The 57671-nt window shown below is 40.5% G+C and carries 62 protein-coding genes and 1 other annotated feature (2 of these 63 only partly in view); of the genes, 17 read left to right on the top strand and 45 right to left on the bottom strand.

Annotated elements, in window-relative coordinates; all coding sequences use genetic code 11:
* Positions 1-1075: the 3' portion of a proline--tRNA ligase gene (gene proS / locus NE257_RS10255; RefSeq protein WP_251869916.1), read on the top strand. It extends 362 nt beyond the left edge of the window; the window shows 1075 of its 1437 coding nt (coding positions 363-1437); the start codon falls outside the window, past its left edge; its stop codon occupies positions 1073-1075.
* 138 nt (positions 1076-1213) lie between these two features.
* On the opposite strand, the gene NE257_RS10250 is transcribed toward proS, so the two are convergent.
* From NE257_RS10250 to NE257_RS10210, 9 genes are all read right to left on the bottom strand, one after another.
* On the bottom strand, positions 1214-2218 hold the full coding sequence (locus NE257_RS10250) for a lipoate--protein ligase (protein WP_040365995.1): 1005 nt from the start codon (positions 2216-2218) through the stop codon (positions 1214-1216).
* 13 nt (positions 2219-2231) lie between these two features.
* Positions 2232-2972 carry an MBL fold metallo-hydrolase gene (locus NE257_RS10245; protein WP_251886394.1) on the bottom strand — a complete coding sequence of 247 codons (741 nt, stop codon included), beginning with the start codon at positions 2970-2972 and terminating at the stop codon, positions 2232-2234.
* 136 nt (positions 2973-3108) lie between these two features.
* Positions 3109-4377, bottom strand: a complete 1269-nt coding sequence (dltD, locus tag NE257_RS10240) for a D-alanyl-lipoteichoic acid biosynthesis protein DltD (protein WP_251886393.1) — start codon at positions 4375-4377, stop codon at positions 3109-3111.
* Positions 4374-4610: a D-alanine--poly(phosphoribitol) ligase subunit DltC gene (dltC, locus tag NE257_RS10235; RefSeq protein WP_007207158.1), complete on the bottom strand. Its 237-nt coding sequence runs from the start codon at positions 4608-4610 to the stop codon at positions 4374-4376. Before dltC ends, dltD begins: the two co-directional genes overlap by 4 nt.
* Positions 4611-4631: 21 nt before the next feature.
* Positions 4632-5828, bottom strand: coding sequence for a D-alanyl-lipoteichoic acid biosynthesis protein DltB (dltB, locus tag NE257_RS10230; protein ID WP_251886392.1), 1197 nt, complete (start codon positions 5826-5828; stop codon positions 4632-4634).
* A complete protein-coding gene (dltA, locus tag NE257_RS10225) occupies positions 5825-7318 on the bottom strand; it encodes a D-alanine--poly(phosphoribitol) ligase subunit DltA (protein WP_251886391.1) in 1494 nt (497 codons plus the stop codon). Before dltA ends, dltB begins: the two co-directional genes overlap by 4 nt.
* A 14-nt stretch (positions 7319-7332) precedes the next feature.
* Entirely contained in the window at positions 7333-7482 is a 150-nt protein-coding gene (locus tag NE257_RS10220; protein WP_071859019.1) for a teichoic acid D-Ala incorporation-associated protein DltX, read from the bottom strand.
* A 144-nt stretch (positions 7483-7626) separates the two neighbouring features.
* Positions 7627-9699: an FtsX-like permease family protein gene (locus NE257_RS10215; RefSeq protein ID WP_251886390.1), complete on the bottom strand. Its 2073-nt coding sequence runs from the start codon at positions 9697-9699 to the stop codon at positions 7627-7629.
* The gene (locus tag NE257_RS10210) at positions 9689-10456 is read right to left on the bottom strand and encodes an ABC transporter ATP-binding protein (protein WP_251852332.1); all 768 of its coding nucleotides are present in this window, start codon (positions 10454-10456) and stop codon (positions 9689-9691) included. The genes NE257_RS10215 and NE257_RS10210 overlap by 11 nt, the downstream gene beginning before the upstream one ends.
* Positions 10457-10730: 274 nt before the next feature.
* Between NE257_RS10210 and nrdD the strand changes: the two genes are divergently transcribed.
* Both nrdD and nrdG read left to right on the top strand, forming a co-directional pair.
* Complete coding sequence (gene nrdD / locus NE257_RS10205; RefSeq protein ID WP_251886389.1) at positions 10731-12920, top strand: anaerobic ribonucleoside-triphosphate reductase; 2190 nt, start codon at positions 10731-10733, stop codon at positions 12918-12920.
* A 15-nt stretch (positions 12921-12935) separates the two neighbouring features.
* Entirely contained in the window at positions 12936-13508 is a 573-nt protein-coding gene (nrdG, locus tag NE257_RS10200) for an anaerobic ribonucleoside-triphosphate reductase activating protein (protein ID WP_251852331.1), read from the top strand.
* A gap of 205 nt (positions 13509-13713) precedes the next feature.
* On the opposite strand, the gene dinB is transcribed toward nrdG, so the two are convergent.
* Positions 13714-14838, bottom strand: a complete 1125-nt coding sequence (gene dinB, locus NE257_RS10195; RefSeq protein ID WP_007207166.1) for a DNA polymerase IV — start codon at positions 14836-14838, stop codon at positions 13714-13716.
* 175 nt (positions 14839-15013) lie between these two features.
* On the opposite strand from dinB, the gene NE257_RS10190 reads away from it, so the two are divergent.
* The gene (locus tag NE257_RS10190) at positions 15014-16939 is read left to right on the top strand and encodes a fructose-1,6-bisphosphatase (RefSeq protein ID WP_251886388.1); all 1926 of its coding nucleotides are present in this window, start codon (positions 15014-15016) and stop codon (positions 16937-16939) included.
* Between the two features lie 116 nt (positions 16940-17055).
* Here the strand turns inward: NE257_RS10190 and rsmI are convergent, their stop codons facing one another.
* Genes rsmI through dnaX form a run of 9 tightly spaced genes read right to left on the bottom strand, consistent with a single transcriptional unit; the run spans position 17056 to position 23783 of the window.
* Positions 17056-17925 carry a 16S rRNA (cytidine(1402)-2'-O)-methyltransferase gene (gene rsmI, locus NE257_RS10185; RefSeq protein WP_007207168.1) on the bottom strand — a complete coding sequence of 290 codons (870 nt, stop codon included), beginning with the start codon at positions 17923-17925 and terminating at the stop codon, positions 17056-17058.
* A gap of 53 nt (positions 17926-17978) precedes the next feature.
* Positions 17979-18326, bottom strand: a complete 348-nt coding sequence (locus NE257_RS10180) for a DNA replication initiation control protein YabA (protein WP_211205542.1) — start codon at positions 18324-18326, stop codon at positions 17979-17981.
* Positions 18319-19152, bottom strand: coding sequence for a PSP1 domain-containing protein (locus NE257_RS10175; RefSeq protein WP_251869907.1), 834 nt, complete (start codon positions 19150-19152; stop codon positions 18319-18321). Before NE257_RS10175 ends, NE257_RS10180 begins: the two co-directional genes overlap by 8 nt.
* Before the next feature lie 17 nt (positions 19153-19169).
* Positions 19170-20096, bottom strand: coding sequence for a DNA polymerase III subunit delta' (holB, locus tag NE257_RS10170; protein ID WP_251869906.1), 927 nt, complete (start codon positions 20094-20096; stop codon positions 19170-19172).
* Positions 20097-20110: 14 nt separating this feature from the next.
* On the bottom strand, positions 20111-20440 hold the full coding sequence (locus NE257_RS10165) for a cyclic-di-AMP receptor (RefSeq protein ID WP_007207172.1): 330 nt from the start codon (positions 20438-20440) through the stop codon (positions 20111-20113).
* 5 nt (positions 20441-20445) lie between these two features.
* A complete protein-coding gene (tmk, locus tag NE257_RS10160; protein WP_251886387.1) occupies positions 20446-21090 on the bottom strand; it encodes a dTMP kinase in 645 nt (214 codons plus the stop codon).
* A 28-nt stretch (positions 21091-21118) separates the two neighbouring features.
* Positions 21119-21715 (bottom strand): recombination mediator RecR, encoded by a 597-nt coding sequence (gene recR / locus NE257_RS10155; protein ID WP_007207174.1) that lies wholly within the window; start codon positions 21713-21715, stop codon positions 21119-21121.
* A gap of 14 nt (positions 21716-21729) precedes the next feature.
* Positions 21730-22044, bottom strand: a complete 315-nt coding sequence (locus NE257_RS10150; protein WP_007207175.1) for a YbaB/EbfC family nucleoid-associated protein — start codon at positions 22042-22044, stop codon at positions 21730-21732.
* A 17-nt stretch (positions 22045-22061) separates the two neighbouring features.
* Complete coding sequence (gene dnaX / locus NE257_RS10145) at positions 22062-23783, bottom strand: DNA polymerase III subunit gamma/tau (protein WP_251886386.1); 1722 nt, start codon at positions 23781-23783, stop codon at positions 22062-22064.
* A gap of 165 nt (positions 23784-23948) precedes the next feature.
* On the opposite strand from dnaX, the gene NE257_RS10140 reads away from it, so the two are divergent.
* The 4 genes from NE257_RS10140 (at position 23949) to NE257_RS10125 (ending at position 28409) form a co-directional block, all read left to right on the top strand.
* A complete protein-coding gene (locus NE257_RS10140; RefSeq protein ID WP_251886385.1) occupies positions 23949-25172 on the top strand; it encodes an SPFH domain-containing protein in 1224 nt (407 codons plus the stop codon).
* A gap of 23 nt (positions 25173-25195) precedes the next feature.
* Positions 25196-26299, top strand: coding sequence for a TFIIB-type zinc ribbon-containing protein (locus NE257_RS10135; RefSeq protein WP_251886384.1), 1104 nt, complete (start codon positions 25196-25198; stop codon positions 26297-26299).
* 5 nt (positions 26300-26304) lie between these two features.
* Positions 26305-27105, top strand: coding sequence for a TPM domain-containing protein (locus NE257_RS10130; RefSeq protein ID WP_420871141.1), 801 nt, complete (start codon positions 26305-26307; stop codon positions 27103-27105).
* A gap of 275 nt (positions 27106-27380) precedes the next feature.
* Positions 27381-28409, top strand: coding sequence for a branched-chain amino acid aminotransferase (locus NE257_RS10125; RefSeq protein WP_251886382.1), 1029 nt, complete (start codon positions 27381-27383; stop codon positions 28407-28409).
* 61 nt (positions 28410-28470) lie between these two features.
* On the opposite strand, the gene NE257_RS10120 is transcribed toward NE257_RS10125, so the two are convergent.
* Complete coding sequence (locus NE257_RS10120; protein WP_251886381.1) at positions 28471-29100, bottom strand: NAD(P)-dependent oxidoreductase; 630 nt, start codon at positions 29098-29100, stop codon at positions 28471-28473.
* Between the two features lie 128 nt (positions 29101-29228).
* Here NE257_RS10120 and NE257_RS10115 point away from each other — a divergent pair, with 128 nt between their 5' ends.
* Complete coding sequence (locus NE257_RS10115; protein WP_251886380.1) at positions 29229-29552, top strand: winged helix-turn-helix transcriptional regulator; 324 nt, start codon at positions 29229-29231, stop codon at positions 29550-29552.
* 143 nt (positions 29553-29695) lie between these two features.
* On the top strand, positions 29696-30991 hold the full coding sequence (locus NE257_RS10110) for an ISL3 family transposase (RefSeq protein ID WP_251886379.1): 1296 nt from the start codon (positions 29696-29698) through the stop codon (positions 30989-30991).
* Positions 30992-31158: 167 nt separating this feature from the next.
* On the opposite strand, the gene NE257_RS10105 is transcribed toward NE257_RS10110, so the two are convergent.
* Both NE257_RS10105 and NE257_RS10100 read right to left on the bottom strand, forming a co-directional pair.
* Positions 31159-31359 (bottom strand): cold-shock protein, encoded by a 201-nt coding sequence (locus NE257_RS10105; protein ID WP_007207183.1) that lies wholly within the window; start codon positions 31357-31359, stop codon positions 31159-31161.
* Between the two features lie 336 nt (positions 31360-31695).
* Entirely contained in the window at positions 31696-32124 is a 429-nt protein-coding gene (locus tag NE257_RS10100; protein WP_251886378.1) for an NAD(P)H-dependent oxidoreductase, read from the bottom strand.
* Positions 32125-32226: 102 nt separating this feature from the next.
* On the opposite strand from NE257_RS10100, the gene NE257_RS10095 reads away from it, so the two are divergent.
* Positions 32227-32883 (top strand): DUF998 domain-containing protein, encoded by a 657-nt coding sequence (locus tag NE257_RS10095; protein WP_251886377.1) that lies wholly within the window; start codon positions 32227-32229, stop codon positions 32881-32883.
* Positions 32884-32995: 112 nt separating this feature from the next.
* Here NE257_RS10095 and rplL read toward each other — a convergent pair whose 3' ends face one another.
* From rplL to rplK, 4 genes are all read right to left on the bottom strand, one after another.
* The gene (gene rplL, locus NE257_RS10090) at positions 32996-33361 is read right to left on the bottom strand and encodes a 50S ribosomal protein L7/L12 (RefSeq protein WP_007207186.1); all 366 of its coding nucleotides are present in this window, start codon (positions 33359-33361) and stop codon (positions 32996-32998) included.
* Positions 33362-33422: 61 nt separating this feature from the next.
* Entirely contained in the window at positions 33423-33926 is a 504-nt protein-coding gene (rplJ, locus tag NE257_RS10085; protein ID WP_007207187.1) for a 50S ribosomal protein L10, read from the bottom strand.
* A 32-nt stretch (positions 33927-33958) separates the two neighbouring features.
* Positions 33959-34084 (bottom strand) — a sequence feature (ribosomal protein L10 leader region).
* A 49-nt stretch (positions 34085-34133) separates the two neighbouring features.
* Positions 34134-34823 (bottom strand): 50S ribosomal protein L1, encoded by a 690-nt coding sequence (gene rplA / locus NE257_RS10080; protein ID WP_040366000.1) that lies wholly within the window; start codon positions 34821-34823, stop codon positions 34134-34136.
* A 107-nt stretch (positions 34824-34930) separates the two neighbouring features.
* Complete coding sequence (gene rplK, locus NE257_RS10075; RefSeq protein WP_251886376.1) at positions 34931-35353, bottom strand: 50S ribosomal protein L11; 423 nt, start codon at positions 35351-35353, stop codon at positions 34931-34933.
* A 229-nt stretch (positions 35354-35582) separates the two neighbouring features.
* Between rplK and sdaAB the strand changes: the two genes are divergently transcribed.
* Positions 35583-36248, top strand: a complete 666-nt coding sequence (sdaAB, locus tag NE257_RS10070; RefSeq protein ID WP_251852319.1) for an L-serine ammonia-lyase, iron-sulfur-dependent subunit beta — start codon at positions 35583-35585, stop codon at positions 36246-36248.
* 11 nt (positions 36249-36259) lie between these two features.
* On the top strand, positions 36260-37123 hold the full coding sequence (sdaAA, locus tag NE257_RS10065; protein WP_251852318.1) for an L-serine ammonia-lyase, iron-sulfur-dependent, subunit alpha: 864 nt from the start codon (positions 36260-36262) through the stop codon (positions 37121-37123).
* A gap of 117 nt (positions 37124-37240) precedes the next feature.
* Here sdaAA and NE257_RS10060 read toward each other — a convergent pair whose 3' ends face one another.
* The 4 genes from NE257_RS10060 to rpmG form a co-directional block, all read right to left on the bottom strand.
* On the bottom strand, positions 37241-38065 hold the full coding sequence (locus NE257_RS10060) for an alpha/beta fold hydrolase (RefSeq protein ID WP_251854897.1): 825 nt from the start codon (positions 38063-38065) through the stop codon (positions 37241-37243).
* Positions 38066-38118: 53 nt separating this feature from the next.
* Positions 38119-38661 (bottom strand): transcription termination/antitermination protein NusG, encoded by a 543-nt coding sequence (gene nusG, locus NE257_RS10055; RefSeq protein WP_040366002.1) that lies wholly within the window; start codon positions 38659-38661, stop codon positions 38119-38121.
* A 115-nt stretch (positions 38662-38776) separates the two neighbouring features.
* Positions 38777-38947 carry a preprotein translocase subunit SecE gene (gene secE, locus NE257_RS10050; RefSeq protein WP_007207194.1) on the bottom strand — a complete coding sequence of 57 codons (171 nt, stop codon included), beginning with the start codon at positions 38945-38947 and terminating at the stop codon, positions 38777-38779.
* Positions 38948-38961: 14 nt separating this feature from the next.
* Complete coding sequence (rpmG, locus tag NE257_RS10045) at positions 38962-39114, bottom strand: 50S ribosomal protein L33 (RefSeq protein WP_040366003.1); 153 nt, start codon at positions 39112-39114, stop codon at positions 38962-38964.
* A 158-nt stretch (positions 39115-39272) separates the two neighbouring features.
* Between rpmG and cbpA the strand changes: the two genes are divergently transcribed.
* The gene (gene cbpA / locus NE257_RS10040) at positions 39273-39914 is read left to right on the top strand and encodes a cyclic di-AMP binding protein CbpA (protein ID WP_040367078.1); all 642 of its coding nucleotides are present in this window, start codon (positions 39273-39275) and stop codon (positions 39912-39914) included.
* A 71-nt stretch (positions 39915-39985) separates the two neighbouring features.
* On the opposite strand, the gene NE257_RS10035 is transcribed toward cbpA, so the two are convergent.
* The gene (locus NE257_RS10035; RefSeq protein ID WP_040366005.1) at positions 39986-40483 is read right to left on the bottom strand and encodes a QueT transporter family protein; all 498 of its coding nucleotides are present in this window, start codon (positions 40481-40483) and stop codon (positions 39986-39988) included.
* 140 nt (positions 40484-40623) lie between these two features.
* The gene (locus NE257_RS10030) at positions 40624-40890 is read right to left on the bottom strand and encodes a hypothetical protein (RefSeq protein WP_007207198.1); all 267 of its coding nucleotides are present in this window, start codon (positions 40888-40890) and stop codon (positions 40624-40626) included.
* Positions 40891-41065: 175 nt separating this feature from the next.
* Here NE257_RS10030 and NE257_RS10025 point away from each other — a divergent pair, with 175 nt between their 5' ends.
* Positions 41066-42034 carry a diacylglycerol/lipid kinase family protein gene (locus tag NE257_RS10025; RefSeq protein ID WP_251886375.1) on the top strand — a complete coding sequence of 323 codons (969 nt, stop codon included), beginning with the start codon at positions 41066-41068 and terminating at the stop codon, positions 42032-42034.
* Between the two features lie 67 nt (positions 42035-42101).
* On the opposite strand, the gene recD2 is transcribed toward NE257_RS10025, so the two are convergent.
* The 4 genes from recD2 to NE257_RS10005 all read right to left on the bottom strand — a co-directional run bounded on the left by recD2 (position 42102) and on the right by NE257_RS10005 (position 46832).
* Complete coding sequence (recD2, locus tag NE257_RS10020; protein ID WP_251852315.1) at positions 42102-44576, bottom strand: SF1B family DNA helicase RecD2; 2475 nt, start codon at positions 44574-44576, stop codon at positions 42102-42104.
* A gap of 20 nt (positions 44577-44596) precedes the next feature.
* Positions 44597-45247: a histidine phosphatase family protein gene (locus NE257_RS10015; RefSeq protein WP_251852314.1), complete on the bottom strand. Its 651-nt coding sequence runs from the start codon at positions 45245-45247 to the stop codon at positions 44597-44599.
* A 20-nt stretch (positions 45248-45267) separates the two neighbouring features.
* Positions 45268-45780: a tRNA (uridine(34)/cytosine(34)/5-carboxymethylaminomethyluridine(34)-2'-O)-methyltransferase TrmL gene (gene trmL / locus NE257_RS10010; RefSeq protein WP_040367080.1), complete on the bottom strand. Its 513-nt coding sequence runs from the start codon at positions 45778-45780 to the stop codon at positions 45268-45270.
* Between the two features lie 203 nt (positions 45781-45983).
* Positions 45984-46832, bottom strand: coding sequence for a putative RNA methyltransferase (locus NE257_RS10005; protein ID WP_007207203.1), 849 nt, complete (start codon positions 46830-46832; stop codon positions 45984-45986).
* 84 nt (positions 46833-46916) lie between these two features.
* On the opposite strand from NE257_RS10005, the gene NE257_RS10000 reads away from it, so the two are divergent.
* Entirely contained in the window at positions 46917-47573 is a 657-nt protein-coding gene (locus NE257_RS10000; RefSeq protein ID WP_007207204.1) for a copper homeostasis protein CutC, read from the top strand.
* Positions 47574-47679: 106 nt separating this feature from the next.
* On the opposite strand, the gene mgtE is transcribed toward NE257_RS10000, so the two are convergent.
* Genes mgtE through yjbM form a run of 4 tightly spaced genes read right to left on the bottom strand, consistent with a single transcriptional unit; the run spans position 47680 to position 51425 of the window.
* Positions 47680-49044, bottom strand: a complete 1365-nt coding sequence (gene mgtE, locus NE257_RS09995) for a magnesium transporter (RefSeq protein WP_251852311.1) — start codon at positions 49042-49044, stop codon at positions 47680-47682.
* A 14-nt stretch (positions 49045-49058) separates the two neighbouring features.
* Positions 49059-49955, bottom strand: a complete 897-nt coding sequence (locus NE257_RS09990; protein ID WP_251886374.1) for an RluA family pseudouridine synthase — start codon at positions 49953-49955, stop codon at positions 49059-49061.
* Positions 49952-50764, bottom strand: coding sequence for an NAD kinase (locus NE257_RS09985; protein ID WP_007207207.1), 813 nt, complete (start codon positions 50762-50764; stop codon positions 49952-49954). The genes NE257_RS09990 and NE257_RS09985 overlap by 4 nt, the downstream gene beginning before the upstream one ends.
* The gene (gene yjbM / locus NE257_RS09980; protein ID WP_007207208.1) at positions 50730-51425 is read right to left on the bottom strand and encodes a GTP diphosphokinase; all 696 of its coding nucleotides are present in this window, start codon (positions 51423-51425) and stop codon (positions 50730-50732) included. The genes NE257_RS09985 and yjbM overlap by 35 nt, the downstream gene beginning before the upstream one ends.
* Before the next feature lie 163 nt (positions 51426-51588).
* On the opposite strand from yjbM, the gene NE257_RS09975 reads away from it, so the two are divergent.
* On the top strand, positions 51589-52167 hold the full coding sequence (locus tag NE257_RS09975) for a CYTH domain-containing protein (RefSeq protein WP_251886373.1): 579 nt from the start codon (positions 51589-51591) through the stop codon (positions 52165-52167).
* A 155-nt stretch (positions 52168-52322) separates the two neighbouring features.
* Here the strand turns inward: NE257_RS09975 and pepF are convergent, their stop codons facing one another.
* From pepF to NE257_RS09950, 5 genes are all read right to left on the bottom strand, one after another.
* Positions 52323-54140, bottom strand: a complete 1818-nt coding sequence (pepF, locus tag NE257_RS09970) for an oligoendopeptidase F (RefSeq protein ID WP_251886372.1) — start codon at positions 54138-54140, stop codon at positions 52323-52325.
* Positions 54141-54238: 98 nt separating this feature from the next.
* The gene (locus tag NE257_RS09965) at positions 54239-55204 is read right to left on the bottom strand and encodes a competence protein CoiA (protein ID WP_251886371.1); all 966 of its coding nucleotides are present in this window, start codon (positions 55202-55204) and stop codon (positions 54239-54241) included.
* 226 nt (positions 55205-55430) lie between these two features.
* The gene (locus NE257_RS09960; RefSeq protein WP_251886370.1) at positions 55431-56141 is read right to left on the bottom strand and encodes an adaptor protein MecA; all 711 of its coding nucleotides are present in this window, start codon (positions 56139-56141) and stop codon (positions 55431-55433) included.
* A 143-nt stretch (positions 56142-56284) separates the two neighbouring features.
* Positions 56285-56683: a transcriptional regulator SpxA gene (gene spxA / locus NE257_RS09955; RefSeq protein ID WP_040366011.1), complete on the bottom strand. Its 399-nt coding sequence runs from the start codon at positions 56681-56683 to the stop codon at positions 56285-56287.
* 394 nt (positions 56684-57077) lie between these two features.
* Positions 57078-57671, bottom strand: partial view of an ABC transporter ATP-binding protein gene (locus tag NE257_RS09950; protein WP_251886470.1) — the 3' end only. The gene runs 1128 nt beyond the window's last position; 594 of the gene's 1722 nt are visible here — the last part of the coding sequence; its start codon lies off the right edge, out of view; the stop codon is at positions 57078-57080.

The raw sequence follows: 57671 nt of genomic DNA, 5'->3' as shown, positions 1-57671 counted from the left end.
TCGTGACCTACCATATGAAATCAATCAATGGGCAAATGTTTTCCGTTGGGAAAAAAAGACGTTACCATTTTTACGTACGTCTGAATTTCTGTGGCAAGAAGGCCATACTGCTCATGCGGATGAAAAAGATGCACGTCGCCGGACAATGAGTATCTTAGATGAATATGCACGGCTATGTGAAGAGTTTTTAGCTATCCCTGTCTATAAGGGACAAAAAACGCCTTCTGAACGCTTTGCGGGTGCCGTTGATACCTATTCGATCGAAGCCATGATGAAAGATGGCAAAGCTGTTCAAGCGGGTACTTCTCACTATATGGGTACCAAATTCGCTGAAGCTTTTGACATCACTTATTTGACGAAAGAAAACAAACACGTAGCCGCTCATACCACTTCATGGGGCGTATCGACTCGTTTACTTGGTTCATTAATTATGACACATGGCGATGAAAATGGTCTGGTATTCCCACCGACTGTCGCTCCGACACAAGTTGTTTTACTACCAGTCGGCCCTTGGAAAAAGAACCCCGCTATTTTGGAAAAACTGGATGAAATTTTCCAAGAACTAAAAGCGAAAGGCATTCGAGTACGTCTAGATGACTCTGAAAATTCACCAGGCTACAAATTCCATGAGTGGGAATTAAAAGGCGCATGTATTCGAATTGAATGTGGTCCTCGTGATTTAGAAAATGGTCATGTCATGGCTAAAGTCCGCGACGTAGATGGCAAAGTTACCGTAGCTTTTGACGAATTATTAGCTTATATCGATGAGCAATTAGCTATCATGCCAAAACGCTTATTAGAACAAGCTCGTCTACGCAACAAAGAAAACGAACACGTTCACATCAATACATTAGATGAGTTAAAAGAACACATTGAAGCATGCAAGAAAGACAATCGACCAACTGGCTTTGTCTTAATCGGATGGGATGGTTCAGAAGAAACCGAAGCAAAAATAAAAGAAGAAACTGGCTTTACAACGCGTAACATTCCTTTCCAAGCACCAATAGAAAAAGAAGTCGATCTTGTAAGTGGCAAACCAGCGAAACACACCGTCTGGATTGCTCGTGCCTACTAATAGGTTGGAACAAAAGCGCTCAGATCCGAGCAGCGAAAAAAACTGGCTAGTATAAAAAAAGCCCATAAAATCCAAAAGTTTACGCAATGACTTCTGGATTTTATGGGCTTTGTGCTTTTAACTATTGTCTCAGCCTTTTTAATAAATTAATTCAAATAGATCTTCTGTTTCGATATTTCCGAAATATTTTTTCACATCAATCTGATCGACGACTTCTTTCAGTGCTGCTTTTTCATATTTCGTGCCGACAAGGGCTTCTTCGACATCTTTGATTTCACCCAGTCCAAAGAAGTCACCATAGATTTTCGCTGCTGTGATTTTTCCTTCTTTTACGTTCAATCGTACTTCAATTGAACCGATTGGGAATCGTTTGCGGCGCTCGATATCAAATTCCGGTGACTTCCCATAGTTCCAATCCCAGTTCGCATAGTACGTTTGAGAGATTTCTTTTACTTTTTGCCAGTCTTCATCTGTCAACTCATAGGTCTTCACATCCGCAACAGAATCAACACCAAAGATTTTCAATAATATTTCTTGACGGAATTCTTTGGTCGTCATTCCTTGCTTGTCCTCAGGTAAAAATGGTTTGATATTGGTCACCCGAGAGCGAATAGACTTAATTCCTTTTGATTCGATTTTATCTTTGCGGACCTTCAATGCATTAACGACTTCATTAATGTCACTATCAAACATAATGGTCCCATGAGCAAACATCCGGCCATTAGTCGCATACATCGCATTACCTGAAAATTTCATATCATCAATAACTAAATCATTGCGTCCTTTTAAACGCGCGCCTTCCACACCCATTTCATTTAGGGCATCGACAATTGGTTTGGTTAATTTTTCAAAATCACGGAATGAATTGCCATCATCCGGCATAATGAAACTAAAATTTAAGTTCCCAAAATCATGATAAACTGCTCCACCGCCACTAAAGCGACGTACCACGTGAATTCCTTTTTCATCTACATAGTCTTTATTGATTTCTTCAATCGTATTTTGATTGCGACCAATAATAATCGATGGTTCATTAATATAGAATAACAAGATTGGTTCATCGGTTTTCATTTCTTGTAATAAAAAGGTTTCAATAGCTAAGTTTATTCGTGGATCTGTCAATTCATTTGGTACAAAAATCATGTCTTTTTCCTCCTTAAATCGTATAAGTGTGACGAACTTTAGCAACCGTGACAGTCACGTCTTCTCCTGCTGCTTGTTGCGCTTGCTGTGCCAAAAGGTCTAAGTCGCCAATTTGCGGTAGATGTGTCAGCACAAGGTGTTGCACATTGGCCACTTTGGCAAGCTGACCAGCTTCTTTTGATGTTAGATGGGCATGATGATATTCATGTCCTTCAAACAGATACGTATCTGCCAAAAGCAAGTCTGCTGATAAAGCGAATTCATTTAATGTCTCAAGATAGCCTGAGTCGCCGGTGAATACAAACACTTTGCCCGTCTTCTTCTCTACAAAACGCATCGCATAGCAAGTGACCGGATGGACTGTTTGTAAAAATGTCACTGTAAATGGTCCTAAATCCAACTGCTGCTCTTTTAAATAATCAAACCCTTGCGAAACATTTGGCATAGTCAATGCCTTAAAATGAATTTCATCTTGACCGTGGCCATAGATTGGTAATAGTGGCTGCTTTTTCTCACCTGGAGACAATTGCCAATAATACTGTAAGACTCCCAAGTCCGCAATATGATCGAAATGATAATGGCTTAAAATAACCGCATCAAGCGCTAATGGATCTAAGTGTTTTTCTAACTCAACTAACGTAGTACTGCCGGCATCAATCAATAATTGAAATCCATCTGACTCCAATAAATAACTGGTCGTTCCCTCTCCTTTATAAGGGTAAGCGCCGAGACATCCTAGAACGGTTAATTTCATTTTTTCACACCCCTTTAAGAAATATGCTACCACATTTCTGAAAAAAGAAAACAGTGTTTCGCTTTTTTTCACAAAAAAACTTTTTCTCATCCACTCAAACTTTGAGTGGATGAGAAAAAGTCGTTTCTTAGTTAATTTATTTTGAATCAAGTGTTGCGGGATTTTGATCTTGCCACTGTGTAGAAAAATACTCGTTAGAAAGATGATATGTTACGTTGGTGTCATTTTTGTTTGTTAAAAATGGTCGGATGTACTGATCGGCAGAGAGCCACCCTAACCAACCTAGATGAATTGTATCTGACATAAAGTACGGTACAGAGGCATCCTTTGTAAAATCCGCAATATTGGTAAACCCTTGTTCTTTCAATTGATACGTAATTTTCTTACTGAATCCTTCCAGCATTTGTAATGATAAGCCGGTGTATTCACTCCATTTTTTATTGACTGGGGGAATAATAAATAATGGCTTAGCGTGGACAGATGCCAATTGTTCCAAAACCAATTGAAAATCTGAATACTCAGGCGAATATTGATAATCAAAATGAATTTGCGATTGCTTTAATGCGCCCACATGCTTTCTCAAACGTTGGTTAAAAAATTGATTGTCAATGTTGTAGGGATTATTTGTCGTCTGTTGTCTTCCATTTTTAGTAGCGAGCTGCGTTAATTCCTCTTGGTTGTATTCATTAGGTAATTCGTGCATCGCTTGGTTAATTTGATGATTCTTGCTCAAGATATCCAGTGGACTAAACAACTCATCTTCACGATTTAGCACCCGATAGATCATTTCAGCCCAGTATTTTTCCTGTTTTGTTGGTAGCTGCCCGTTAGCGATGTGTGCTAACATCGCCGATAAATTTTTCCGTTGTTTTACTTTCCCATAGCTCGTCAGGCGAGAAGCAAAGTACTGATCAGCTGGTGTTATTTTTTTTAGAGATAACGCCCACTGATACGTCTGAATTTCGGAAAAATAGGCATCAAAATACTGCTTGTTTACCCCATCTTTGACAAACCACTGTGGAGAGATAATAAATACAAGTTTTTTTCCAGCTAATTCCTGGCCCATTGACCGAATCATCATGTATTGGGTTAACGACTGTGTCCCTGGAGCACCTAATAAAAATGGAGTATACCCACGGCGGTACTTTTTGGCCAATACTGACGGATGAAACGCATCAATTCTACTTAATTCAGAAGAGCCGAAAAATGGTACATATTTACCAGATGCAATTGCCTCGTTTTTAATGGCATTTCCTCGAATGACATTGGCGGACATAGAACTAGATGCCTTTGACCAGAGCGTTTTATTTTTATCCGAAAACTGAATCGGTGAGAAAAAAACGGCTAGCACCATAATGACAGCTAATAAAACGGGGCCAAAGATGGTAAAGAGACGCTTTTTCATGCGTTTTGGAATAATGGTACTTGTTGTATGATTTTACGTGGTGTTGCCCACGCATCACGGTCAAATTCTGACACTGGTACTTGAATTCCCAATTGTCCTTCTAGTTCAACTAATAATTGCACACTACCTAAAGAATCCAGTAGCCCTTCACTAAATAAATCCAAATCCAAATTGTTAGATACTTCATCTGTTCCAGTTACTTCTTCTAAAATTGCTAAGATTTTTTCTTCCATTTTTATTACCGTCCTTTGTGATTATTTTAAGAAAAATAGTGTATTTAAAAATCCTGAAAAAAGTAAAAAGCTAAGACATACACCATGAAAGGTCCCAATTACCGCCAATGAGTGAGTAAGCCGATTGGATGGTAATGACGGGTGTCTTTTTTTATAGCGAATCCACGCATCATTCAGACAAATCCACATCGCATGATAAATACCATAAGCGATGTAGTACCACGTTAACCCATGCCAGATTCCCATTAATAGAAATAAAGCGAAGTAGCCGACATTCGATGACACCACCCGACTTTTAAACACTTTTTTCTTCATTAACGTAAACATCAAGCGCATGTACACATAATCTCGAAACCAAAATGATAGTGACATGTGCCATCGGTTCCAAAATTCTTTGATATTGGGAGCCAAAAATGGTTTGTTAAAGTTGATTGGTACGTCATACCCCATGAAATTACTCGTAGCGATGGCAAATAAACTATACCCCGCAAAATCAAAAAAGAGATACATACTGTACACATACATATAGCCAACAAGGGCCCAAGATACCCCTCCGCTCATCATCGCTTCCTTCGCGACGACTGGTAACAATACTTGCCCGAAAAAATAGCCTAGCATAAACTTATAGAGAAAGCCTAGAAACAGGCGTTTGACACCTTTTTCTAAGTAATCAAGATAGTCTGCAGGGGCTTGATTGGCCTCTTTTTCAAAACGACGATACCGATCGATTGGCCCCGATGAAATTGTCGGGAAAAAGAGTAAGAAGCGAATAAAATGCAACCACTGATACTCTTTGATCATACCATCGCGCATTTCCATCACCATTTGGACTGAACGAAAGGTCAAATAGGAGATTCCTAAAAACCCTAACAATGACGGCTGACCATCATGAAAAAACGGAACAACCTTGGTAATTGCTAATGGGAAAATAGCCAATAAGACAAAGAGATAAAAAACACTCGTCTGATTCTTTTTAGAACGTAAGTGAAAATAAGTACCTACGACCCCACTTTGCCATAAGACATAGCCAACAAGTGCGAGTCCTTGGTGCCACTGCTCACCGCCAAAACTCATCCAAAGAAACAATAGTGTGACGCAGGATTCGTACCACTTCACTCGCTTGCCAAAATACAACCCAATCGCCAATGGACACAAGGCCAGTAGCAAATAGAAAAAATAAATCGGTTCAGCATATGGAATCATATGAGGGAACATCATGTTGGGTTCACCTCTTGAATTAGTCGCTTGCGATCAAGTTTGCCATTTGCCGTTCGCGGTAACTGCTCACAAAATACGTATTTTTGAGGAATCATGTACGGCATCACTGTTTTCTTTAATTCTTGTCGAATCATCTTCGCTCGTTCATAATCCTTTGTTTCCGTCGTTTCCATCACGACATAGGCAAGTAGTTGTTGGACTTTATGCTGGTTGTACTTTGGCACGACGATTGCTTGCTTTATACCCTCGATAGCCATCAAATGATGATCAATCTCTTCTAATTCAATGCGATAGCCGTGGAGCTTCACCTGAAAGTCAATCCGTCCCTCATAGTACAACAGACCATCAATCACCTTACCCGCATCACCTGTTCGATAAGCAGGCTCGCCGTTCAACGTAAAAAATGCAGCCGCTGTTTTACTTGGATTATTTACATACCCTTTTGAGATACTCGGACCAGATAGGACAATTTCTCCAGTCTCACCAACAACAACTTGATTGCCATCCATGATGGTGACCTTCGTATCTTCTTTGACATAACCAATTGGGAGTCGGTTCACTGCTTCTAATAACTCAGTTGTTACTTGAATTTGTGATACAGCTACGGTCGCTTCTGTCGGACCGTATGTGTTATAAATCATTGCTTCTGGGAATTTTTGCAACAATTTCTTTGCTGTTTCCTTAGTTAATTCTTCTCCACAAAATAAAAATACTCGTAAACTAGGAAGCTCATTGTGAGAAAAAGCTGGCTCCATCAAACAAATATCGATAAAAGAGGGTGTCGATACCCAGACATCAATCGGCAACTTGGGTAGGACCGAAAAAAGTTCCTTAAAATCGTCCACAGTCTCCTTAGCAAGTGGTACCAATGCACCGCCAATCAGGAGCGCTGGGTAGACACTCATTACAGATAAATCAAATGAAAATGGTGCTTGCGATAAAAAGCGATCTTCTTTATGAATCCCTAAGTCCTGCAATGCCCACTGGACAAATGACCATAAATTCTGTTGGCTTATTTGAACGCCCTTTGGTACTCCTGTAGTTCCTGAAGTAAAAATAATATAGACCGTTTCATCTAACGCCAATCCTTTTGGGACCACCGCTTCCTGTTTTAGACTCTCGGTCATTAGTTGCTCCAGAGAAACTGTGGAACAAGGCAACTCCATCGGGCATTCACTAGTCCAGACGCAAAGTGCCGGTTTGGCAATATCAACAATATATGCCAATCGTTCTGGTGGCGTATGGGTTTCAATTGGAATATAGGGATGACCAGATTTCATGGCAGCTAAGAACGCCACAATCATGCCAAACTCTTGCCCTCCATAGACAACAATCGGCTCACTTTGGGCTACGTTCGCGGCAAAATATCGCGCCAGCTGATCGGATTGTTTTTTTAATTCACAATACGTATGCGTGGTTTTTCCAATATAAACTTTCGCGTTTGGCTGTTTTGTAGCAATTTTGTCAATTTCTTCATAAATATAGCGCATCTGCTTTCACCTCATTAAAACTCATTGTAAATGAAGGTCCCACCTTGAATCGTACGATAATGATACAAATAGATGAGTCCCATTAGTATGAGAAAATAAAAAAGCGTCCTAGCCACAAATTGAACCCACTCTTTTGACCAAACAATATGCAACTTCTCTTTCATTTTTCTTCCCTCCATTCCAACTCTAGTCTTTATTTTAATCACAAGTGTCGTTTCCTGACATTGATTTAGGTGTCATTTTCTTCAATGAACTAACAATTTTGTTAGATAAAAAAACCGATAGCCCCTGTGCTATCGGAAATGTGATTATAAGGATTGTTCGGTAATTCGAATTGAAATCACAGCGGAAAGAACGTAAAACAAACTAAAGCTAACTATCGCCAGTAAACCAAATAAGTACACGAGCCAATAACTCGCACCCGGTAATAATTGAACAACAGTATAAACTGCGACCGACCCATGTGTGGTGGCCAACAAAATGACTGGAAAAAAAATGCCTGCATTTGAAAAATAAATGGCACGACGTCTCTCTTTTTCCGAAACACCTAAGTTTTTTAACAATCGAAATTTTGCTTGTTCCTCTTCCGCTCGACTGAACTGCCGTACAATCAAAGAAGAAGCTGTACTAACCAGGATAATCCCACCGACAAAGACTGACACGAAGATAAACAAGCCACCTTCTCTTCGTGCCAAACGCATCCTTGGGTAGCGATTGGTACTACTTAGTCGTAATGCCTCACCACTATAATGATTATATGTATTATCATTCGTAGTGGTCAATTTTTCAGATTGAATGGTACCAGTAAGTGCTTGGTTTTTGTAGTCAATTGCATAATAGAGCGGCTCTATCCATTCTTCCTTTAGTTGCTTTTCGTAGGCGGTTTGAAAAGTCGCTTGATTGAGACCTGATGCATTTAGATAGATGAGTTGATGCGTATAGCCTGTGATCCGCTGACAGACTGCATCCGTCACGACCAACAAATTTTCACTGTAACGCAACATGTTATTACCAAAGTAATCCCCGTACATGGCAGTCATCGTAAGCGTTTCTCCTTGAAACAATTGAACTGTTCGATCATATGTAGACAGCTTGCGGCTTATCAGAAAATCTTGATTGAAAAAGACTGTCTCCTGATCAGATAATTGGTCAATTCTTGGTGCATCAGGAAATAGCCGTTGCACTTGCTGATATTCCGAAAGCGACACCAGATTGACAAGATTCGCCTGCCCAACAAACTTTTTATCGATCGCCGCTAATTTTTGCTTCAAATATACACCCGTTAACTTGAAAGTGACTTTTTCTTCTGCACTAATTACACCATCTTCATCAGCAATTAATTGCGTTAGTTTTGCTTCTTTTTGGGGAGTGACTTGAAACATGGTCGGATTTTCCATTGCATTCAAGCGATAGCTTAAAGCAAACAATCCCGAAGCCGTACCGATAAACAGTATCGCAAAACCAACAATGACCGTCACAAAGGAAAGAATTCGCCAACTTTTATGCACTTGAAAGCGAATGGAACCTAACATAAAGCCATAAAGAGACCGATACTTCATTCCTTTTCGTCTTGCAATCAAATCAAATACTCGTGGTAACGTATAGGCATAAAATAAAAATGTTCCCGCGATACATAAAGCAAATATCAGAATGGGTAGCCAAAAAATTGCACTAAAATCTTCAGTTTCCTTAATATAGCCTTCTAATATAGCTAGAAAATGAATGGAAACATAATACCCGATACTAATAAATATCACACCTAAACAGGCCATCATGCGCCGACTAAATCCCCAATACTTAGACGAATAAAATCCTTCTTTTTCCGCTTGTAACAAAGGCGTCAATGTCTTACCACGAAGAAGCCAAATATTTTGCATCGAGGTGACGAATAAAGCAAATAAAAAGACCAGTATCGTATTGCGAACTGATGCCCACGAAATAAAAAAAACACTGGCAATATTTAATCCCATCGCCTTAATCAAAATCATCGTAAATAATTTTGAAAAGAGTAGCCCCATGAGCATCCCCGTTACTAAAGAAAACACATTCAACAAAATTGTCTCGAGTAGAAACATCGTCACAATCTGTACTTTTTTCATTCCAAAGAGCTGATAGATGCCTAATTCATTTTTCCTTTGTTGGAAAAAGAAATGATTAGCACTTAACATAAAGGCTAAAAGCACCATCGCAACGACAATATTGCCAAAGCTTAAGACCCCGGCTAATTGCACATCTTGTTTCACGCTTCGCACAATAGGCTGATCATAGGTCATCGCACCAAAAGAATAAAAAATCATCACCGCAGTTAAAATACACAAAAAATAGACCATATATGCCCGCAATTGTTTGGAGAAGCTACGCAACAATATCTTAGTGAGCATTCATTCTGCCTCCCCCACCAATGGTTGCTTGCATATCAATCACTTGATCAAAAAATTCTTTTCGTGAGCCACGTTTGACTACCTCAGAAAAAAAGACACCATCTTTAATAAATAAAATTCGATTGCAATAACTAGCGGTAAAAGGATCATGGGTAACCATCAAGATTGTCGTATCCTCTTGGCGATTGACATCTGATAGGTAGCGCAGCAGCTCAGTGGCTGCTTTTGAATCAAGTGCCCCAGTCGGCTCATCAGCAAATACCACACTTGGTCGCTTAATAATCGCTCTGGCAGCTGTCACGCGCTGTTTTTGTCCATTGGATAATTCACTTGGGTAGCGATCCATTAAATGCGCCAGACCCAATAATTCACTAATTTCATTGATCCGCTGCTCACTCTCTTGAACAGATGTCCGATCAATCGCTAATGGCAACAAAATATTGTCTTTCACCGTAATCGTCTCTAGCAAATTATAATCTTGAAAAATAAAGCCGATTTCTTTTCGCCGAAAGTCGCTTCGCTCTTTTTCATCCAACTTTGTCACTTCTTGATTGGCAATCGTAATCGAACCAAGAGTCGGGGCATCAATCGTTGCTAAGAGATTCATTAAGGTCGTCTTACCCGCACCACTCGGCCCCATGATGCCCACAAACTCACCCTTATCAACACTAAATGATAAGTTTTCAAGAACTTTCGTGCGATTAAAGCGCGTTCCGTATGATTTGGACACATAAGAAACTTGAATCATTTTTGGCATAATCGTTTCCCCCTTTTCATTCATTGTACTATATCTTATCTATCAACGATACGGTTGCTGTTCTCTTGTTTGTTCCTCAAAACCGACCTATCTGAGGCGAATTAGACTCATTTTGATTGATTATTCACATTAATATTCATGATTCATACAAACGAACAGTCACAACGAAAAAACACTATATATAGTGTTTTATAAATATTTTTTTCAATATATAGTTGTATTTATCATGTTATTATTCTATCATGGATACTAGTACAAAAGGAGCTGAATCTCAATGATTGTTTTAAAAAGAAAAGATGAGCAATCTTCTATCGTCCACAATCAGTTAAAAAAAATGAAAGTTGTTAAACGTGATGGACGCTTTGTTGTCTTTGATGATCAAAAAATTTATGATGCCTTGCTCAAAGCCACACAACAAGTCAATGGACCGTTACAAGCTAGCGACCATCAAGTCATTCATCAAATTGTTACTCAAATCAACCAAGAAATCGCTGCTCGCTTTAAAAAAAATGTCAAAATTTATGAAATCCAAAACATCGTGGAGCATACGTTAATTCAAAATCACTTGTATCAATTGGCAGAGCATTATATGCACTATCGTTCTCAACGTGACTTAGAGCGTGAACAAGCTCTAGATATTAATGTCACGATTGATAAGTTACGCAATCGCGATCAGACAGTCGTCAATGAAAATGCCAATAAAGATAGCAATGTGTTTAATACCCAACGCGATTTAACAGCTGGGATTGTTGGCAAATCAATTGGGCTAAAGATGTTGCCACCGCATGTCGCAAATGCACATCAAAAAGGGGACATTCATTACCATGATTTGGATTATCATCCCTATGCACCCATGACTAACTGTTGCTTGATAGATTTTCAAAGCATGCTTAATGAAGGGTTTAAGATGGGCAATGCTGATGTTGAATCACCAAAGTCCATTCAAACCGCGACTGCTCAAATATCGCAAATTATTGCCAATGTCGCTTCGAGTCAATATGGTGGCTGCTCAGCTGATCGTATTGATGAACTCCTCGCTCCTTTTGCGAAATTGAATTACGACAAGCACTTGGCCGATGCACGAGAATGGATTGATGGCGAGAAAAAGCAACATGTCTTCGCAAAAAAGAAAACGAAAAAAGATATTTTTGATGCCATGCAAAGTCTGGAGTACGAAATCAATACGCTATTTACTTCAAATGGCCAGACGCCATTCACTTCGCTTGGCTTTGGCTTAGGCTTAAATTGGTATGAGCGAGAAATTCAAAAAGCCATTTTGCAAATCCGCATTAACGGTCTAGGAAGCGAACATCGCACGGCGATTTTTCCGAAGCTCATTTTTAGCTTAAAGTCAGGTGTAAACCTAAACCCACAAGATCCAAACTACGACATCAAACAACTCGCATTAACTTGTGCCACAAAGCGCATGTATCCAGACGTCTTGAATTACGATAAGCTGGTCGAGCTGACTGGGAGCTTTAAAGTGCCGATGGGTTGTCGTTCATTTCTTCAAGGATGGCAAGATGAAACAGGCAAAGAAGTCAATGTTGGCCGTATGAATCTAGGGGTCGTGACAGTGAATTTACCTCGCATCGCACTAGAAGCCCATGGTGATCGCGAGCGTTTTTGGATGTTATTTGAAGAACGGATGAGCATTGTGAAAGATGCCTTGGTCTATCGTGTCCAACGATGCAAAGAAGCCACACCTGCAAATGCGCCGATTTTATATATGTATGGCGCGTTTGGCAAGCGACTTCAAAAAAATCAATCGGTCGATGAGCTTTTCCGCCACCGCAGAGCCACTGTCTCTTTGGGCTACATTGGCTTATATGAAACAGCTGCAGCCTTTTTTGGCGGCGATTGGGAACACACGTCTGCTGCCAAAGCGTTCACATTAGACATAGTGAAGGCCTTAAAAGCTCATGCAGATGCGTGGTCAGATGAGTATGACTACCATTTTAGCGTCTACTCCACGCCAAGTGAAAGCTTAACCGACCGCTTCTGCCGCTTGGACACGGAAAAATTTGGTCGAGTGAAAGATATTACCGATAAAGAATATTACACAAACAGTTTTCACTTTGATGTACGGAAAAATCCGACACCGTTTGAAAAAATTGCCTTTGAAATGGACTATCCTGCTTATTGTTCAGGTGGATTCATTCACTATTGTGAGTACCCAGTCTTGCAACAAAATAAAAAAGCCCTTGAGGCAGTTTGGGACTATGCCTACTCAAGAGTTGGCTATTTAGGAACCAATACGCCAATTGATCATTGCTATCAATGTGGCTTTGAAGGAGACTTCCATCCAACTGAGCGAGGTTTTGAATGCCCTCAATGTGGCAATCATGATCCAAAAAGTTGTGACGTGGTCAAGCGTACGTGTGGCTATCTAGGGAATCCTCAAGCCCGCCCGATGGTTCACGGTCGACACAAAGAAATCTCTGCTCGTGTAAAAAATATGTAAAAAGGGGCGCTTACGATGCGAAATCCACAACCAAAAGAATGGCTTGCAAGTCAATACAGTCAACACTATGTTGCTGATTACAAACCATTTAACTTTGTTGACGGCCAAGGCGTCCGAAATAGCCTCTATGTCAGTGGCTGCCTCTTTGCTTGCGAAGGGTGCTTTAATAAAGCAGTCCAAAATTTTCGCTATGGGCAACCATTTACGCCAGCTTTATTGGAGCAAATCATTGCTGATTTAAGCCATGATTATGTGCAAGGTCTCACACTTCTAGGTGGGGAACCATTTTTAAATACCGCTGTTTGCCTACAAGTCGTTCGATCAGTCCGAGCTACCTATGGCCAAAAAAAAGATATCTGGTCATGGAGTGGCTATACTTTTGAAGAATTATTGCTTGAGTCACAAGACAAACTTGATTTATTAGCCGAACTTGATGTGCTAGTCGATGGGCGCTTTGAGCTAAGTAAGCGAGACTTATCCTTGCAATTTCGCGGCAGCAGCAATCAACGAATACTCGACGTCCCAGCTTCCTTAAAGCAAAAAAAGGCCATCATTTGGTCCGAATGCATCGACGCTGATCGACACTAATGAAAGAGAATGAGCAAATGACTGATGGGTCGAGAGCGTTGCTTTTAAAACACCGTTTGTTCATATATAAAGACATGAGAGGTTACTAAATTTGTCCTGAAAATTTCAAGACTCACTATGATGACAAAAAGACAGAAGTCCCAAAGTTTGAGATATAACTTTCGGATTTTCTGTCTTTTTTCTAGCTATTGCTAACCATTTTTTTCTAATCTGAAACATTCGTTTGCCATAGCGGTAGCTCAATATTTTCATACGTCAAAGGATTCAGTCCCGTCACCGTAACGCCTAAAAGACGTATTCCACGATCGACTTGATTCTCCTCCTCAAATAATACGCTCGCAACGGAAAAAATCTCTTCTTTGCGATGCGTGGCTCGATTCAGCGTCATCCGTTTGGTTTTTGTGACAAAGTCGGCAGTCCTCATCTTTAAAACGACAATATTGCCATGACGCTCTAGCTTCTTCAGTAGGTCAGCCACTTCTTCTGAAAGCTGTCGCAATTGCGTCAAGCAACTTTCTTCTGTCGTTAACAGCGTCCCATATGTGCGCTCTTTCCCGACTGACTTACGCTCTCTTGTCGTTACGACTGGCGAAAGATGGATACCTCTCACTTTTCGAAACAAGGAATATCCCATCTTGCCAAACTGCTGAATCAAAAAAAATTCATCCTTCTCATATAAATCAGCACCAGTATGTATCCCTAGTTCATGCATTTTAGGGACAGTCTTTTTCCCTACGCCGTGAAATTTTTCAATCGGCAATTTCTTTAGAAAAGCCACCGCATCTTCTGGCATCACGACTGTCAAACCGCGCGGCTTTTGATAGTCAGACGCCAATTTAGCTAAAAACTTATTATAGCTGACACCCGCTGAACAGGTTAACTGCAACTCATGCCAAATATCATACTGAATACATTTGGCGACTTTGATGGCCGATTTCGCTTGAATCTTATTTTCTGTGACATCAAGATAGGCCTCGTCAATCGACATTGGCTCGACAAGATCTGTATAGCGCTGAAATATCTCTCTAACTTGTTTCGAGACTGCGCGATACTTCTCGTAATTGCCAGGTAGAAATACCGCTTGCGGGCAAAGTTCATAGGCTTTTTGGGCACTCATCGCCGAGTGAATGCCATATTGGCGTGCCAAATAATTTGCTGTCGTCACGACCCCGCGACCACCTGTATCTTTCGGATGACGCGCAATGACTAGTGGGCTTTTGGCCAATGAAGGTGCATCTCTTTCTTCGACAGAGGCAAAGAATGCGTCCATATCAATATGAATAATTTTTCTTGAAAGATCATTTTTTAACGGAAATGATAATTCACTCATCTAGCCTCACCTCACATATAGTATATACCAAACGAACGTTCGCTATCAACAAAAGCACTTTTGCTAAAAGCATTTTGGTTTGCTTCATCCATTCAAAAATCACAACTCAACTTGTATTAAATCTATATACAAGTTGTCTTTTTTTTGCTATAGTTCACTTATTGAGGTGAAGAGAATGAATCAGGAAAAATACTATGGTTTATTGAAAGAAACGTTTGCAAGTAGAGAGAGAGTTGCGACTGAATTAATTAACTTAGAAGCAATACTCCATCTTCCCAAAGGTACTGAGCATTTTTTAAGCGATGTTCATGGTGAATTTGAAGCTTTTGATCACGTCTTGAGAAATGGCTCTGGCAGTGTCAAAGAAAAACTACAAGAGTATCTCGCGTTAGAACCGATTGAAGAAAATGAATTAGCTACCTTAATCTATTATCCCCAACAAAAACTCACACAAATCAAAACGATCCATTCGACAAGCGACCTACCTACTTGGTATGAGCAAAAAATAATTTTATTGGTAAAAATGATTACCTTTTCGAGCAAAAAATACACGCGCTCCAAAGTTCGCAAAGCATTGCCTGAGCGCTTTCGCTATATTATCGAAGAATTACTGACCGAAACTCAAAAAGACCAAGAAAAGGCCTTTTATGTCCATGATATCATCAAAAAAATCATTCAGCTTGGACAGGCCGATGAGCTCATCGAAGACTTGGCAACGACGATTCAACGGCTTGTCGTCGATCATCTACACGTGGTCGGTGATATCTATGACCGTGGTCCGGCACCCGATGCTATCATGGACCGATTGTTGACGTATCACTCAGTCGACATCCAGTGGGGCAATCATGATATTGTTTGGATGGCAGCTATGGCAGGTTCCAAATTATCATTGATGAATTTGATTCGCATTTGTGCCCGTTACGGGAATTTAGACATTTTAGAAGAGCGCTATGGTGTATCTATTCGCTCATTGGTTGACTATAGTCGTAAGCATTATACCGTGTCAGATCCATTTTTACCCAAATTAACTGGCAATGAGACGTGCAACGTGTCTGAAAAAGAAACAATGGCACTCGTTCAAGAAGCGACTGCCATTTTACAATTCAAGCTGGAAGGGCAACTCATTCATCGTCGGCCTGAATTTAAGATGAATCATCGCAAAGTGCTTGAAGCAATCGATGCAGATGAAATGACGATTGTCCTTGATGGGAAGACTTATCCACTCCAAGATTTCCAAGCACCAACTGTCGATTGGAACGACCCCATTGCCTTGACTGCTGAAGAAGAGCAATTGATTACACAGCTAATGCATAACTTTCAATCTTCTGAGCGCTTAAAACGACACATGGATTTCTTAATTGAAAAAGGGAGCATGTATTTGTGCTACAATCATAATCTGCTCATCCACGGGTGCATCCCGCTCCATGAAAATGGCGATTTTAAGTCACTCCGTATCGACCAATGCCATTATTCTGGCAAAGAGCTACTGGACTTTTTCGACCGGCAAGTCCGAGCTAGCTATAATCAACCACACGTGCATGAGGATTTAGCAACGGATATTTTATGGTACTTGTGGACTGGTGAATGCTCCTCACTCTTTGGTAAAAATGCCATGACAACCTTTGAACGCTATTATATTAAAGACAAGAAGACCCATGTGGAAAAGAAGAATGCTTACTATCACCTCCGTGACCAAGAACAAATTTGTCAGGAGATTTTACAGGCCTTTCATCTTCCTGTCGATGGCCATATTATTAATGGACATACACCTGTCAAAGAAAAAAATGGTGAGAACCCAGTAAAAGCCAATGGACGGATGCTAGTAATTGATGGTGGCTTTGCCAAAAGCTATCAAAAAGAGACCGGCATCGCTGGCTATACATTACTGTCTAATAGCTACGGCTTACAATTAGTCGCTCATCAGCCATTTACTTCGGTGACCGAAGCCGTGCAGACAGGAACAGATATCATCTCGACTCGTCGACTTGTCGAAAAAGTCACCCATCGCAAAACCGTCAAAGAAACAAATATTGGCCGAGAAATCGTCGATGAAATAGCCGATTTGACCTATCTTTATGATCATTTTGATCGCATAAACTAAAAAAAACCAGAAAATCCACAAGACATTTCTCAAACTTGTGGATTTTCTGGTTTTTTACTTGTCGTTCGTCTCGCCATTTTAGTCGGATTATCAACAAACCACTGATGCCTTGTCTGCTACTCCTCTTGATGATAGGCGCTATATAATTCTTGTCTAGATAGCCCTGTTTCCTTAGCAACTTCTTTGATTGCTTTTGTGGCTTTTGTACCAGCTGCGACCCGTGTGGCAATCATTTCAAGACCGTCTTCAAGTGAATACTCAGCTAGGATTGGTTCTTCTTCAAGTTTCCCTGCAACTAGCAAGCAGCATTCCCCTTTTAACACTGTCTCTTGCAAATACTCACAAAGTTCATCAATCGATCCGCGTATGTATTCCTCATGAATCTTGGTCAACTCGCGACAAATAACTACTTGGCGCTCACCGCCAAACACCATCCGCATCGCTTCGAGCGTAGCAGCGACCCGATATGGGGACTCATAAAAAATCAGCGTCGCAACTTGATCGGCTAATTTTTGTAATTCTTCGACTTGTTTTTTCTTTTTCCTTGGTAAAAAACCATAAAAATAATGAGGCTGCGGTGTCAATCCTGAAGCAATCAAAGCTGTAAGACCAGCAGTCGGCCCTGGTACGGCAACGACAGGAATCTGCTCTTGAATACACGCGACTACTAATTCATGACCTGGGTCACTAATCGATGGCATCCCAGCATCACTCACTTGCGCTATCGTCTTACCATCTTTTAATAGCTTAATTAACTGCGGCACACGCTCACGATAGTTGTGCTCATGGAGACTCATCTGTGGGACTTGACTATCAATATGATTTAATAATTTTTGTGTATTACGTGTATCCTCACTGGCAATTAGATCACATTCTTTTAACAACTTGCAACTGCGTAACGTCATGTCGTCTAGATTGCCAATCGGCGTAGGAACCAAATACAACGTCCCAGAAACTTGGGTTTGATAACTCTTTTGTTGAAACACGAAATTTCTCCTCTACTATTTAGAAAAAGAGAGAGTAAGCTACCCTCTCTTTTTTATTTGCCAATTTCTCGATAGATTACTTCCAAACAAAATGCACACGGCTCATCGCGTTCCCTCCTAGAACCATAAAGGTCATAGCAGACATGAAAGCCTTCTTCATATATCTTCTCTAAGTTCATACGTGACTTGGATAGCTCTTGCTTGACCTTTTCGGCTGGTGTTTCAGCAATATGATTCAACTCACGAATATGATCTCTCAGTCGTTGATTTTCGAGTTCAAGTTGGGTATTTTTTTCGACAATATCTTGTAATGTCGTCTTCATTGAGCCTAGATTAGCTAATAGTGCTTGTAATTCCTCTTCAAAATCATTTAATCCATCGTAGACAGTGCGCTTATCCATTTTCATGCGTTTCACCTGCTTTGACGAATTCCTGTAGCTCTTCACTATCGTATTCGACAGTAGTCTGATCATGTTCAAATAATCTTACTTGAACAACCCGTGAGAGCATATTTAAGCCCGTCACTCTTCCTTTGCCATCAGGTGTAAGTATTTCTTGACCATAGTCAGGCATCTCTTTTTTGGCTTCTGCATAAGTATCATTTTCATAGGCCAAACAACACATCAAGCGACCACACAGGCCAGAAATCTTGGTCGGATTTAATGATAGGCCTTGGTCTTTTGCCATCTTAATCGATACTGGAACAAAATCACCTAAAAACGTCGAACAACACAACTGCCGTCCACAAGGCCCTATACCGCCTATTAATTTGGCTTCATCCCGGACACCAATCTGACGTAATTCAATCCGTGTACGGAACACACTTGCTAAGTCTTTGACCAATTCCCGAAAATCGATGCGCCCATCGGCTGTAAATTGAAAAATCATTTTAGAGCGATCAAATGAATATTCGACATGCACTAATTTCATTTCTAATTCGCGTTGGCGAATCTTTTTCTTTGCTATTTGTAAGGCTTCTGCGGCCTCTTTTAGATTTTTTTGGTGCTTTGTTTCATCGTCGCCTGTTGCTCTTCGAATAATCGTTTTTAACTGTTGTGGCACATCATCTTTATGGACCGACTTGTTCGGAATAACGACCTTTGTATAATAGACTGATTCTTGTGAATGTACTAAAACTGCATCACCATATTGAAAGACTTCTTTTCCAGGAGAAAAATAGTATATTTGGCCAGCTTCTTTATAGCGTATACCAATCACTTCAACCATGGGAATCCCCCTCTACCTTACTTATACTTCTTATTGAGTAATCGCAACGCTAACTGCTCCGCAACATTTTGAAACGAAACATTGGCTGCTAATTTTTTCTTTGCATCTAAGATAGCTTCCAACGCGTTCGAATCAGTCAGTTGTCCTTGCTTTAATTCTTGCTGATACAATAGTTGCAACAGCTGCAAAAGGCGCTCTTGCTGAGACCGTTCTTTGGCTTTAGGCACTAGCTTTCGTTGCACGAATAAATACGCATTGGGACTTTGATTTTTCAGCAGTTGAAACCATTTGTTTACGCTATCCTTAGCATCATTAAACCATTCATCCGTAGAGATTTCAACTGCTTTCTCAAAACTATTGGTCAGTTGTACCAATAGTTTGGCAGTCAAAAGAGGAATTTCTATTTCTTGTAATCGTTCAAACAATCGGTCTTTTGATAATGGTGAAAAGTGTAGCACTTGACACCTTGATTGAATCGTCGGCAAGATTTTTCCTAAGGCATTGGTCTCTAGCATCGCCACAAACGTTCCTTCTGGCTCTTCCAAAAATTTCAATAAACTATTGGCAGCTTGAACGCTCATCTTATCTGCTTCTTGAATAATAAAGCATTGCAGCTTTTGCTCAAATCCAGACTTGGTGAATTCACTTTGAAGTTGGCGGATTTGCTCGACTTTAATTGTCAGTCCATCCGGTTTTACGACGCGGACATTTGGGTGCTCGCCTTGGTCAATTCTGACGCACTGCATGCAGTGATTGCATGGATTGCCTGCTTGTGGCTCTTCACAAAAAAGACGTTTGGCAATCCAAAGACTTGCTTCATGCTTGCCAGTCCCTTGGTCGCCTTCAAAAAGATAAGCATGAGCCAAATGCCCATGCTCAATCATTTTTTTTATTTGCTTGAAAAGCCGCGGCTGGTGTGTAGCTAAAAAAGTAGTTTCTTCCATCGCTTGCTTCTCCTTTAATATTGATGGAATCCTTCCATTGGTAAGACGAACACTGTCGCACCACCAACTTCTACTTCTACAGGATACGGTACTTGTCCATCTAACGAAATATCTAATGACATCGGGGTCGATACGTATTGACGACGAGACTGGCATGCTTTTTTGATGAGCTCTAATGTTTCGTCTACGCGTTCGTCTTCAATCCCGATAATAAATGTGCTGTTACCGGCTTTTAAAAACCCACCAGTTGATGAGAGCTTGGTCGCACGAATATTGGCATCGATAAATTCATTTGCTAAGCGGTTACTATCCTTGTCTTGAACAATTGCTATAATTAATTTCATGTTTCTCACTCCTCAAAAAATGTTGGGTACTTTATCTTAATTCTAGTATAACACTCATTGACCACTTCTTGCACGTCTTGGTTCGCATGAATTAATGAAAAACGCTCAGGTTCTTTTTCCACCAACTTTAAATAGGCATGGCGGACACGCTGATGAAACTCTAACCCTTCTGTCTCTAAGCGATCAATACCAGCTTTTCGGCTGGTTTGAATTCTTCTTAGCCCTTCATCTGAATCAATATCCAAATACAAGGTGAAATTAGGTTGCAAGCCTTCTGTCGCAAACTCATTGATTTGAGCAACACTCTCGATACCGATACGGCGGCCTGCTCCTTGATATGCGAGTGAGCTGTCCACAAAACGATCACACAAAACAATATGACCCGCTGCTAAAGCTGGCATAATCACTTCAATTAAGTGTTGGCGACGAGCAGCTGCATAGAGCAAAGCCTCCGTTCGCACATCCATCTCTTCGTTGTTTGGATCCAGTATTAAGTCACGGATCTTCTCAGAAATGCGCACACCACCAGGCTCTCTGGTTGCGATGACTTTTCTATTTGTTTCTTTCTCCAATCGAGGAAATAACTCATTTAGTGCTGTCGTTTTCCCTGCACCGTCTGGCCCTTCAATGGTGATAAATAATCCGCTCACACGCTCTCCTCCAATATCTTTTCCATACTTATAGCTCTCTTCGCCCTTCTACGGCCTTTAGCAAGGTCACTTCATCGGCATATTCGATATCACTACCGACTGCTAAGCCATGCGCCAAACGAGTCACTTTGATCCCAGCTGGTTTGATTAAACGCGACAAATACATCGCAGTCGCTTCACCTTCTGTCGTCGCATTAGTGGCAAGAATGACTTCTTTTACCTCTTCATTATGTAGCCGCTGAATCAGGGCAGCGATGTTGATATCATCTGGTCCTGTCCCTTCCATCGGGGACAATACACCATGCAATACATGATACAGGCCATGATATTCTCGCATTTTTTCCATTGCCATGACGTCTTTTGGCTCTTCTACCACGAGTATCGTGCTCCGATCACGCGTCTTATCTGCACAAATCTCACACGGATCTTCTTCTGTAATATTGCCACAGATTGAACAAAACTGTAAATCACGCTTTACACTCAGCAATGACTTGGCAAATTCATTTACCACTTCGTCTTTCATATCAATCGTATGGAAGGCTAATCTTGTGGCTGTTTTTTGACCAATCCCAGGCAAGTTCATATAACTTGCGATGAGACGAGCGATTGGTTCAGGATATTGCATCGTTGTCTCCTATCTTAGAACCCTGGGATACCTTTTGTATATTTACCCATGGTTGCTTCAATTTCTTTTTCTACTTTTTGAATCACGTCGTTCATTGCCATTGCTACTAAATCTTCCATCATTTCAACATCTTCAGGATCGACAATCGCTGGATCAATCGCTACTTGTTTCACTTTCCGATCACCAGTAATTGTGATTTTTACATAGCCATTGGTGGACTCACCTGTAAATTCACGCTCATTTAATGCTTCTTGCGCTTTCACCATTTCTTTTTGCATTTTTTGTACTTGTTTCATCATACCTTGCATATTTCCCATTCCACGCATCATTTGCTATTCCTCATTTCTTAGTTTTTTTCGATTGTTGTTAGTTCGCCAAATAATTCTTGGGCTTTTGCGACCAGCTGATCGTCTTGAGTTGAAAGTAATTCCACTTCGCCTACTGCTTCAGGTTCTTCCTCCAGTGTATCATTTTCATGGTTTCCCGCAAGAAAATCTTTCCGCAAATTGGGCCAATCTTCCTTCGTAATAAAAACAGGGCTTGGTGCGTAATCACTGACAAATCGGCTAATGTGATTGTGCATCGCAAGCGAGAATTCTTGATCCGTTGTCGCCCGTTGACAAATAATTTCATAATCAAAAGCAATCACGAGTCCTTCTTCACTTGCTGCTTTTAACTCACTAGCTTTTAGCATTGCTTTTTGCGTCGGTGTCATCGAATCCAACACATCTTCCCAGACTGTTTGTAGTTGTTGCATGCGTTGTTTGGTAGCTGCTTTTAAGACTTGGTTGACGCGTTCTATTGGGACTCGGTATTTACTGTGGCTCGGGCGGACAGCATTCACTGGCTTACGGTCTGGTGCTTGCTGATTGACTTGTCGCAGCTGCTGTCGCAACTCATTCACTTCTTTTTGCAACGATTGGACTTGCTGGGTCAATTCACCAGCTACTTCTGGGGCTTGTGGGCTTGACTGCACAGTTATCGTCGAGCCTTCTGCGGCTAATTTGACCATGGCGACCTCTAGGTATACCGTTGGACTGGTCGTCAGACGAATATCGTTTTGAGTCGTATTTAAGATTGTAATCCATTCATACAAGCGCTCAGTCGGTAGTTGTTGCGCCAATTGCAAGAAATCATCTGTAAGGCGCTTGTTTTCTTTCGTTAACAAAGCAGGAGCTTGCTGCTGTACGAGAACATCGCGACAATAAAACAATAGATTCTCAATTAAGCGTCGGGCTTCTTTCCCTGACTCTAATAAGCCATCCAATTGTTCCAAAGCCCCTGTGGCATCATGAGTCAGACAAGCGAGTAACAAGCGGTCCATTAATTCAGACGTCAGACTGCCCGTCACATCAAAGGCATCTTGGGTGGTGATTGTGCCATCTGAAAAGGCAATCGCCTGATCTAAAATACTCAGCGCATCCCGCATTCCGCCCTCTGCCGCACGTGCAATGACAGCCAATGCATCTTCCTCATATGATAGATTCATCTCTTGCAAAATCTCTTCTAAGTGCTGCACGATGTCTTGGGGCAAGATGCGCTTGAAATCAAATCGTTGTGTTCGTGAAATAATGGTCGCAGGAATCTTATGTGGTTCCGTCGTCGCCAAAATAAAGATAACATTCTTTTTCGGCTCTTCTAATGTTTTCAACAAAGCATTAAACGCCCCCGTCGATAACATATGGACTTCGTCGATAATATAGACTTTGTATTTTGCTTGCGTCGGTGCGTAATTGGCACGATCACGAATAAAGCGAATTTCTTCCACACCATTGTTGCTCGCAGCATCGATTTCAATGACATCTTCTTGACTACCTTTTGTAATCGACAGACACATGTCACACTCGTTACAAGGCTCCCCATCCACGCTGTGTGGACAGTTGATGGCTTTGGCTAATATTTTGGCTGCGCTGGTCTTCCCTGTTCCTCTCGGCCCGGTGAAAAGATAAGCATGAGAAATTTGTTGCTGTACAATTGCATTTTTTAATGTCTGAGTAATTGCTTGTTGTCCGACAATTTCATCAAATCGTTGCGAACGCCATACTCGATACAATGCTTGATAGGCCATCTACTCTTTCACCTCAATCTAAAAAAATCACTATCTATAATTATACGAAATTTTTCCTAAAAAAGAAAGCTAAGACCCAGTACACAACTCAGACTTGCGGCGGATGCCTGTAATAATTGCGCCTATGGTATAATAAAAAAAATGAAAATTTGAGGAGGAACTCTCATGGGACTAATCAAAGCAGCAACAAGTACAATCGGCGGTGGCTTAGCAGATCAATGGCTAGAAATTATCGAACCTGACGATATGGGTGATACGATCGTTTTTACTAAAGGTGTGAAAGTGCGCCAAGATAGCAAGCGCGGATCAAATAAAAAAGGCACAGATGATGTCATTACAGACGGTTCTGTCGTTCACGTCTATCCAAATATGATGATGCTAGTCGTCGATGGTGGCAAGATCATTGACTATACTGCCGAAGAAGGCTACTACACAATTAAAAATGATCTCGCTCCTTCAATGTTTAATGGTTCGTTGAAAGAGGCGATTTCAGAAACGTTTAATCGCTTTAAATTTGGTGGCGTGACACCGCAAAAGCAACAAATTTTTTATATTAACTTACAAGAAATTAAAGGCATTCGCTTTGGCACCTCTTCACCAATCAATTATTTTGATAATTTTTACAATGCAGAATTATTTTTACGTGCACACGGTACGTATTCAATTCAAATCACAGATCCTATTTTATTTTATAAAAATGCGATTCCACACAATCAATCAAAAGTCGATATCAATGATATCAACGAGCAATACTTAGCTGAGTTCTTAACTGCCTTGCAAGCATCCATCAATCAAATGTCAGCAGACGGTCAACGCATTTCTTACGTGCCATCAAAGAGTATGGAACTAAGCAAATACATGGGCGATGTCTTAGATGATCAATGGAAACAAACCCGTGGCATGGAGATTGTTTCAATGGCTGTTGCGAGCATTTCGTATACAGATGATTCGACAAAACTCATCAATATGCGTAATCAAGGTGCGATGTTAGGCGATGCCAACATTCGTGAAGGATTTGTTCAAGGATCTGTCGCTGAAGGCATCAAAAATGCCGGCAGTAATCCCAATGGTGCAACCAATAGTTTTGTCGGTATGGGTATGGGCATGAATGCTGGTGGTAACTTCTTAAACCAAGCATCGCAAACCAATCTCAATCAAATGCAACAAAATCAAAAGAACCAACAAAACGATAGCTGGACATGCAGAAAATGCGGTACTGAAAATACAGGGAAATTCTGTAGCAACTGTGGCGAGCCCAAACCACAAGCCACTGGCGCAAGCATCAAAATGAAATGTGCTGCTTGTAACGCAGTTATTGACTTAGCAAATGGTGTCCCTAAGTTTTGTCCAGAATGTGGCAAGCCATTTCAAGGTGTCCCTGTTGACTAAGCAAATCACAAGGAGGAATTGAAATGGATGTCATTACCCATAAATGTCCGAACTGCGGTGGCGCATTAACATTCGAGCCATCTGACCAAAAGTTTCACTGTCCATTTTGTTTAAGTATTTTCACGACTGACGAGTTGTCTGCCTTTGAAGAGAGACAAAAGGCAGCGCAACTTGTCGATGAAACAACCAGTGACCAAGCTTCAGATACCCAAAAGACCGATAGCGAGCAACAAGAGCCAGATGCCAATCAGATGGAACTATACACTTGTCCAAGCTGTGGCGCAGAAATTGTGACCGATGCCACGACGGCTGCGACGTATTGTTACTTTTGCCATAATCCTGTCGTTTTAACCGGACGACTGAGTGGGAAGTTTTTACCGAGTCGCGTTCTACCATTTGCCATTAACAAAGAAAAAGCAACCCAGACCTTCTTGCAGTGGGCGCAAAAAAAATGGTTCGTACCAAAAGATTTCTTTAATCAAGCACAAGTCGAAAAATTAACTGGCGTTTATTTCCCTTACTGGGCAGTATCGGCTGATGCCAAAGGACAATTAAACGGTGTAGGTACTAGCTTACGTGTCTGGGTATTGGGCGACATTGAGTACACAGAGACCAAAGAATACGCGGTTAGACGCGCGGGGAACTTACATTTTCGGGACTTCATCCAAAATGCGCTTTCTAAAAACGCACAAAAAAAGATGGTCGAAGGCGTTCAGCCCTTCCCGCTTGAAAAAGCCGTGGCCTTTGAAAATCAATACCTTTCTGGCTTTCAAGCCGAAAAACGTGACATTGAGTACCTAGATATCCAATCAAGCGTCCATCAAGAACTAACGGACTACGGTCAATCATTATTAAGTGATACAGTCAATGGCTATACGACTTTTCGGACGACGAACAAACAACTGTCTATCACCAAGGAGGACAACCAATATGTGCTCTTACCAGTATGGTTAGTGACCTATCAAGCCAATGACGACAAGAAAAAAACCTTTTACTATGCCATGAACGGTCAGACCGGCAAGACAAGCGGTATCCTACCACTAAGCTATGGCAAGTTGGCCGCTTTTTGTAGCAGTATTTTTGCTGTTATCGCCATCATTTTAATGATTGGAGGGTATTTCCTATGAAATGGATGCAAAGATTAGGACTGGTCAGTTTGTTCGTATGTTTATTTGTTGTATTTCCTACTCAAGGAAAGGCACAAGCCGTTGATGATCAAGCTTCTTTATTTACAGCAGAACAAATAAAAACGTTGAATCAGCTAGCTGAAACGTTAAACGAAAAAATCAAAGGAGAAGTATTCGTTGTCACAACAACAACGAATGACGACTCTGAAGAAACGTATGCCGATGAGTTCTTACGAGACAAAGTCGGCAATAATCAAAATGGCTCAGTCTTTTTAATCGATATGGGGCAACGGGGATATCACATCTCCACTTCAGGAAATATGATTGATTATTTGACCGATAGTCGCTTAGAAAGTCTCTTAAGTGATATTAAAGACCAACTAAGTGCCGGCTCTTATTATGAAGCAGCCAAGACTTACTTAGAAGGCGCCACTTCTTATGTCGAGGCAGGCGTTCCGGGAGGCCATTACCGCGTAGATCGTGACACGGGGAAAATTACTTATTACAAAGTGCTCACGCCCTTAGAAATTACGATTGCCTTGTCCGTAGCGGCAGTCATCAGCCTGATTGTTTTCATTTGGGTTAAATCAACGTATCAATTAAAACGCAAAACCTATCATTATGCGTATCGTCAAAATGGAACAGTCGATTTAACAGACCGCAGTGACCAGTTAACCAGATCCTTTGTGACAACACGACGAATACCAAAACCATCCAATAACAATGGTGGCGGCTTCGGTGGCGGTGGTAGTACCACTCATTCAAGCGGCGGCGGATCGTTTGGCGGCGGTGGTGGAAAATTTTAGTTTCCCATCGATGAAAAATTGAAAAGAACAGAAAGTCTAAAAGTTGTTTCGTAAACTTTGGGACTTTCTGTTTTTTTGCTACTAGCTATCTCTTCGTTTTTTTGGATTGAGCAGCACAAAATTATTTATTCCCAAATTTTTACTATTTTTTTAATTTCGCCTCTTTTTCATTATCTTCTTCGGGAAAAAAGGTTATTTTTGCCGATAATTTTCAGAAAATAATGACAATAAGAAAAACTAGTGGTATACTTTGGAAAATAAAAGGAGTGGTTATGATGACACAAGCTATCGACTGGAAAAGCTTAGGGTTTGAGTATATCAAAACACCTTATCGCTTTTTAGCCAAATGGAAAGATGGGCAATGGAACGAAGGAGAATTAACGGAAGACAACGTTTTACATATTTCAGAAGCCTCTGCTGCTTTACATTATGGGCAACAATGTTTTGAAGGATTAAAAGCTTACGGCCGTAAAGACGGTGGAATAAACTTATTCCGTCCCGATGAAAATAGCAAGCGACTAAATAGAAGTGCTGAGCGCTTACGTATGCCGGAAGTTCCAGAAGCATTATTTATGAAAGCAGTAAAAAGCGTAGTGCAAGCGAACCGTGACTTTGTGCCTCCGTATGGAACAGGCGCAACGTTATATATCCGCCCACTATTAATTGGTGTTGGGGACACAATCGGTGTGAAACCAGCTCCAGAATTTATCTTTACTGTCTTTTGTATGCCAGTTGGTCCGTACTTTAAAGGTGGCTTAACGCCAACGAACTTTATCGTTTCTGATTATGACCGCGCAGCACCAAAAGGAACAGGAGCAGCAAAAGTCGGTGGGAACTATGCAGCAAGTATGTTACCAGGTGAAGAAGCACATAAACATAATTTTTCCGACTGTATCTACCTTGATCCAGAAACCCATACAAAAATTGAAGAAGTTGGTTCAGCAAACTTCTTTGGTATTACGAAAGACAATGAATTCATTACACCAAAATCACCATCAATTTTGCCAAGTATCACCAAGTATTCTCTACTGTACTTAGCAGAGCATGCATTGGGATTAAAAGCAATTGAAGGCGACGTCTATGTAAATGAATTGGATCATTTTGTCGAAGCAGGTGCTTGTGGGACTGCAGCGGTGATTTCACCGATTGGCGCGATCCAAACCAAAGACGAGTTCCATGTCTTTTATAGCGAAACAGAAGTCGGACCTGTCACCAAATCTCTATATGAGAACTTAACAGGTATCCAATGCGGCGATCGTCCTGACCCAGACGGCTGGATAGTCGACGTACCAGTAGAAGATTAATTAAAAAACATGATTCACAAGCTAAGCCTCCAAAAAAGACTTTGCTAGGAATCATGTTTTTTTATGCTTTTGTATATACAGAAATTCTTGATTGATCAACAGTCGGATGCATAACTTCTTCGACTAAGGCAGCGGCATAATCTGAGTAACTAATAAATGTTTCACCTTTTTCATTCGTCATCAGTTGTTCGCCGGCAAACGCATAGTTCCCTGTTTTTTTTCCTTCTGCTTGGAAATCAGCTGCAGGACTCACATAGACCCAGTGGATATCAGATTTGCGCAAACTATCTAGCCCTTTACTCATATTCACAGCGACTGGCTTATAGGCATCAGGAAAGTCTAGTGTCTCAAACAACTGTGTTGTTTTTGTATCATCAACATACAAGCTACCTGCTCCACCTACCACATATAACTTTGTTTTCGTACCAGTAAGAATGCTGATTAAATGTTCGATGGACGTTTGATGTTCTGATAGTTTTTCAGGATCCCAAACCCCAAATGCATCGACTACCACATCAAACGTCTCTAAATCTTCTTTGGTTAAATCATATAAATCTTTTACCAAAACATGTTGTGCGACTGTCTGATTTGTATGACGGACAATTGCTGTAACATCCAAACCCTTGTCAACAGCCTCTTCTACAATCAATCGTCCTGTTTTTCCATTTGCTGCTATTACTGCTACTTTCATCTACAATTCCTCCTTCATGCTTGTATATTTCTCTTTACCATTCTATACTATACCCATTGGTTACTTTTTAAAAGTAACAACTTTTTTGTAACCTAGTTTCTTAAAAGAAACTATTGGAAGGAGTACAGATGAATCAATTACCTAATTGTCCTGTAGAGACGACCTTATTATTTTTAACAAATCGCTGGCGCGTGCTGATTCTAAGAGATCTGATGTCTGGTAAAAAGCGATTTGGCGAATTAAAAAAATCAGTGGGATCCATTTCGCAAAAAGTCTTAACTGAAAATTTGAAAGCGATGGAGCAATATCAGCTGCTTACAAGAACGGCTTATCCTGAAGTCCCCCCACGTGTCGAATACGAATTAACTGAGATTGGGTATAGCTTAGGTCCTGTTTTAGAAAGTCTCTCTGATTGGGGTCATGCTTACCAAACCAAAAATAAAAGAGTGTGACAATAGTGGCTCTATAATTTATTGGACTGATGAATCAGAATTGATTCTTCAGTCCAATTTTCATTTTAGGTATTAAAAAACATATCGTTCTCTAGTATGATTAAATCACCACAAAATAAACAACTGAGAGGACGATATGCTATATGAATGATTCTATCAAAAAATTGTTGAGGATTACAGATAAAAATTTAGAAATTGTAGATGTCTCTTACGAGACAGTGAACAAAAAACAGCGCTTAGTGATCAACGCAACGCTATCTCCTTGCCCGCAAGCTTGTAAATCATGTGGATCCACAGTGAAAGACAGTGATGGTAAAACGGTAATTGTAAGAAATGGCAAGAAAAAAACTACCATACGTTTTGATGAATATAATCATATGCCGATGGTTATGAAATTAAAAAAGCAGCGCTACAAATGTAAAAATTGTGAAACCTATTGGACTGCACAATCTTACTTTGTTCTTCCAAAACATTCTATTGCCAATCATTTGAGATACAAAATCATTTCTTTACTAACGGATAAAGTTTCTTTGAGTTTTATTGCTAAGCTTTGCACGGTGTCTTTAACTACAGTGATTCGAATACTAAAAGAACTCAAAAGCTATCTTCCAGGAAACACTAAAAAAGTTCTTCCCAAAGTATTGATGGTAGATGAGTTTCGATCACATTCTTCACTTGAAGACAAAATGAGCTTTATTTGTGCAGATGGAGAGAGTGGAGAGTTGATTGATATTTTGCCAACACGTAAGCTATCTCGACTAACCGCCTACTTCCAGAGCTGTTCTAACAATGATCAAGTAAAATATTTAGTCACTGATATGAACGCAGCTTATTTTCAATTAACCAAAACGGTATTCCCAAATGCCAATCTCGTTATTGATCGATTTCATATCGTTAAACATATGAATCAAGCATTTCAAGACCTACGTGTAAGAACAATGAAATCCTTACAAATAAAAGGTTTCAAAAAGGAAGCACAGAAACTTAAAGTAAATTGGCGTTTTCTAACAAAAAATAGACAGAATATAAATCATTCGGAATATAAGTCTTGGCGTAGTTTCCGTTCACCTAAGTACCCTCTTCTTACAGAAGCTATGATGATTGATAGACTACTTACATGCTCCCCTTCCCTTAGAGAAGCTTATGAGGCATTCCATGACTTGGCAGATGCATTTAGAGATAAGGACCATATTGTATTTTTTGACTTGCTCAAACATCTTCCAGAAAGTTTAAATGAGGAATTTAGAAAGAAATTACAGAACTTGCTTAAGTATGAAGAAGGCATAAGGAATGCAATGATTTATCCTTATTCAAACGGTAAAATTGAGGCAAAAAATACACATATCAAAACACTAAAAAGAGTATCCTACGGATTCAAATCATTTGAGACCATGAAGATACGCATTTATATGATTAATCATTTAATTGAAGTGAAATAACATAAAAAACCAAAACAGATTTGCTCATCATCTGTTTTGGTTTCACTTAAATCTTTTCGAGATCAGTCCTGATTGACAAAGAGCCACAATAGTTCATCACACTCTTTTATAAAAATTATTAAAAAAAGTAGTTGCCATAAATGACAACTACTGATTAATTACATTGATTAAGCTTTTTCAACGTTAGTAGCTTGAGGGCCACGTTGACCTTCTTCTACGTCAAATGTAACTGCTTGGCCTTCTTCTAAAGTTTTGAAGCCGTCACCTTGGATAGCTGAAAAATGTACGAATACATCGTTTCCGTCTTCTGCAGTGATGAAACCAAATCCTTTTTCTGAGTTAAACCATTTTACTGTACCGTTATTCATAATAACTTTACCTCCATGACACATTACGTGTTTAATTGTAATAATAGATGATGTGAAATGAAGAATGTACCAGTATTGGATAACTCAAGATTTGCATATCAATTTATTACACTACTACCATAACACGAATTCTACTATATCACAATGATTTTTACTGATTTTCCTTAAATTATTTCTTTTAACCATGTATCCGTTTGCTCAAGATAGTTTTCTAACTCATTTTTAGTCAGATAAGGGACGCGTCCATAAAAATGATGCCCAATGATTTGAACGTCTGTCCCGTTAAAGATCCATCCAGAAGTGAGTAATTTTATAGCTTTTGTTAGCTCCGTGTCCTCATTTGCTTGAGGCTAACCAGTCGGTGTCAAAAACAACGCCCTCTTCCCCGCAAAATTCTTTCTCAGGTTCTTCAGACTCAAAGCTATAGGCAAAGCCGTGTTGGAAGACACGATCAAAGTATCCTTTCATGATAGCAGGCATCCCATTCCACCAAATTGGAAAAACATAGATAGGTAAGCCAATTTGCAAAATTTTTTCTTGTTCAACTAAGACATCTGGTGGAAATATTTCTTGGTCTCTAACAAAATTACCCTCTTCGACGTGAATCGTATCCTCACCTGCCAGAACTGGTTGGAAATTTAGTTGATACAAATCACGTACTTCTACTTCCATCCCTTTATCGCACAATTTATGCTGGACTTGCTTTAGCAATGCGTGCGAAAAGCTTCCTTTTCTAGGATGGGCATAAACAATCAGTGCCTTCATTTCATCTTCCTTCTTTCTGTTTACTTTCTACTTTTATTTTACCGTTTTTTGGTATTAAATAGATAAATACCGGAAATTATTTTTTGCAAAGGAAGTCGTACTATGAAACGTTATCTTGCCCCTATCTTTCTGATTGCCGCCTGCGTAGGTGATGCTTCACTGCCGTATATCTTAGGATTCATTTACCCGTCCTTCAGTCAGAGTGGGGATGTCATTAGTATCCTGGGCGAGCCAAATAGCCCAGTCCAAACTCTCTTTAATCAGTTATCGATTGTGACTGGTTCACTTTTTGTCTTAGGAGCACTGGGATTGCCGGGATGCTTTAAGCAAGATCATAATCGTCTAGCAATTAATTTATTGAGTGTATCGATAGGTGCTTATGGACTATTCGACTGTAACCTTAGTGGCTTAGTTGTCATCAATGACCGAGAAACTTTTTTCAATCCAATCTATCTTTTGCACTCAGCTGTTACTGGTATTGGTATGCTTGGTCTACTGGGTGCTGCTTTAATCAGTGGCTGGCTCGCTAAAGAACGCGGACAAATGAAGTGGGCTACTTTCTTTTGGACCTGTTTGACACTTGGCAGTTTATGCATCGTTTTCTTTCTTAGTTATTATGTACCATTCTTACATGAGATTTTTGCTACTACTCGTGGGCTGTGGCAGCGTGCAAGTCTATTCTTTTTATATAGTGCTGCAATCGGCGTCTCTCAAAAAGCTTGGTCTACTGTCAAAAAGGATATCTATCAATTTTCATAAAACGGCGCGCAAAAAGACCATACCATCCAAAAGATTGAGAATCAATTTCTGGATGGTATGGTCTTCTTTTAGCTGAACAATCCTGTCTCAGCCTTTTTTTTGAAATAAATGATTATTTCAATGTTACTGAAGCGCCAACTTCTTCTAAAGTAGCTTTTAATGCTTCTGCTTCTTCTTTAGAAATGCCTTCTTTAACTGGTGCAGGAGCGCCGTCAACTACAGCTTTAGCTTCTTTCAATCCTAAGCCAGTAGCTTCACGTACTGCTTTGATAACTTTCACTTTTTGGTCGCCAGCAGCTGTTAACTCAACAGTAAATTCTGTTTGTTCTTCAGCAGCAGCAGCACCAGCTGCAGCAACAGCTACAGGAGCAGCTGCAGATACGCCAAATTCTTCTTCGATAGCTTTAACTAAGTCGTTTAATTCTAAGATTGTCGCGCCTTTTAACTCTTCGACAATGTTTTCAATGTTCAATGCCATGATTGGTTTCCTCCATTTAGTTGGTTTTTTCTTTGTTTTTTATTCAATGATTATGCGGCAATTAAGCTGCATCGCCATCTTCTTTTTCTGCAACTGCATTGATAGCATAAGCCACGTTGCGGACTGGTGCTTGCAGTACAGATAGTAGCATAGAAAGTAATCCTTCGCGACTTGGCAATTTCGCCAATGCAGTGATTTCTTCAACTGATGATACTTTGCCTTCGATGATACCACCTTTGATTTCTAAGGCTTTTGCATCTTGTGCAAATTCATCAATAATCTTAGCTGGTGCAACAACATCTTCATTACTGAATGCAACGGCAGTCGGACCAGTAAATACTTCTTCTAATCCTTCAAGACCTGCTGCTTTAGCGGCACGAGTTAAAATTGAGTTTTTGATCACTTTCATTTCAACGTTCGCATCGCGCAATTGTTTACGTAAACGAGTCACTTCGTCAACAGTCAGACCACGGTAATCTACAACAACAACAGATGATGCTGTTTTAAATTTTTCCGTTACTTCTTCAACGATAGCGGCTTTTTTAGCAATAGCTGCTTCACTCATTTTTTTCACCTCCTGATTTTGATGGAAGAGTTTCTTTAAATAAAAAAACTCTATGCCACCGTAGACATAGAGGGACAATTGAATTATCTTCAATGTTTGTCCTCGGTAGGAATTATGACTAGGTCACCTACTGTCTTCGGTACAGTTAATTATTAACCTTAGATACCTTACCATACGCAAGGTATCTAAGTCAAGTTAATTAGCTAATTAAAAAGAAGTTGCATCCACGTGAATACCAGGTCCGAATGTAGTCGTTACTGTAATGTTCTTCATGTAAATACCTTTAGCAGCAGCTGGTTTCGCTTTTACTAATACATCGTGAATTGTTTTGAAGTTTTCTACTAATTTAGCATCTTCAAATGAAACTTTTCCGATTGGTACATGAATATTTCCAACTTTGTCCACACGGTATGTTACTTTACCGGCTTTTACTTCGTTGATTGCTTTTGTTACGTCCATTGTTACTGTACCAGTTTTAGGGTTAGGCATTAATCCTTTTGGTCCTAAAACGCGTCCAAGTTTACCAACTTCAGCCATCATGTCTGGCGTTGCAACAACAACGTCAAAGTCAAACCAGCCACCTTGGATTTTTTGAGCTAGATCAGCTTCGCCAACGTAGTCAGCACCAGCAGCTTCTGCTTCTTTTGCTTTTTCGCCTTTAGCGAATACTAAAACTTTTTGTGTTTTACCAGTTCCGTTTGGTAATACAACAGCACCACGAATTTGTTGGTCTGCTTTCTTAGGATCGACATTTAGACGGTAAGCAACTTCAACTGTTGCATCGAATTTTGCGATATTTGTATCTTTTGCTAATGCTACAGCTTCTTCAACAGAATAAGCTTTAGTCGCATCAACTTTTTTTAATGCTTCTTGCATTTTTTTGCTTTTTTTAGCCATGTGTGTTTCCTCCTTGAATGTGGTTATAACGGTAGAACCTCCCACGTGTTCTTTATCTTTCAATAAAGAGCCGACTGAGAAGCTACTTCCTTAGGGTTGGTTGAAACTTATTCAACAACGATCCCCATGCTTCGTGCAGTTCCTTCAACCATGCGCATAGCTGCTTCGACGCTAGCTGCGTTTAGGTCTTCCATTTTTAATTCAGCGATTTCTTTTACTTGATCGCTAGAAACAGTTGCAACTTTAGTTTTGTTAGGCTCACCAGAACCTTTTTCGATTTTTGCAGCTTTCTTCAATAATACTGCAGCTGGTGGTGTTTTTGTTACGAATGTAAATGAACGGTCTTCATATATAGAGATAACAACTGGAATAATTAAACCTGCTTGATCAGCTGTACGAGCATTGAATTCTTTTGTGAATCCCATGATGTTCACACCTGCTTGACCTAATGCAGGACCTACTGGGGGAGCTGGTGTTGCTTTACCTGCAGGAATTTGCAATTTAACGATTTTTTCAACTTTTTTTGCCACGAGACATACCTCCTTAAGTCCGTGATGTGGTTAATTGGAGATACGTATTTCTCCTCCCACGTAAACCATGCCTATAAATAATTATTTACACGCACGATGATATTATAGCAAATTTTCAAATCATTTCAACTAATTTTTCTTATTTTCTTGCTTTTATAGGTAAACTAGTCGCTCCTCTTTCTAGACTATGCTACACTACAAACGTAACTTTAAGATAAGGTGGAAAAATATGGAACAATTAAATTATCGCAGTGTATTTGATATTATTGGACCAGTAATGGTGGGACCTAGTAGTTCACACACGGCTGGAGCGGCACGCATCGGTAAAGTCGTTCGCAATATTTTTGGTGAACAACCCGATACTGTGGATATTTATTTATATGAATCATTTGCCAAGACGTATCGCGGGCATGGTACGGATATTGCTTTAGTTGGTGGCTTGTTAGGAATGGATCCAGATGATAGCCGGCTAGGAGATTCCTTAAAAATTGCCCATGAATCAGGAATGGAAGTCCTATTTACTCCAAAAAAAGAAAAAGCTGAGCATCCAAATATGGTCCGTATGGTCGTCTCTAAGGGTGAGCACAAGCTTTCCGTCACAGGCATCTCGATTGGTGGCGGCAATATTCAAATCTCTGAAGTGAATGGCTTTAAGCTCTCACTTTCACTGGGAACACCTACTTTCATTATTGTTCACCAAGACGTACCGGGAATGATTGCCAAAGTAAGTCAATTATTGTCTGAAGCGACCTTAAATATCGGTACAATGACCGTGACTCGTGAATCAAAAGGTGAAAAGGCCATTATGATTATTGAAGTAGATGAACGCAACAGTGACGTATTAGAAAAAATCCGTAAGTTAGAGCATATCTATAGTGCCGCTTACTTTGATTAAGGAGTCAAGACATGTTTTATTCAATTGCAGATTTAGTCGAGCAAGCTAGTAACTACCCGACTGTGGCCAAGTTAATGCTGGCGACTGAAGAAGAAATGACTGGCCGCACGCGCGAAGAAATATATCGCTTGATGGAACGTAACTTAACCGTCATGGAACAATCCATCGAAGAAGGTGTCGCTGGGGTAATGTCAGTGACCGGTCTGACTGGTGGCGATGCGACCAAAATGAATCACTACTTAGCAAGTGGCAATTTTATGAGTGGAGAAACCATTTTAACCGCAGTACGTAACGCCATCGCCGTGAATGAAGTCAATGCCAAAATGGGATTAATCTGTGCAACGCCGACTGCTGGTAGTGCTGGGGTAGTCCCTGGAGTCTTAATGGCTTGTCGTGAAAAATTACAGCTGACACGCGATCAACAGCTTGATTTTCTATTTACCGCTGGAGCATTTGGTCTGGTGATCGCTAACAATGCATCTATTTCTGGAGCTGAGGGCGGCTGCCAGGCTGAAGTCGGATCTGCTAGTGCGATGGCAGCTGCAGCATTGGTGGCAGCGAATGGAGGTAGTGCCCATCAATCCGCACAAGCAGTGGCAATTACGCTAAAAAATATGATGGGGCTGATTTGTGATCCAGTAGCTGGCCTAGTGGAAGTCCCTTGTGTGAAGCGTAATGCACTAGGTTCATCACAAGCTTTCATCTCGGCTGATATGGCATTAGCCGGAATTGAAAGTGTCATTCCACCAGATGAAGTCGTGGCAGCAATGTATCAAGTCGGTCGTCAAATGCCATCGATGTTTCGCGAAACGGCAGAAGGCGGCTTAGCCATGACACCTACTGCTCAAAAATTAACCAAATCCATCATGGGCTAATAAAAATGAGAGAGGATCAGCTACAAGTAAAAAGACCAGTAAATCCTTACGTTGTTTCTCAGCCTTTGGATTTTCTGGTCTTTTTCGTAAAAGCTATACACGTTCGGCACATCCTTTTTACTGCCATAAGAAATATACAAGCAAGTTGTCGACTGTTTGATTTTCATGGAGCTGGCTATGTTGTGCCTTCGACCCTTTTACTATTTTATAAGTCACTGAGATGCCTTGGTTTTTTAGCAATGGAACAATGGCTAAACTACTCGCTAATGGAACAATCCCATCGCTCAAGTCGGTATCACTTAGTTGACCGCTAATGACTTCCACCACAAGCGAGCGATCTAATCTAGACGCATCGACTAAAAATTGTTGATAGCGTGCGGATTGTTCACTTGGACCATTCGCCAACAAATCTGTTTGAGACTGCGAAGAAAACGTATCGAGAAACTCATTAAACGGACCAGCAATCAAGACAACTTTGGCAACATTGGGTTGTTGATCTTCTTTTGCATGCTGCTCTAGATAATCAATCGTACTGACCGCTCCCATCGAATGACCGACAAGATTCACCTTATCAATCTGATACGTTACATTGAGGTAATGCAAGACTGCCGCAATCCAAAGTGATTGATTGGTTTGGGTGCTTTTGTTGCTTTGAAAAATCACTTGAATCATGGGATTTCCTTTGTCATCTGACAATTTTCCTTCTGCCGAAATGGTGCCATCTTCTTGAACAGTTAGCGTTAATTCTTTTTTAGCCTCACCCTTGTCTTTTAAGCGTTGCATCATCGAACCAAAAGAAGAAGGCCCCCCACCATAGCCATGAAAAAAGACAGTCGGTGTCTGGCTTTCTTTGGTCGTCTTCTTCGTTGACTGGGACGAGCTACAAGCACTCAGAACGAATAAAACAAGTATGATGACTATTCCATAGCCAATTCGTTTCATTTCTTTCCCCTCCCTAAAAAAAAGCCGCTGTTTTACAAACAGCGACTCAGCGACTAGATATCATCTACTTGATCAAAATCAAGTTCTGTACTTGTTTCACGACCAAACATATCAATATTTACTTTTAATTTTTGACGTTCTTCATCAATTTCAGTCACTTGTCCTTCTAATCCAGAGAAGGCACCTTCGATAATTTTTACCGTTTGGCCCAAGGCAACTTTTAATTCAACTGTACGTGTGCTCATGCCTAATGAACGCAAAATGCTGTTGATTTCTTCTTGCAATAATGGCGCTGGCTTGCTTCCGGCACCATGAGAACCGACAAACCCAGTCACACCTGGTGTATTACGGACAACATACCAAGATTCATCAGTCATAATCATTTCAACTAGCACATAGCCAGGAAAAGTCTTATGCACGATTTCTTTTTCTTTTCCATTTTTCACTTCTTTTTCGACTTCTTCTGGTACCACTACTCGAAAAATGTAATCACCCATACGCATACTTTGCGCACGAGACTCGATATTGGTTTTTACTTTATTTTCATAGCCAGAATACGTATGCAACACATACCAACTTTTTTCTACTGATTCCATCATTTGGACTCCTTTGTCTTTTTTCGTAAAATAAAAAAACCTCAGTACACCCGAAGTTTTTCTCTCGTCTGCATTATACCATGCACACCGTAATTCTGCCACTTTCCTTAAACAATTATTTAAGGATCCAAGCAAAGAGTTGCTGAATACCTGTATCCATCAAGAAGAATAATACCGCAAAAATCAAGGACGTCTCAATGACGACTAATGTATCCTTACGTAATTGTTTTCCTGAAGGCCAAGTAACTTTTTTCATTTCTTCTCTGACACTACGAATAAATTTCATCCCGATGCCTCCGTCTACTTTGTCTCTCTATGAATGGTATATTGATTACAATATTTACAGAACTTATTAATCTCTAAGCGAGTACCTTTTTTCCCCTCACTCACAGACTTAGAATAATTCCGAGAACCACAAACTGAACAAGCAAGTGCCGCTTTTTTGGTTGCCATAAACTTACCTCCTGCCCGTTTCTCATTCCACCAAGTAAAAATAGCATTTTTTCCTATTTCTGTCAAACGACACTTCATGTTACTTGCAATTCTTCTAGTTAAACTTTTAGGTGGAGTGTGTTATGATAAAAGTGAAAATTTATTATGGAGGTATGGTTATGCTTTTAAAAACGATGGTCTACAAAAAACAAGACCTAACAACAGTTACAGAGGACGCTTCATTAGAAGAAGCATTGCAAATATTAGAAGATTCCGGCTATCGTTGTGTGCCAATTTTGGATGCATCCGGAAAGATTTTTAGAGGCAATATTTACAAAATGCACATCTACCGTCACAAGGCAAACGGTGGCGATATGTCATTGCCAGTAACTCATTTATTAAAAAATGCAACCAAATTCATTTATGTCAACTCTTCATTCTTCAATGTCTTCTTTAGCATTAAAGAATTACCTTATATTGCTGTCTTAGATGAGAATAATTATTTCTACGGCATCTTAACTCATAGCTCATTACTTTCTGTCTTGGCTCAATCTTGGAACATTGAACAAGGAAGCTACGTCTTAACGATTGCTTCGACTGGTAAACAAGGTGACTTGGCGATGATTTCTAAAATTGTCTCAAAGCATTGCAGTATTGCAAGTTGCATCACACTAGATATTGGCAAGGATGAATTTATCCGTCGTACATTGATTACTTTGCCAGCGGGTATCTCTGTTCAATTACGAGACAAAATTATCGAACAACTCGAAAACAAATTATTTAAAGTAGTCGAAATTGAAGATCTTCAAGCTGACTTTTAATGGCCTAAATGCCTAAAAGTAGTACATTCAAAAAGGGAGTGTGACAAACTTTCGTCACACCCCCTTTACTTTTAAATTCGTTGGTCAAATTTAACGACTTTATTCACACCATACATAATTGGTGCTGAAATCGCCATAATGATTGCTTCACTTAAAGCTGTTGTGCCATAGGTCGGCCAGAATGGTAAATCCGCAGTCCACATTAACATTAACGCAATCAAGAACATACTTACTGTAAAGAAGACACAGTTCCAAACTAAACGCCAGATGTCACTTTTTACAAAGCGGCTAATACCAATTGTCGCAAGCAAAGCTAGAAAAGTCTGAGCCCCACCAAATAAAACATCCATTGGTCCATAGCCAAAAAAGAGATTGTATAAGACTACTCCGCCAAAAACACCCCAAATAAATTTGCGATTAAAGACGACCAAGTGATTCAAGCTCTCCGAGAGTCGAAACTGAATGGCTCCCGATTGGTACGGTAAAATAAAGCATAAGACGACATACAACGCCATAATAATCGCGTTGCCTGCCAGTGTGCGAACAGAGCTGCTCGTTTTTTGTTGCATAGATTTTTCCTTCTTTCTCCTAGTTTTGATAACGCGGGATGGTTGATGAACCGCGAGAATATCCTTATTGATTTTAGGGAATCCCCTTGAAAAAGTCAAGAGGCAAAGACGACTCTTTTTGAGTATCTTTGCCTCTTTTTTTAACTTGCTTTTAGCCAACGCTCATCATTAGAAGTTTGTGGTGTTGGTTGATTAGTTGATGACGCAGGTTTTTTGGTTGTTTTTTTATTTGGTTTTACCAATACAAAGCCAATCATTAATAGACTATACGTAACAAGTAGCAATCCTTGTAATCCAATGAATAGATGGTTTACCGTCGCAGATGCTGACAGATGAAATATATGCTTTAAACAAAATTGTAAAAAAGCTAGTCCCAAAGAGCTGATAATTAAGTGATAATATTTCATTTTTTCTACTCCTTCTCCTCAAAGAAGTATACCAGAGGACGACGGATGTATGCAACTTTTGTTTCTCAGTCGTCCATGACGAACGCCGGATCATTTTCCAAAAATGGTCCTGACTTATCGAAAAGAATGCAACATGATATAATAGATTCCAGAAATGAAAGGATTGGAGTTAGCTATGAAAAGAATTTACCATGTCATCATCAATCCGGTTGCTGGTGGCGGCAAAGGACAGACAGTTGCAAAAAAAATTCTTTCTGAATTAAAAGAAAATGACTTTACTTATTATGATTATCAAACAGAATACCCAAACCACGAAGCTAGGATTGTTCAAACTTTATTGGAACAGCATCTACTACAAAGTTTTCCAGAATCTCGACGCTTAGGCGCTGAAGAGAAATTTCCAATGCTTTTAGTGATCGGCGGTGATGGCACGTTGCATCATGTAATCAATCAGCTCCATGCATATGGCGTGGATTACCCGGTCGCCTACATTCCTGCTGGTAGCGGCAATGATTTTGCTCGTGCTTGTCACTTACCAGAAGATCCTATTGAACGTTTTTGGCAAATTGTCCAGACCCGCTCCCCTCAGCTTGTTCCTATATTAAGCTATCAGGATCGAATTCAAGGTGATCGGCAAGTCTTCATGAATAGTTTAGGGATTGGCTTAGATGGAAAAATTGTCAAAAAAGCCAATGAACGATCCCGAAAGAAAAATTTGAATCGCTGGCGTTTGAGTCGCTTCAGTTACTTGAGTGTTGCTTTTAGTAGCTTTTTCAAGCAAAAAGGCTACCCTGCTCGCATAGAGTTTAATGGCCAGTCGATTACATTGGCAAAAACGTACCTTTGTACCATTGCAAATCATCCTTATTTTGGTGGCGGCGTTGCTATTGCACCGCAAATTGCGCTCAACAAGCCGGAATTTGAGCTAGTTATTGTTGAAAAAGTCGCTTGGTTTAAATTGGCTCACCTAGCTTATTGCGTAATACGAAAAAAAGATTTTTATTCGAAGCATTTCCATCACTACACGGCGAAAAAAATCCACCTGGTCACCACGACACAAGAAGATACCCAAATTGATGGTGAGTCGATGGGGACTCGTTGTTATGATTTGATTGTCGAAGTGACCAAACAAGCTTTTTGGTAAAAAACAAGCACCTAATCTGAAACGTGCCAAATGCTGACGTTTGGCGACTACTCAGATTGGGTGCTTGTTAGGTTTGGCTGACAAAATCTTGTGGACGAATTCCTTCCATGCCAATCATAGGATCAATTGTTTGCTCCAAAATTGCCGTCAACGTTAACCGGGAATCTTTTGGCATATCTGGAGCTTGTTTTTTCTCATCTTTATTGGGTACGTCTCTCGTTGTTTTGACTTTCTCAAAAGGTTCATCTGTGTAAAGTGCTTGTTCAGTTTGATCCAACTGATTCATTTGCTCTTTCGTATAGCCAGCTACCTCTTGAATGCGTTCGACCAATGTCGTTAAGCGCAAATGAGATTCGACTTGCACACACCGCTGATAGGAATCATATTCCCCTAATAAAATCAGCATTTCTTTACTTCGCGTCACCGCTGTGTATAAAAGATTGCGTTGCAACATGCGACTGTATTGGTGCACCATGGGTAAAATCACCATTTTGAATTCACTACCCTGAGATTTGTGGATGGAACAACAGTACGCTAACGTTATTTTATGCCAGTCATTTCTTCGATAAGAGACTTCATTGGCATCAAATTGAATATGCAACTCGTCCACCTTGTCTTCAGAATCCTTGGCATATGTAATCCCAACAATAACGCCCATATCACCATTAAAGACATTGTCTTCAGGGGCATTGACTAATTGCAATACTTTGTCACCAATCCGATAAGCCGTCTCTTTGTAGCGAACTTCTTTTTTGCGTCCGTCGTTTGGGTTAAAGATTTGTTGCATCATATTATTCAAGGCATCAATCCCCGCGACTCCCCGATACATCGGCGCTAAAATTTGAATATCTTGGGCCGTGAAGCCTTTCGCTTTTGCTTTCTCTACAATTTTCGCAATAATGGGTTCAATTTGATGGGCCTGACATGGAAAGAATGAGCGATCTGGTTGATTGATTTGAAAGTTTGCTGGCAGCGAGCCATCTTTGATTTCATGGGCGAGCGGAATGATGGTCGATTCGACGCCTTGACGATAAATTTCTGTCAATTCTTTTTTCGGAAACTGCGCAATCTTCAATAAGTCATGCATCACCTGTCCAGGTCCGACAGAGGGGAGCTGATCTTTATCGCCGACTAAGATAACTTGCATATTGGTCGAGATTGCCTTAAACAGTGTATTCGCCAGCCACGTATCGACCATCGACAACTCGTCAACAATCAACAAACCACCTTCTAATTCCTTTGGTGGCAAGCTCGTCGTCGCTTGCTCGCGTCCATTTAACCCCAACAAACGATGAATCGTTCCACTTGGTAGGCCTGTCGTTTCATTCATCCGCTTGGCTGCTCGGCCAGTCGGTGCAGCCAGCAACACAGGAAAGGTCTCATCTGTATAACTAGCTGGATCCAAATCCAAGTCATTTAGCTCAGCAAACAGCTGGACGATGCCATTTATGACCGTCGTCTTCCCCGTACCTGGTCCACCAGTCAAAATAAAAAAAGGTGAATGGATTGCTTCAATGATGGCTTCTTTTTGTGACGGGCCATAGGAAATACCTAAGTTTTTTTCGATTTTTTTGAGCGTTTTTAATACTTTTTTATCATCATACTGAATCGTTTTTTTGCGATTCATTAAGCGATGCAAGGACGTGGCAATCCCCCACTCCGCAAAATACAAACGATTGTCATAAATATTGGTATCTTGCTGCTGCAACTTTCCTTCTTCAATTAATTCAATCACACAATCTGCGACTTGCTGCGGATTCATCTCTACTGGCCGACTAGTTTCAAGTAAGGAGATGCTTTGCTCAAGCAGTCGCTTCGCCGGCACATAAGTATCACCTGATTGGACAGTTGCTTGGATGATTTGATGCAAAATTGCCGCACGCATGCGCGCATTTGAAGTGGCACCAATACCGAGCTGTTCGGCAATCCCGTCCGCTTTTTTAAACCCAATGCCGTCAATGTCCTCTACTAATTGGTACGGATTTTCTTCGATAATTTCCAGTGCTTGATTGCGATATTTTTGATAAATAGCAAATGACAACTGGCTACCAAAGCCATACTTAGTTAAGCCAACTATAATCTGATCCATCCCGTGGTTCAGCCGCAATGTTTCTAAAATAACGCGACGCTTTTTGGCATTTAATTGTGTAATGGTATCCAGCAAATCAGGATTGTCCAAAATCTGCTCGATTGCATCATCGCCTAATGCGTTCACAATCGTCTCAGCTGTTTTCTTCCCAATACCGGGAAACTTATCACTTGATAAGTACGAAATCACTCCTGAGGCAGATGTCGGCTGTGCTTTTTGGTAGGAATCGACCTTTAGCTGTACCCCGTATTTCGGATGATCCACCAGTTCTCCGACAAAACGATACCCTTCTTCTTCTTGGACATCACCAAAACTTCCCGTAGCCACAATTTCCGACTCACGAAAATCAGCTGTCGTTGCCTCGATGGAGACGAGGAGGACTTTGTAAAAATTAGCGGGGTTTTGATAAAAAATAGCGGCAACCTTGCCCACAAATTCGACTTTTTCTGACAATTGGTTTCCGCTCCTTTCGTTTATAGCAATGAATCAAGTGATGCATCCTTCTCTAAAAACGAAGCATCATTCCAAAGTTTTAGTTGATATGGCGGCTGCTTGGTTTCAGTCTCTAGAATCGTCAGGCTATTGTTATACAATCCACCCATCGAACGATACTCTGAAGCTGGCTTGCCAAGCAATGCTTGCACGGCTGCAGTCATGGAAGAACCATGACCGACGAACAAGACGGGACCCGTATGCGCGCCGACTTTTTCGGTAATAAAAGCTGTCATGCGCTCAATCATCGCCGCGACTGTCTCACCTTCAAAAGGCGTAGGATCGTATTGATCCATATGAAACCGCATGTTTCCAAGCTCAGTCGGGTATTTGGCAAGCATCTCATCAATCGATTGCCCTTCTAAAATACCATAGCCCATCTCTAATAGAGCATCTGTCGGCGTAATCGCGACTGACTTTGTCAATTGCTTGTTAATTTCTTGTGCTGTGACTTGTGCTCTCGGAGCTGAACTACAATAGATATGCTCAAATGGCACATCCGCTATATGCTGCCCGAGCGCTTGTACCTCTAAGAAGCTACTTGGCAAAAGCGGGGAGTCCCCCTTCATGCCTTGAAAGCGACGCTCCAAATTCCACTCAGTCTTCCCATGTCTTGTAAAATAAAGATCCATCTGCCCTCTCCACTTCCATCTTAATAAGAATCTAATTTATCATTGGTGTAATGGTGCGCTTTTTCCAACTTAGGAAAATCTTGCTGACGCAATGCTTCATACAATACCAAAGCCACTGTATTGGATAAATTCAATGAACGAACGTGCTCGTCATTCATCGGGATACGTATGCACTTTTCTACATTCTCACGCATGAAGTCCTCTGGTAACCCTGTCGTCTCTTTGCCGAATAAAAAGAAATGCTCCTGATTGTCTGCGTAATTCACTTCCGAATAGGTCTGATTGGCAAACTTGGTCACTAAATGTAACGGCCGTTCCCCTAAATAAGTCAAAAAGTCGGCTAAACTTTTATGATACGTAATATCCACAGCATCCCAATAATCAAGACCTGCGCGTTTTAAGTGTTTGTCATCTGTTGAAAAGCCTAGTGGTTCAATTAAATGCAGCGGCGCATTTGTGGCAGCGCACGTCCGAGAAATATTACCAGTATTAGCTGGAATTAATGGTTCGTATAATACAATATGGTTCACAATGAAGACTCCTTTATCGTCTTGGTTTAATATATAAAAAAAACGTACCAACTCGGTGATCAAGCACGGCGAGTTGTTACGTTAGTGAAGCTTTTTTCACTAACTTTTATCAGAACAGGATGCTGATAAAAACCAATGAAAAATGACTTGAGAACAATATATCACTCCCGTGTTATTTATGCAAGGGTAAAATAAAAAAAATGTAACTATTTCATTCCTTTCGTTCCTATTAACAAATCTAAATCAATTGTTATTTTTTTCAAAGGATGTTGGTAGAGCTCTTCTTTCTTGGATTCAGTAGCATTCCACTCGAGCGGAGACATTTCAAGTAAATCTCTTTGACGCTCTTTTGGAATAGTGAAAACGTATGAAAATCTTTCATGGCTTGCGTCTGGAAACTCTTGGAAGAATTTAGCCAGTACGCGCTCATTTGAATAGGTCTGTTTGTGAAGGTCATCTGGATAAAACCCCTGGCGTAATTCTTTCAAGTAGTTCGCATTGGGTATTAGCTTGATTACCTTACCACCTGGAGAAAGTATCCGAGCAAATTCTTGGTAGTTCGATGGTGAAAAAAGATTTAAAACGGCCTCAAATGCACCATTCGTAAAAGGCAAATTCGTTAAATCAGCCGTACACCAAAAATCACCGTTCGGTTGACTTGATGCTTGGTAAACACCCTCTTTGGCAATATCAAAGCCAATACTTACCGAAGGAGTGCCTTGCTCCGTCAATAAACTCAAGAAGCTTCCTTCACCACAACCCACATCTAACACCCGCGTGTCGGCTAACTCTTTTGCAATCCTCTCTATAACAGGCCGATACATTCCCGAGCGAATCATTCGCCCGCGAGCATGAAACAACTCTGCATCATAGTCACTATCAATCGCATGAGTAAGAAAATACAGCGTGCCTTTCTTTGAGACGTCAAACTGATGATTCGATTGACATTTTAATCCTCGCGGTTGTTCACTCATTGGAGAAAAACAAATGGGGCAACGAAACAAGTCCTGATGTTGCCAGACAAATTGTTGTCCGCGTTCAATTTTTTTTAACATGCTTTCCCTCCACTCTTGTTCTTACTTTAGCATAACTTTATGGTAAAATGCTAGAGTAAGAACAAGAGTGGAGGAAACACAAAAATGATCCAAGAATTTTGCGCGGAAAACTTTACCGCCATCCCAAAAGCTTTGCGCGAAGGTGTACAACGAATTGAATTATGTGACAACTTAGCAGTCGGTGGCACCACTCCTAGTATCGGGGTGATGGCAGAGAGTCTAGCCTACACTTCAGAACAAGGCATCCCTCTAATGGTAATGATTCGTCCAAGAGGCGGTGACTACGTCTATAATGACATAGAGTTAAAAATTATGGAACGCGACATCCTCGAAGCCAAGAAAATCGGCATCGATGGCATCGTGATTGGCTGCTTAACCCAAGAGCATTTGATCGATGAAGATGCGATGCTAGATTTACTTGAGCAAGCTCAAGGATTACAAGTAACCTTTCATATGGCCTTCGACGAGATACCAAAAGACAAGCAGCTAGCGGCGGTCACTTGGCTGGCAGAGCAAGGTGTGACGCGCATTCTTACTCACGGCGGCCCACTCGATCAACCCGTTGAAACCTTTTATCCAGCATTAAAAGAACTGCTAGCCGCAGCCGACCCACGGATGACTTTTATTATCGGCGGGGGTATCACCGCTCAAAATAAAAATCAAGTCCTATCGACACTTGGTTGCGTCGAACTACACGGCACCAAACTCATCAACCTAACTGCTAAAGATACGAAATACTAGCAAAACACCACAATGAATTACAAACAAAGACCGGCCAATCCAAGTGGTTCAAAAACACTTTTGGATTGGCCGGTCTTTTTGTAGCTGATTTCGTCTCAGCTTCGTTTTATTTAATAAAATAGTTCATAAAGATACTCGCAATATTGAAATAAATCAACACACTAGTCAAATCGCTTAAAGTCGTAATAAATGGACCGCTTGCGACCGCTGGATCGAATCCTAATTTATCCATTAACATTGGAATCAGACTACCTGCTAAATTCGCGACCGTAATGGCACACATCATCGCCATCCCAATCACAAAACCTAAGATCGGGTTACCTTTCCAAACGGTGACAATCAAAAAGATCGTCAACCCGGTAACTGCTCCTGTCACTAGACCCGTCAGCACTTCTCCGATAATCGTGTTCCAGATCGTTTTTTCTTTGTCGTCATTGATCGCCAGACGCCGAACAGCGACCGCCAGTGATTGCGTCCCAGCGTTTCCGGCCGTACCAGTAATCAATGAGATAAAGACCGCTAAAATACTGGCCTCACTGACTAGTTCTTCATAGCGGCTAATTAACGAAGCCGTGGCCATCCCTAAAAACAATAGCGTAATCAGCCACGGAAGACGCCGGCTGGCAGCTTTTACTGGATTTTCATAGACTTCTTCTATGTTAACTCCGGCTAGTCCCGAGTAGTCACTCGCAGCCTCATCGTCGATAACGTCGATAATATCATCGACCGTCACAATCCCCAACAAACCACCATCATAATCAATGACCGGCAACGCTAGGAAATCGTAGTCCCGAAACGTTTGGGCGACGTCTTCTTGGTCGTCCCCTACATGGACACTAATGACGCGCTTACTCATGATATCTTCGATCATGCGATCATCATCATTAACAATCAAATCTCTTAAAGACAACACACCCACTAAACGTTCTTCTTGATCAATCACATAAATATAGTAGATGGTTTCGGCCATATCTGCTTGCGATTTTAGCACATACATGGCCGAACGAACCGTTTGATTGGCCACAATCGAAACATACTCTGTGGTCATAATGGATCCGGCTGTATCATCCTCATAATGCAATAGATCTTTGATTTCAGTGGCTTCTTCACTATCCATCAGTGTTAAATATTGAGCTAGCTGGTGCTTAGGCAACGTCTTCATAATGTCAACGGCATTATCCGTATACATATGCCCAAGCATTTCAGCGGCATAGGTCGGGCGCATTTCTTCCAAGTAGTTCTTCATCTCGTCCGTGTCTTCCAATGAATCAAACATATCCGCTAATTCTTTTGGTGATAAGTAGGCGTAGACTAAGCGACGTTTGGCGGCATCGAGAGACTGGTAAAACTGCCCTTGTTCATATATATGGAGAGCTAAAAAATTTTCCCGAAAGGCTTGCAACTGATTCTCTTGCAATGCTACTTCCAGTTGTTGAAATTGTTTGGCTAAATTTTCTTGTGTTTCTTCCAATCCTCTCACCTCACTTAAAATGTCGCCTGAATGACGCGTGCCATATCTTCAGGTAATGGCTGTACAAATGACAATGCTTCCCCGGAAAATGGATGGGTAAAATGCAACTCATAGCAGTGCAATGCTTGCCGCATTATCCCTAAGTCTAAGCGACCACCATAAAGATCATCACCAAGCAATGGACACCCAATCGATGCAAAATGAACACGGATTTGATGGGTTCTCCCGGTATGCAATTGGATATCGACCAAGGCGATTTGCTGGTATTTTTTTTCTAACCAATATTCCGTCTTGGCATAACGTCCATCCGTTACGACTTGTCGTTGAATCAACGAAGCATCGTTGCGGCCAATTGGCGCAATAATTTCTGCATGATTCTCAAGCGCATTTGCTTCATCAAACACGAGCGCTTGGTATTTTTTAGTAAACGATTTGTCGCGTAATTGAACATCGAGCTTGGCATGAGCAAACCCATGCTTGGCAAAGACCATCAATCCAGTCGTATCTCGATCCAATCGAGTCACGATATGAACGACTTGATTCGGATAGTTCTTCCGCTTGTAATAACCCTTCACTCGATTGGCCATCGTTTGATTCGGATGATATTGGGCAGGGATGGATGGGACATTGGCTGGCTTATTGACAATTAAGAGATGATCATCTTCAAAAACAACCTCAATTGGTCCATTGTCTACCAACAATGTCTCATGTTCCTTTTCATCGGGCGTCACAATCGTCACTATATCCCCTTCTTGAAGAAAATACAAGACATTTTCAACACGCTGATTCACTAAAATCGCGCCACCTTGAAACTTAATTTTAGCAAGCAACCCCCGAGAAATGCCTTGCTCCTTTAAAAAATACTTCACTTGCTGTGTTTCAGCTTTTTGAAAGGTATACTCAAACCTCATTCTTCTATCTCTCCAATAAATGCATCGCGCACGCGACGCCAAAAATGTGTATGCCGATAAGATGCAAATTGAATCTTTTCTTCAGCAATTCGATAAAAGATCGACTTAATTTCCTCTTGTTGTAACTGAAATTGATCTACCGTAACCAAGCATTCAGCACTATCTTGCATCCGTAACTCGATCCATTCATGGCTGGCAATTACCATGGGTGAGCCAAGTGTCCGAAAAACACGGTTATTCAATGAGGCAATCTCGGCAAGCTGAATGGCATTGATTCGTGGATGCAAGACCGCTCCTCCAATGCTTTTATTATACGCTGTCGATCCTGTTGGCGTCGATACGGACAGGCCATCGCCACGAAAGCGCTCGAATAGTTCATCACGAATGTATATATCTGCGACCATCGTAGAATCAGTCCGTTTGACAATTGATTCATTCAGCGACAAGAAATGCTTCGTGGGCTTACCATTTCGATACGTAATCCGCACGTCTAATAAAGGATAACTGACACTCTCGTCTTTTCTTGTACTTAACAGCTCAATTAAATCATCCAACTCATAATCACGCCAATCAGTATAAAAACCTAAATGCCCCGTGTGCACACCAATGAAGCGCACTTGGTCCAATTTGTGGCTATACAAATGAAAAGCAGACAAAAGTGTACCATCCCCACCTACCGAAATAACTAGTTCTGGATTTCGTTGATCGATGGTATGGCCAGCAGCTACTAATTTTTCTAATAGTTCAGCTGTAATTTGTAAGGTGTGTTCAGTCTTATTGTGGACCACTGCTATCTTCAATTTTACCATGCTCTAGTGTCCTTTCTGTCTCGTCAGAATGCGCACGATGCTCGCCTTTACCTCTAATAAATAAATGTTGCGCTTCTTGAATTTCTTCGCGAATACTAGACATCTCTTCGTCTAATTGATAGGCTGCTTCCGCTGCTCGTCGCAAACGATTGCCGATTTCTGGTGGGAAATCTCCTTGATATTTATAGTTTAGCGAATGTTCGATTGTTGCCCAAAAATTCATTGCCAATGTGCGAATTTGAATTTCAGCTAATATTTTCTTTTCACCAGTAACTAATTGGACTGGATACTCGACGACTAAATGATACGACCGGTACCCACTGTTCTTTTGATTGCTGATGTAATCACGCTCAATTAATACACGCATATCATTACGATTGCGAATAAGCTGCACGACTTGATGGATATCTTCAGCAAACTGACACATAATTCGTAAGCCAGCAATATCAGACATCTCTTCTTCCAAGCGGTCAAACGGAATATTTCTTAATTTACTTTTGGTGACGATACTATCGACAGGCTTTACCCGTCCGGTCACAAATTCAATTGGTACATGCTTATTTTGTTCACGAAACTGTTTGCGAATGCCCCGTAACTTCACTTTCAATTCTGAGACGGTCTGCTCATACGGCGCTAAAAAATTATCCCAATCACGTTCCATTTGGATCCCTCGTTTCTTTTAAACATACAGGCTTATCTTATCATAGTTTAGAGAAAATCTTTAGTCCTATTACTTTCTTTACAAAAAGGAAAGCTCTTAGAAAGTTGACAGATTGTCTTCTTTCAAGTAAAACCAAAGAAAGCACACAGAAAGAAGGACCCTTATGAGTGAACAACTTGAAATCGAATGGAAAACTGCCTTAACCAAAGAAGAATATACTCGCCTTTTAACAAAGCTAAACATCACGGAATTTTTCATCCAGACAAATAGTTATTTCGATACCCCGACTTTTACCTTACAATCCAAAAAGTGTGGCTTGCGTATTCGTCTATTAGATACTTATGCAGAACTCACCTTAAAATCTCCTCAACCAGTCGGAAAGCTCGAAACAACCGATCAACTAACGCTCGCAGAAGCCAAAGAATTGTTGCAGCTAGGACGGATTCCAAATGAAGGCGCAGTGGCACAAACTTTAGAGACACTTGGGATACATCCAGCTGGGGTCGTAAAATTTGCCGAATTGACCACCAAACGTGCCGAACTACCGATCAATGAAGGACTATTAGCCATTGATGAAAGCTGGGCTCATAATCTCCATGACTATGAGTTAGAGCTAGAAGTCGATGAGGCACATGCGGATCAGGCTCATTTTTTAAATCTTTTAAACGACTGGAATTTGACCTTTCGTCCAACAAAAAATAAAATTCAGCGTGCAAAAGAAGCCGCTGATTCAACAAAATAAACCAGCGAGACACAACGAGCTACTACAATAAAAAGACCATAACATCCAAAAGTTTGAGAAACTACTTCCGGATGTTTTGGTCTTTTCGTTACTATTTATGAATGCTTTCTCAGCTTCTTTTATCAGAAGCTCGTTTTTACATAATTAGAAACAAATTAATTTTCTAATTCTTTTACTAATGCTTCCAATTCATTCAGACGTTGTTCAAAGACTTTCATCGCATCAACAATATAATCAGCTTTAGTCATATCCACGCCTGCTTTTTTCATTACTTCTACTGGATAATCACTTGATCCAGAATTCAAGTAAGCAAGATAGTTCGTTAATGCTTCAGGTCCTTCTGTCAAAATCTTGTGAGACAAAGCCGATGCAGCAGAGAAGCCTGTTGCATATTGGAACACGTAATAATTATAGTAGAAATGCGGAATTCTAGACCACTCAAGCTTGATTTCATCATCATTTGATAACGCTGGTCCATAATACTTGTTGTTCAATTCCCCATAAGATTCACTTAAAAACTCGGCCGTCAGTGGCGTCCCTTTGGCATCTTCCACATGCATAAAGTGTTCAAATTCAGCAAATTGCGTTTGACGGAAGATTGTTCCTTTAAAGCCATCTAAATAGTGATTCAAAATATACGCACGTACTTTTGGATCTGACTCAGTCTTTAATAGGTACTCTGTTAAGAGATTTTCATTTGTTGTTGAAGCAATTTCTGCCAAGAAAATTGGGTAATCACCGTAGACATATGGTTGGCTAGTACGAGTAAAGTAACTATGCACGCTATGACCCATTTCGTGAACCAAGGTAAACAATTGATCCAATGTATCATGCCAATTCATTAAGATGTATGGCAAGGTGTCATACGCACCAGAAGAGTAAGCACCACTGCGTTTGCCTTTGTTTTCGACAACATCAATCCAACGATTGTCAAAAGCAGACTTCACGACTGCTAAGTATTCTTCACCCATTGGCGCTAATGCTTCTAAAGCTTTTTCGACCGCTTCTTCATAGGTATAAGAAATTGACGCTTCGCCTAATAATGGTGTGTAGACATCATACATATGCAATTCATCGACAGCCAATAAGCGTTTGCGTAATTCCATATAGCGATGCAACAACGGTAAATGCTCATTTACCACGTCAACCAAAGTATCATAAACAGATTCAGGCACGTGGTTACTGCTTAGGGCCGCTTGGCGAGCACTCTCAAAATGGCGCGCAGACGCTTTGAAATTATGGGCTTTTATATTTGTACTTAATGTAGAAGCAAAGGTATTTCGAAATTGTTTATATACTTCATATAATCCCTTAAAGGCTGCTTCACGCACATCGCGATTCGTACTTTCCATTAATTGACCATAAACACCATGAGACAATTGAATAGTCTCGCCATTTTCACCCTTGATTGTCGGAAATACTAAATCAGCATTGTTTAATACAGAGAATGTTTTGCTTGGTGAGCCGAAAATTTCTCCAGAAGCTGCTAATAATTCTTCTTGCTCAGCAGGTAAAACATGATCACGATTCGCAACGATGGTCTCAATAAAATGACGATACGGTGCTAAAGCCGCTTCTTCATCAAAATATCCCCAAATCACATCATCCGCTAATGAAAGAACTTCTGGTTCAAACCAACTCAATGCGGCTCCTACTTGAGCAGCTAGATTTGTTGCACGTGCATTTAGCGCTTGATATGTCGTATTGGCAGTATCCTGATCATTTTTTAAATGACTATACACATAAAGTGTTTCTAATTTTCTGGAAATACTTAGCAAATAATCAATCGCACTTAAAAATGCACTTGCCCCATTTGTTAAGGTCCCTTTATATGTATCGGCTTCCTTCAATTCTTCTTGTACTGTGGCAAAAGCAGCTTCGAATGCTTCATCCGAGGCAAAAATCTTCGTTAAGTCCCAAGTCAATGCTTCAGGTACTTCTTCTCGTATTGGTAATTGTTGCACTTCTGACATAATTAAAAACTCCCCTTTTCGCTTATTTCTGTGATGATGGTAGCTTTTCTCACAGAAGACTTTATTGTATCATACTATATTTTTTTTAGAGATGCATTTTATTTTTTCATATACTTGGCTAATTGCTGACACTCTTGATACAGTTCAACACATAACTGCTCGCAATCAAGATAAGGCCACCCTTCTAATAGATTTGTCTTTTGACATGCGTGCCGCCAGTCATCAAAGGTTGACCAATAGCAAAAATAGGCCCGTAAGACCAATAGTTCATGTGTAAATAAAAAGCCATATCGACTCGGACTATAGCACCAATTAGGAAGCGAAAAAATTGACAGACCAAGCTCATAAACTTTTTGTTGCAATGTCAGAAATGTTGGGTTCAGCTGCATAAGCTGCCGTTGTAACCAATGTGGATAAGACTCAGTCGTGTGTAGTGATTGACAGACCGCTCGTTCAAATTTCCACTGGTGCGCCGGTGTTTTTGAATAAACTTGCCATGTATAACCGACAGGATAAGACCATTGCATCCCTCGATAACAAAGCAGCTTCTCCTGACTCACATCTAAGCCAAAGCTATAAAAAGTAGTAGCAGAATTCAGTTGACAGCATGCTTTTTGGAAATGCGTCCAGTGGCGCTTCGGCTGTAACTTTGAGCCTAGGATCCAGATTGGTTGATATTGTGCCTGGATATACCCTAACGTCCGCTCCTGAAAGCGCGAAAAAGGTAAAGGAGAACATTGAAATTCAAGTGCCCGCTTATCCGCTAATAAATCAGGTCTTTGTTTCAGTTCAGGTAAATAAGCTTCAATTGTTGCAGATGAGACGAATTGTAGCAACAATCGCTTGCCCTGCAAATGTTCCATCGTCTCCCCTTCAGAATACGTCTGACAGGTCGTCCCTTTACAATGTGCAAAATGAGCAATTTTTTGCTCTCCTGCTTTTAGCAGGACAGGAGATTGACAGCCTGGACAGTGTAACCTTGGTCGCTCACGCTTCTTTTTTTTCGCCAGAAGTGCTGCGTCAATATATGAACCATCTTTCGACTGTGCCAATAACATTGTCATCCCTCCTGCCTATATATACGCAAAAAGGCCACCAAATCCAAAAGTTATATCTCAAACTTCTGGATTTGGTGGCCTTTTTATAGCAGCGCTTTTGTCACAACCTAGTTTAAACGGTGTTCTAAAGCAGCTCTCTTGCAATAACTTAAAAATTCCCAAAATTTGAAAAAACAATTTTTGCAATTTCTGAGTTATTGCTCAGAGCTAAGCGCTTTTGTCACAACCTAGTTTAAAGGGCAAATTGTTCACGGATAAATGGTAAGGCGTCATTTTTTACAATTACTTGACCATGCTCGTCCAGAACAGCTTTTGTGATTGTGGATTTTCGGCCAAATTCTGAAACATGTGCTAGAATATTTTTCTTTTCTGCTTCAAGAACATCCTCACCTAAAAACTGAATAGCCAAATAATATTGTTGGTTCATCGCGTAGAGGGTTGTATCGACCTCTTCAAGTTGAACTTCGTGGGCCAACCAGACAACCATTTCAAAATTGGCTATTTCAATAATAAGTGATTGCTTTGGTAAAAGTACAGGGTGCGTCGGCTTCTTATCAGCATCTTCTTTTTGTGCTGCAAGCTCTTGCTCCAACTCTTCTAACCCAACCTCTTCGAAATCACTCTCATCATCCATCTTGCCAAACCATTCAGGTAATTCGCCATCTTCGTCACGGAACGCTTTAAATGATTCATTTAACTCTTCAGCATTGCTTTTGCTAATAAATAATTCAAGGCCGTCCCCTTTTGGCATGACTTGAAACGTCACAGCTTCACTACCTTTGAATTCTTCATTGACATCTACTTCTTCTAAAATGCTATAGAAAAAACTCTCAATTTCGTCTTTATTTCCTAATAAGTCTAAAAAAGTGAATCCTCTCGCAGCTAAATCTTCGCCTTTTATTAAGACACGGATTGTATTTTCATTGATGTGCTCCATTTCCATCTTAGCTACACCTCACTTTACGATTTCTAGCTACTTTCATTGTAACGAATCTTACCAAAATGTAAAGGATTTATCACTAACTCAATGTTAGGAAACACAAAAAAAGATGTAGCTACTCACTCGTAACTACATCCGATCGCTGCCTATAAACCAGCCATCAATTGCGCTTGCCGCAACTCTAATTGACGAACATCTCTTGGTAAGAAACGACGAATTTCATCTTCGTTAAATCCAACTTGCAGGCGCTTTTCATCGACCATAATTGGACGACGTAACAATCCTGGATTTTCTTGAACGAGCTTTAATAACTCATTCAATGGCAAATCATCTAAGTCCATATTTAACTTTTGAAACACTTTAGAACGGGTAGAAATAATTTCTTCTGTCCCATCTTCAGTCATCTGTAAAATGGTTTGAAGCTCATCAATATTTAATGGCTCTGAAAAAATATTTCGTTCGACAAAAGGAATTTCGTGTTCTTGAAGCCATGCTCTGGCTTTTCGGCAAGAAGTACAACTTGGGGAAGTATACAATGTCAACAACGTAATCACTCCTTTTTCTATTCAACCATATGCAACATATTGTTTCAATTTCATAAGTTTATTATACAGGACAAAAAATTAAATTACTAGCTATTTTTTCATGCTTTTTCATTTCATCATCGTAAAAATTGATGAAAAACTTTGTGATTGTAAGCTTTCTTTCATATGTTAAGACTGTGTTAAAACTAGGTAACTATCAGAAACTTATTATATAACAACTACAAAAAACTGTTTTATTCACAAAGTTTATTAAAGCTGAATTCTATTTTTCTTATTAGACTTAGCAAGACAAAAAAGTCAGGTATCCTTTTTTCTTTATGAAATATAGGTTTTCTTTCTTTTTAGCTTCCTTTCGTAATCAATCACTTCGTCACAGGCTCCTTCGCCTGTCCCCTTATGTGTCACTTCTCCCAAACTGAGATTCATACAATCGTCGATAGGCACCATGAGTAGCCATCAATTCTTCGTGTGTCCCTTGCTCGACAATCCCCGCCGGACTGACCACAATGATCCGTGTCGCATGACGTATGGTAGCCAAACGGTGGGCGATAATCAAGGTTGTTCGCCCTTTTGCAAGTTGATTTAAGGATTCTTGAATCACTTGTTCTGTCTCGGTATCTAGTGCCGAAGTTGCCTCATCTAATATTAAAATAGGTGGATTCTTTAAAAACATACGGGCAATTGCTACACGTTGCTTTTGACCACCGGATAACTTAACGCCGCGCTCCCCAATAACCGTATCCAAGCCATCAGGTAATTGATTAATGACAAACTCTAAGTGAGCTAGCTTGACTGCGCGCTCTACTTCCGCCTCTGCCGCTTCTAATTTCCCGTATAATATATTTTCTCGTATCGTACCGGGAAATAAAAAGACATCTTGTTGGACGGTACCGATTTGTTCCCGTAGTGATTGCAAGGTAATGTCTTGAATGTCTATGCCATCAATCGTAATTTTTCCACCCGTGCGCTCATAAAAGCGTGGCAGCAA

Source organism: Enterococcus italicus (assembly GCF_023743875.1).
GTDB lineage: Bacteria > Bacillota > Bacilli > Lactobacillales > Enterococcaceae > Enterococcus_G > Enterococcus_G italicus.
Note: the sequence above shows the minus strand (reverse complement) of the source record. Positions and strands in the feature narration are given on the sequence as shown.

Bases quoted from the DNA above. Each gene is read 5' to 3' on its own strand.
- NE257_RS10150 (WP_007207175.1), bottom strand. From the start codon at position 22,044: ATGATGCGTGGAATGGGAAATATGCAAGGTATGATGAAACAAGTACAA.
- yjbM (WP_007207208.1), bottom strand. From the start codon at position 51,425: ATGGAACGTGATTGGGATAATTTTTTAGCGCCGTATGAGCAGACCGTC.
- holB (WP_251869906.1), bottom strand. From the start codon at position 20,096: ATGGAAGAAACTACTTTTTTAGCTACACACCAGCCGCGGCTTTTCAAG.
- NE257_RS09960 (WP_251886370.1), bottom strand. From the start codon at position 56,141: ATGGAAATGGAGCACATCAATGAAAATACAATCCGTGTCTTAATAAAA.
- NE257_RS10125 (WP_251886382.1), top strand. From the start codon at position 27,381: ATGACACAAGCTATCGACTGGAAAAGCTTAGGGTTTGAGTATATCAAA.
- pepF (WP_251886372.1), bottom strand. From the start codon at position 54,140: ATGTCAGAAGTGCAACAATTACCAATACGAGAAGAAGTACCTGAAGCA.
- NE257_RS10165 (WP_007207172.1), bottom strand. From the start codon at position 20,440: ATGAAATTAATTATAGCAATTGTTCAAGACAAGGATAGTAACCGCTTA.
- dinB (WP_007207166.1), bottom strand. From the start codon at position 14,838: ATGAGTGAATTATCATTTCCGTTAAAAAATGATCTTTCAAGAAAAATT.
- dltD (WP_251886393.1), bottom strand. From the start codon at position 4,377: ATGAAAAAGCGTCTCTTTACCATCTTTGGCCCCGTTTTATTAGCTGTC.
- recR (WP_007207174.1), bottom strand. From the start codon at position 21,715: ATGCAATATCCTGAACCAATCGCTCGTCTCATCGCAAGTTATATGAAC.
- NE257_RS10210 (WP_251852332.1), bottom strand. From the start codon at position 10,456: ATGCCAAAAATGATTCAAGTTTCTTATGTGTCCAAATCATACGGAACG.
- nusG (WP_040366002.1), bottom strand. From the start codon at position 38,661: ATGGAATCAGTAGAAAAAAGTTGGTATGTGTTGCATACGTATTCTGGC.
- NE257_RS09985 (WP_007207207.1), bottom strand. From the start codon at position 50,764: ATGGTAAAATTGAAGATAGCAGTGGTCCACAATAAGACTGAACACACC.
- NE257_RS10220 (WP_071859019.1), bottom strand. From the start codon at position 7,482: ATGAAAGAGAAGTTGCATATTGTTTGGTCAAAAGAGTGGGTTCAATTT.
- NE257_RS10015 (WP_251852314.1), bottom strand. From the start codon at position 45,247: ATGGATCTTTATTTTACAAGACATGGGAAGACTGAGTGGAATTTGGAG.
- NE257_RS10120 (WP_251886381.1), bottom strand. From the start codon at position 29,100: ATGAAAGTAGCAGTAATAGCAGCAAATGGAAAAACAGGACGATTGATT.
- NE257_RS10095 (WP_251886377.1), top strand. From the start codon at position 32,227: ATGAAACGTTATCTTGCCCCTATCTTTCTGATTGCCGCCTGCGTAGGT.
- NE257_RS10175 (WP_251869907.1), bottom strand. From the start codon at position 19,152: ATGGTTGAAGTGATTGGTATACGCTATAAAGAAGCTGGCCAAATATAC.
- NE257_RS10025 (WP_251886375.1), top strand. From the start codon at position 41,066: ATGAAAAGAATTTACCATGTCATCATCAATCCGGTTGCTGGTGGCGGC.
- cbpA (WP_040367078.1), top strand. From the start codon at position 39,273: ATGCTTTTAAAAACGATGGTCTACAAAAAACAAGACCTAACAACAGTT.
- NE257_RS10215 (WP_251886390.1), bottom strand. From the start codon at position 9,699: ATGCTCACTAAGATATTGTTGCGTAGCTTCTCCAAACAATTGCGGGCA.
- NE257_RS10130 (WP_420871141.1), top strand. From the start codon at position 26,305: ATGCAAAGATTAGGACTGGTCAGTTTGTTCGTATGTTTATTTGTTGTA.
- NE257_RS10115 (WP_251886380.1), top strand. From the start codon at position 29,229: ATGAATCAATTACCTAATTGTCCTGTAGAGACGACCTTATTATTTTTA.
- NE257_RS09965 (WP_251886371.1), bottom strand. From the start codon at position 55,204: ATGACAATGTTATTGGCACAGTCGAAAGATGGTTCATATATTGACGCA.
- rplA (WP_040366000.1), bottom strand. From the start codon at position 34,823: ATGGCTAAAAAAAGCAAAAAAATGCAAGAAGCATTAAAAAAAGTTGAT.
- NE257_RS09990 (WP_251886374.1), bottom strand. From the start codon at position 49,955: ATGAGGTTTGAGTATACCTTTCAAAAAGCTGAAACACAGCAAGTGAAG.
- NE257_RS10180 (WP_211205542.1), bottom strand. From the start codon at position 18,326: ATGGATAAGCGCACTGTCTACGATGGATTAAATGATTTTGAAGAGGAA.
- rpmG (WP_040366003.1), bottom strand. From the start codon at position 39,114: ATGGCAACCAAAAAAGCGGCACTTGCTTGTTCAGTTTGTGGTTCTCGG.
- rplJ (WP_007207187.1), bottom strand. From the start codon at position 33,926: ATGAGTGAAGCAGCTATTGCTAAAAAAGCCGCTATCGTTGAAGAAGTA.
- NE257_RS10000 (WP_007207204.1), top strand. From the start codon at position 46,917: ATGATCCAAGAATTTTGCGCGGAAAACTTTACCGCCATCCCAAAAGCT.
- NE257_RS10245 (WP_251886394.1), bottom strand. From the start codon at position 2,972: ATGAAATTAACCGTTCTAGGATGTCTCGGCGCTTACCCTTATAAAGGA.
- NE257_RS10250 (WP_040365995.1), bottom strand. From the start codon at position 2,218: ATGATTTTTGTACCAAATGAATTGACAGATCCACGAATAAACTTAGCT.
- nrdD (WP_251886389.1), top strand. From the start codon at position 10,731: ATGATTGTTTTAAAAAGAAAAGATGAGCAATCTTCTATCGTCCACAAT.
- nrdG (WP_251852331.1), top strand. From the start codon at position 12,936: ATGCGAAATCCACAACCAAAAGAATGGCTTGCAAGTCAATACAGTCAA.
- NE257_RS10030 (WP_007207198.1), bottom strand. From the start codon at position 40,890: ATGAAATATTATCACTTAATTATCAGCTCTTTGGGACTAGCTTTTTTA.
- NE257_RS10100 (WP_251886378.1), bottom strand. From the start codon at position 32,124: ATGAAGGCACTGATTGTTTATGCCCATCCTAGAAAAGGAAGCTTTTCG.
- NE257_RS10035 (WP_040366005.1), bottom strand. From the start codon at position 40,483: ATGCAACAAAAAACGAGCAGCTCTGTTCGCACACTGGCAGGCAACGCG.
- dltB (WP_251886392.1), bottom strand. From the start codon at position 5,828: ATGATGTTCCCTCATATGATTCCATATGCTGAACCGATTTATTTTTTC.
- NE257_RS10135 (WP_251886384.1), top strand. From the start codon at position 25,196: ATGGATGTCATTACCCATAAATGTCCGAACTGCGGTGGCGCATTAACA.
- NE257_RS10005 (WP_007207203.1), bottom strand. From the start codon at position 46,832: ATGTTAAAAAAAATTGAACGCGGACAACAATTTGTCTGGCAACATCAG.
- NE257_RS09975 (WP_251886373.1), top strand. From the start codon at position 51,589: ATGAGTGAACAACTTGAAATCGAATGGAAAACTGCCTTAACCAAAGAA.
- rplL (WP_007207186.1), bottom strand. From the start codon at position 33,361: ATGGCATTGAACATTGAAAACATTGTCGAAGAGTTAAAAGGCGCGACA.
- sdaAB (WP_251852319.1), top strand. From the start codon at position 35,583: ATGGAACAATTAAATTATCGCAGTGTATTTGATATTATTGGACCAGTA.
- NE257_RS10110 (WP_251886379.1), top strand. From the start codon at position 29,696: ATGAATGATTCTATCAAAAAATTGTTGAGGATTACAGATAAAAATTTA.
- sdaAA (WP_251852318.1), top strand. From the start codon at position 36,260: ATGTTTTATTCAATTGCAGATTTAGTCGAGCAAGCTAGTAACTACCCG.
- dltA (WP_251886391.1), bottom strand. From the start codon at position 7,318: ATGCGCTATATTTATGAAGAAATTGACAAAATTGCTACAAAACAGCCA.
- NE257_RS10190 (WP_251886388.1), top strand. From the start codon at position 15,014: ATGAATCAGGAAAAATACTATGGTTTATTGAAAGAAACGTTTGCAAGT.
- secE (WP_007207194.1), bottom strand. From the start codon at position 38,947: ATGAAATTTATTCGTAGTGTCAGAGAAGAAATGAAAAAAGTTACTTGG.
- NE257_RS10140 (WP_251886385.1), top strand. From the start codon at position 23,949: ATGGGACTAATCAAAGCAGCAACAAGTACAATCGGCGGTGGCTTAGCA.
- NE257_RS10060 (WP_251854897.1), bottom strand. From the start codon at position 38,065: ATGAAACGAATTGGCTATGGAATAGTCATCATACTTGTTTTATTCGTT.
- dnaX (WP_251886386.1), bottom strand. From the start codon at position 23,783: ATGGCCTATCAAGCATTGTATCGAGTATGGCGTTCGCAACGATTTGAT.
- NE257_RS10105 (WP_007207183.1), bottom strand. From the start codon at position 31,359: ATGAATAACGGTACAGTAAAATGGTTTAACTCAGAAAAAGGATTTGGT.
- dltC (WP_007207158.1), bottom strand. From the start codon at position 4,610: ATGGAAGAAAAAATCTTAGCAATTTTAGAAGAAGTAACTGGAACAGAT.